This is a genomic window from Duganella levis (genome assembly GCF_009857605.1).
In the GTDB taxonomy this organism is placed as follows: domain Bacteria; phylum Pseudomonadota; class Gammaproteobacteria; order Burkholderiales; family Burkholderiaceae_D; genus Rugamonas; species Rugamonas levis.
Map to the genome: position 1 here is coordinate 1 of NZ_WWCT01000016.1, position 57671 is coordinate 57671.

General features: G+C 63.1%; 42 protein-coding genes, 3 tRNA genes and 1 pseudogene (1 of these 46 running past the window's edge). 14 read left to right on the forward strand and 32 right to left on the reverse strand.

Annotated features, from left to right (window positions below; translation table 11 throughout):
* Both GTP69_RS18685 and GTP69_RS18690 read right to left on the reverse strand, forming a co-directional pair.
* Window positions 1-515, reverse strand: a pseudogene (locus tag GTP69_RS18685) (hypothetical protein); the annotation flags it as partial.
* 206 nt (window positions 516-721) lie between these two features.
* Window positions 722-2062: a sigma-54 dependent transcriptional regulator gene (locus GTP69_RS18690; protein ID WP_161056276.1), complete on the reverse strand. Its 1341-nt coding sequence runs from the start codon at window positions 2060-2062 to the stop codon at window positions 722-724.
* Window positions 2063-2207: 145 nt separating this feature from the next.
* Between GTP69_RS18690 and GTP69_RS18695 the strand changes: the two genes are divergently transcribed.
* Window positions 2208-2825: a 1-acyl-sn-glycerol-3-phosphate acyltransferase gene (locus GTP69_RS18695; protein ID WP_161056277.1), complete on the forward strand. Its 618-nt coding sequence runs from the start codon at window positions 2208-2210 to the stop codon at window positions 2823-2825.
* A 3-nt stretch (window positions 2826-2828) separates the two neighbouring features.
* On the opposite strand, the gene GTP69_RS18700 is transcribed toward GTP69_RS18695, so the two are convergent.
* From GTP69_RS18700 to GTP69_RS18735, 8 genes are read right to left on the reverse strand one after another with little or no spacing between them, the layout of a single operon-like run.
* Entirely contained in the window at window positions 2829-3386 is a 558-nt protein-coding gene (locus tag GTP69_RS18700) for a HupE/UreJ family protein (protein ID WP_161056278.1), read from the reverse strand.
* A 10-nt stretch (window positions 3387-3396) separates the two neighbouring features.
* On the reverse strand, window positions 3397-4011 hold the full coding sequence (ureG, locus tag GTP69_RS18705; RefSeq protein ID WP_110848181.1) for an urease accessory protein UreG: 615 nt from the start codon (window positions 4009-4011) through the stop codon (window positions 3397-3399).
* A gap of 10 nt (window positions 4012-4021) precedes the next feature.
* On the reverse strand, window positions 4022-4702 hold the full coding sequence (locus GTP69_RS18710; protein ID WP_161056279.1) for an urease accessory protein UreF: 681 nt from the start codon (window positions 4700-4702) through the stop codon (window positions 4022-4024).
* Window positions 4703-5212 (reverse strand): urease accessory protein UreE, encoded by a 510-nt coding sequence (ureE, locus tag GTP69_RS18715; protein ID WP_161056280.1) that lies wholly within the window; start codon window positions 5210-5212, stop codon window positions 4703-4705.
* 2 nt (window positions 5213-5214) lie between these two features.
* Window positions 5215-6915: an urease subunit alpha gene (ureC, locus tag GTP69_RS18720; RefSeq protein WP_161056281.1), complete on the reverse strand. Its 1701-nt coding sequence runs from the start codon at window positions 6913-6915 to the stop codon at window positions 5215-5217.
* A 9-nt stretch (window positions 6916-6924) separates the two neighbouring features.
* Window positions 6925-7248 (reverse strand): urease subunit beta, encoded by a 324-nt coding sequence (locus GTP69_RS18725; protein WP_161056282.1) that lies wholly within the window; start codon window positions 7246-7248, stop codon window positions 6925-6927.
* An 11-nt stretch (window positions 7249-7259) separates the two neighbouring features.
* Complete coding sequence (locus tag GTP69_RS18730) at window positions 7260-7562, reverse strand: urease subunit gamma (RefSeq protein ID WP_161046610.1); 303 nt, start codon at window positions 7560-7562, stop codon at window positions 7260-7262.
* Between the two features lie 23 nt (window positions 7563-7585).
* Window positions 7586-8443, reverse strand: a complete 858-nt coding sequence (locus GTP69_RS18735) for an urease accessory protein UreD (protein WP_161056283.1) — start codon at window positions 8441-8443, stop codon at window positions 7586-7588.
* 352 nt (window positions 8444-8795) lie between these two features.
* Between GTP69_RS18735 and GTP69_RS18740 the strand changes: the two genes are divergently transcribed.
* The 3 genes from GTP69_RS18740 (at window position 8796) to GTP69_RS18750 (ending at window position 11009) form a co-directional block, all read left to right on the forward strand.
* The gene (locus tag GTP69_RS18740; RefSeq protein ID WP_161056284.1) at window positions 8796-9323 is read left to right on the forward strand and encodes a Csu type fimbrial protein; all 528 of its coding nucleotides are present in this window, start codon (window positions 8796-8798) and stop codon (window positions 9321-9323) included.
* Window positions 9324-9483: 160 nt separating this feature from the next.
* Window positions 9484-10011: a Csu type fimbrial protein gene (locus GTP69_RS18745; RefSeq protein ID WP_110848189.1), complete on the forward strand. Its 528-nt coding sequence runs from the start codon at window positions 9484-9486 to the stop codon at window positions 10009-10011.
* A gap of 101 nt (window positions 10012-10112) precedes the next feature.
* Window positions 10113-11009, forward strand: a complete 897-nt coding sequence (locus GTP69_RS18750; RefSeq protein WP_161056285.1) for an NAD-dependent epimerase/dehydratase family protein — start codon at window positions 10113-10115, stop codon at window positions 11007-11009.
* 4 nt (window positions 11010-11013) lie between these two features.
* Here GTP69_RS18750 and GTP69_RS18755 read toward each other — a convergent pair whose 3' ends face one another.
* The 6 genes from GTP69_RS18755 to GTP69_RS18780 all read right to left on the reverse strand — a co-directional run bounded on the left by GTP69_RS18755 (window position 11014) and on the right by GTP69_RS18780 (window position 21602).
* Window positions 11014-11817 (reverse strand): DUF6624 domain-containing protein, encoded by an 804-nt coding sequence (locus GTP69_RS18755; RefSeq protein WP_161056286.1) that lies wholly within the window; start codon window positions 11815-11817, stop codon window positions 11014-11016.
* Window positions 11814-13199, reverse strand: a complete 1386-nt coding sequence (locus GTP69_RS18760; protein ID WP_161056287.1) for a DUF945 family protein — start codon at window positions 13197-13199, stop codon at window positions 11814-11816. The genes GTP69_RS18755 and GTP69_RS18760 overlap by 4 nt, the downstream gene beginning before the upstream one ends.
* A 72-nt stretch (window positions 13200-13271) precedes the next feature.
* Window positions 13272-15047: a DUF885 domain-containing protein gene (locus tag GTP69_RS18765; protein WP_161056288.1), complete on the reverse strand. Its 1776-nt coding sequence runs from the start codon at window positions 15045-15047 to the stop codon at window positions 13272-13274.
* A gap of 21 nt (window positions 15048-15068) precedes the next feature.
* A complete protein-coding gene (locus GTP69_RS18770) occupies window positions 15069-17252 on the reverse strand; it encodes an EAL domain-containing response regulator (RefSeq protein WP_161056289.1) in 2184 nt (727 codons plus the stop codon).
* A gap of 51 nt (window positions 17253-17303) precedes the next feature.
* Complete coding sequence (locus GTP69_RS18775) at window positions 17304-19868, reverse strand: ATP-binding protein (RefSeq protein WP_161056290.1); 2565 nt, start codon at window positions 19866-19868, stop codon at window positions 17304-17306.
* A gap of 87 nt (window positions 19869-19955) precedes the next feature.
* A complete protein-coding gene (locus tag GTP69_RS18780; protein ID WP_161056291.1) occupies window positions 19956-21602 on the reverse strand; it encodes a SulP family inorganic anion transporter in 1647 nt (548 codons plus the stop codon).
* A 130-nt stretch (window positions 21603-21732) separates the two neighbouring features.
* On the opposite strand from GTP69_RS18780, the gene GTP69_RS18785 reads away from it, so the two are divergent.
* On the forward strand, window positions 21733-22101 hold the full coding sequence (locus GTP69_RS18785; RefSeq protein WP_161056292.1) for a VOC family protein: 369 nt from the start codon (window positions 21733-21735) through the stop codon (window positions 22099-22101).
* Between the two features lies 1 nt (window position 22102).
* Here GTP69_RS18785 and GTP69_RS18790 read toward each other — a convergent pair whose 3' ends face one another.
* Window positions 22103-24541, reverse strand: a complete 2439-nt coding sequence (locus GTP69_RS18790) for a glycoside hydrolase family 95 protein (protein ID WP_161056293.1) — start codon at window positions 24539-24541, stop codon at window positions 22103-22105.
* A 72-nt stretch (window positions 24542-24613) separates the two neighbouring features.
* Window positions 24614-25180, reverse strand: coding sequence for a TetR/AcrR family transcriptional regulator (locus tag GTP69_RS18795; RefSeq protein ID WP_161056294.1), 567 nt, complete (start codon window positions 25178-25180; stop codon window positions 24614-24616).
* A gap of 87 nt (window positions 25181-25267) precedes the next feature.
* Here GTP69_RS18795 and GTP69_RS18800 point away from each other — a divergent pair, with 87 nt between their 5' ends.
* Window positions 25268-26404 (forward strand): thiolase family protein, encoded by a 1137-nt coding sequence (locus GTP69_RS18800; RefSeq protein ID WP_161056295.1) that lies wholly within the window; start codon window positions 25268-25270, stop codon window positions 26402-26404.
* On the opposite strand, the gene GTP69_RS18805 is transcribed toward GTP69_RS18800, so the two are convergent.
* A complete protein-coding gene (locus GTP69_RS18805; protein WP_229261043.1) occupies window positions 26401-27885 on the reverse strand; it encodes a GGDEF domain-containing response regulator in 1485 nt (494 codons plus the stop codon). The two genes, GTP69_RS18800 and GTP69_RS18805, sit on opposite strands and share 4 nt — an antisense overlap.
* 177 nt (window positions 27886-28062) lie before the next feature.
* Here GTP69_RS18805 and GTP69_RS18810 point away from each other — a divergent pair, with 177 nt between their 5' ends.
* Window positions 28063-28956: an SDR family oxidoreductase gene (locus tag GTP69_RS18810; protein ID WP_202424482.1), complete on the forward strand. Its 894-nt coding sequence runs from the start codon at window positions 28063-28065 to the stop codon at window positions 28954-28956.
* Window positions 28957-28959: 3 nt separating this feature from the next.
* Window positions 28960-29913 (forward strand): non-homologous end joining protein Ku, encoded by a 954-nt coding sequence (ku, locus tag GTP69_RS18815; RefSeq protein WP_161056296.1) that lies wholly within the window; start codon window positions 28960-28962, stop codon window positions 29911-29913.
* Window positions 29914-29983: 70 nt separating this feature from the next.
* Here ku and GTP69_RS18820 read toward each other — a convergent pair whose 3' ends face one another.
* The 3 genes from GTP69_RS18820 to ligD form a co-directional block, all read right to left on the reverse strand.
* Entirely contained in the window at window positions 29984-31717 is a 1734-nt protein-coding gene (locus tag GTP69_RS18820) for a S41 family peptidase (protein ID WP_161056297.1), read from the reverse strand.
* Window positions 31718-31829: 112 nt separating this feature from the next.
* The gene (locus GTP69_RS18825; protein ID WP_161056298.1) at window positions 31830-32333 is read right to left on the reverse strand and encodes a hypothetical protein; all 504 of its coding nucleotides are present in this window, start codon (window positions 32331-32333) and stop codon (window positions 31830-31832) included.
* Window positions 32334-32467: 134 nt separating this feature from the next.
* The gene (ligD, locus tag GTP69_RS18830; RefSeq protein ID WP_161056299.1) at window positions 32468-34972 is read right to left on the reverse strand and encodes a DNA ligase D; all 2505 of its coding nucleotides are present in this window, start codon (window positions 34970-34972) and stop codon (window positions 32468-32470) included.
* A 155-nt stretch (window positions 34973-35127) separates the two neighbouring features.
* Here ligD and GTP69_RS18835 point away from each other — a divergent pair, with 155 nt between their 5' ends.
* On the forward strand, window positions 35128-35466 hold the full coding sequence (locus GTP69_RS18835) for a hypothetical protein (RefSeq protein ID WP_161056300.1): 339 nt from the start codon (window positions 35128-35130) through the stop codon (window positions 35464-35466).
* Between the two features lie 64 nt (window positions 35467-35530).
* Here the strand turns inward: GTP69_RS18835 and GTP69_RS18840 are convergent, their stop codons facing one another.
* The 5 genes from GTP69_RS18840 to GTP69_RS18860 all read right to left on the reverse strand — a co-directional run bounded on the left by GTP69_RS18840 (window position 35531) and on the right by GTP69_RS18860 (window position 42679).
* Window positions 35531-37024, reverse strand: coding sequence for an efflux transporter outer membrane subunit (locus tag GTP69_RS18840; protein ID WP_161056385.1), 1494 nt, complete (start codon window positions 37022-37024; stop codon window positions 35531-35533).
* Between the two features lie 13 nt (window positions 37025-37037).
* Entirely contained in the window at window positions 37038-40226 is a 3189-nt protein-coding gene (locus GTP69_RS18845) for an efflux RND transporter permease subunit (RefSeq protein WP_161056301.1), read from the reverse strand.
* Window positions 40227-40232: 6 nt separating this feature from the next.
* On the reverse strand, window positions 40233-41462 hold the full coding sequence (locus GTP69_RS18850) for an efflux RND transporter periplasmic adaptor subunit (RefSeq protein ID WP_161056302.1): 1230 nt from the start codon (window positions 41460-41462) through the stop codon (window positions 40233-40235).
* A 144-nt stretch (window positions 41463-41606) separates the two neighbouring features.
* On the reverse strand, window positions 41607-42473 hold the full coding sequence (locus GTP69_RS18855; RefSeq protein WP_161056303.1) for an alpha/beta hydrolase: 867 nt from the start codon (window positions 42471-42473) through the stop codon (window positions 41607-41609).
* Window positions 42470-42679 (reverse strand): hypothetical protein, encoded by a 210-nt coding sequence (locus GTP69_RS18860; RefSeq protein WP_161056304.1) that lies wholly within the window; start codon window positions 42677-42679, stop codon window positions 42470-42472. The genes GTP69_RS18855 and GTP69_RS18860 overlap by 4 nt, the downstream gene beginning before the upstream one ends.
* A gap of 123 nt (window positions 42680-42802) precedes the next feature.
* On the opposite strand from GTP69_RS18860, the gene GTP69_RS18865 reads away from it, so the two are divergent.
* Together GTP69_RS18865 and GTP69_RS18870 are read left to right on the forward strand one after the other, a co-directional pair.
* Window positions 42803-43753, forward strand: coding sequence for a LysR family transcriptional regulator (locus GTP69_RS18865; protein ID WP_161056305.1), 951 nt, complete (start codon window positions 42803-42805; stop codon window positions 43751-43753).
* Window positions 43750-44721 (forward strand): D-2-hydroxyacid dehydrogenase, encoded by a 972-nt coding sequence (locus GTP69_RS18870; protein ID WP_161056306.1) that lies wholly within the window; start codon window positions 43750-43752, stop codon window positions 44719-44721. The genes GTP69_RS18865 and GTP69_RS18870 overlap by 4 nt, the downstream gene beginning before the upstream one ends.
* Here the strand turns inward: GTP69_RS18870 and GTP69_RS18875 are convergent.
* The 5 genes from GTP69_RS18875 to GTP69_RS18895 form a co-directional block, all read right to left on the reverse strand.
* A complete protein-coding gene (locus GTP69_RS18875) occupies window positions 44714-45205 on the reverse strand; it encodes an FKBP-type peptidyl-prolyl cis-trans isomerase (protein WP_161056307.1) in 492 nt (163 codons plus the stop codon). The genes GTP69_RS18870 and GTP69_RS18875 overlap by 8 nt on opposite strands.
* A 104-nt stretch (window positions 45206-45309) precedes the next feature.
* Entirely contained in the window at window positions 45310-46455 is a 1146-nt protein-coding gene (locus tag GTP69_RS18880) for an alpha-hydroxy acid oxidase (protein WP_161056308.1), read from the reverse strand.
* Between the two features lie 140 nt (window positions 46456-46595).
* Window positions 46596-46672, reverse strand: a tRNA-Arg gene (locus GTP69_RS18885).
* 52 nt (window positions 46673-46724) lie between these two features.
* Window positions 46725-46801: transfer RNA gene (locus GTP69_RS18890), tRNA-Arg, on the reverse strand.
* 135 nt (window positions 46802-46936) lie between these two features.
* A tRNA-Arg gene (locus tag GTP69_RS18895) sits at window positions 46937-47013 on the reverse strand.
* Window positions 47014-47219: 206 nt separating this feature from the next.
* On the opposite strand from GTP69_RS18895, the gene GTP69_RS18900 reads away from it, so the two are divergent.
* The 3 genes in view from GTP69_RS18900 to GTP69_RS18910 are tightly spaced (at most 9 nt apart) and all read left to right on the forward strand, a layout consistent with a single transcriptional unit that may run on beyond the window.
* Window positions 47220-48938 carry a ShlB/FhaC/HecB family hemolysin secretion/activation protein gene (locus tag GTP69_RS18900; RefSeq protein WP_161056309.1) on the forward strand — a complete coding sequence of 573 codons (1719 nt, stop codon included), beginning with the start codon at window positions 47220-47222 and terminating at the stop codon, window positions 48936-48938.
* Window positions 48939-48943: 5 nt separating this feature from the next.
* A complete protein-coding gene (locus tag GTP69_RS18905; protein ID WP_161056310.1) occupies window positions 48944-57316 on the forward strand; it encodes a two-partner secretion domain-containing protein in 8373 nt (2790 codons plus the stop codon).
* 9 nt (window positions 57317-57325) lie between these two features.
* Window positions 57326-57671 carry the beginning of a hypothetical protein gene (locus GTP69_RS18910; protein WP_161056311.1) on the forward strand. Its footprint extends 362 nt past the window's final position, so 346 of the gene's 708 nt are visible here — the first part of the coding sequence; it begins with the start codon at window positions 57326-57328; its stop codon lies beyond the right edge, outside the window.

The window sequence follows — 57671 nt, forward strand, 5'->3', positions numbered from 1 at the left end:
CCGACGCTGGCGCCGACCGAAGGCGAACCGTTATAGGCGCTGCCATTGGTGGCGCCGCCGCCGGCGCCCCCCGCCGCGCCATTGCCACCATAACTCGTGCCGCCTGCCGCGCCGGTGCCTGTAGCGTTGCCGCCGGTGGCGACCCCGCCCGTCCCGCCATAGCCGACGCCGCCATTGCTATTGCCCCAGTTGCCGGCACGGTTGCCGATATCCTGCACGGTGTTATTACCGACCGTGCCGGTCAGCGTGGTGGTGGCGTCGGCACTCGACTGGTTGTAAGCATTACTGAGCGTCGACGTAGCGGCGCCGCCGTTGTTGGCCGCCACGCTGCCGAGCGCGGTGGCGGTGGCGGCACCGCTGCTGTTGTTGTTATTGTTCTTGTTGCTGCTGTCCTGGGTTGCACTGGCATTGTCGGTAGCGTGCGCTCCGGCGCCGGACTGCGTGGTGGCGGTCTGTGCATAGGCCTGTGCGCTGAAAGCCAGCGCGATGGCGGCTCCGATCAGTGATTTGTTCATAGTTACTCCTGCCTGAAGAATGATAGAAAGTGAATGTGGTTGCGCATGGAGACCTTTCTCCCGCCCATACGGCTTTTGCAACCTTGGTGCCAGCAGCGGCAAGGCTTTGATATCAAATGAGAAGCTGGCCAGCGACCTGCCCGCGCCACCTGATTCGCGGCATAAAACGTCACAGCGCTGTGACAACGCGGGTGTTCGCGGCCTGCTCACTCACTCTCCACAGCGGTGTAACGGTCCTGTGACGGCGCACTGATCCCATGCTTGGCCAATAGGCGGTACAGCGTCATACGCGAGACGCCGAGGTCACGCGCGGCCAGCGTAATGTTGCGGCCGGCGCGCAGCAGGCTGGCGTCGATGGCGTCGCGTTCGGCGCGGATGCGGGCGTCGTCCAGCTGCACCGGCGCGCGCGCCGGGGCTGCCGTGGCCAGGCCCAGGTCCTGCGGCAGGATCAGGCGCCCCTCGGCCATCACCATGGCGCGGCGCACGCGGTTGATCAACTCGCGCACGTTGCCGGGCCAGTCGTGCTCGCGGATCGCCTGCGCGGCGCGGCTGCTGATGCCTTTCAGGCGCGGCGCCCGCTCGCTGGAAAAGGTATGGAAAAAATGTTCGGCCAGCGGCAGCAGATCTTCCTTGCGCTCGCGCAGCGGCGGCACATCCAGCGCCAGCACATTCAGGCGGTAGTACAAATCCTCGCGAAAGGCGCCGCGCTGCACCGCCTGCGGCAGGTTGACATGCGAGGCGGCGATCACGCGCGCATCGACCGCGATGCTGCGCGTGCCGCCGACGCGGTAAATGGTCTTCTCCTGCAGAAAGCGCAGCAGGTTGGCCTGCAGTTCCAGCGGCAGGTCGCCGATTTCATCGAGGAAGATGGAGCCGCCCTGCGCGCTTTCGATCAGGCCGCGCTTGTCGCGCGCAGCCCCCGTAAAGGCGCCGCGCTCGTGGCCGAACAATTCGGACTGAATCAGTTGCGCGGGAATCGCGCCGCAGTTGATCGGCACAAACGGCCCCTTGCAGCGCGGCGACCGCGCGTGCACGGCCTGCGCCGCCAGCTCCTTGCCGCTGCCGCTCTCGCCCCAGATCAGCACCGGCGCGCTGGCCGCCGCCACCTTGACGATCTGCCGCTGCAGGCGCGTGATGGCGGCGCTCTGGCCGGTCAGCGTGGCATCGTCATCGGCGCGCGGGGTGGCGGCGTGGGCCCGCAGCGCCGCCATACCGAGCGCATGACCCAGCGCATGGCGCAGCCGCTGGTGGTCCAGCGGCCAAGTATGGTAGTCGCTGCAATGATCGCGCAGCAACTGGCGCCACGCCGGGCGCTCCAGCGCAGCGGGCGGCAGCACGGCGATCCAGTGCAGCGTCCAATGATCGAGCAGGAAGGCGCCGAGCTCGGCGCAGTTGTCGCTCTCGCGCACCAGCAGCAGGCCGACGGCGCAGCCGCGCGCCTTCAAATGACGGCGCGCGTCGGCCAGCGTCTCCGCCCGCGCCACCGTCCAGTCTGGCGGCAAGCCCGGCTCGCCGACGCCCACGCAGAGTATCGATTTCGTCGTCATGTGGCGTTGGACGCGAAATGATGTGAAAAGTTCAAGGCTTGCCCCACCGCCGAGGCCAATATAGAATGCGCGCTGCTTTTTAAGCAGGCGGATAACAGCCTGTCAATAGTGCATAAAGCCTAAAACAACAACTGGGTGGTGTGAGATGAGTGATTTTGAATTGAAACCGGCTGCGTTGCCGAGCTGGCCGCAGCGGGCCTCGCTGCGCGTGCTGAATCTGTTCGGCTGGCGCATGCTGTACCGCCCCTTGCCCGGTCCGCGCGGCATCATGGTGGTGTATCCGCACACGTCCAACTGGGACTTCTTTGTCGGCCTGTTCGGCAAGTGGGCGCTGAACCTGCCGTTCCGCTGGCTGGCCAAGGACTCGCTGTTCAAATCGCCGCTGGGCGGCTGGTTCCGCGCGCTGGGCGGCGAACCGGTCGACCGCAGCGCGCCGCAAGGCATGATCCGCTCGCAGGCCGAACGCATCAACGCCGCCGACTGGTACTGGCTGGCCATCACGCCGGAAGCGTCGCGCAGCTACCGCCCCAACTGGAAGAGCGGCTTCTATCACCTGGCGCTGGAAGCCAAGGTGCCTCTGTGCCTGGTGTATATCGATTATCCGAACAAGACCCTGGGCGTGGTCGATCACCTGCATTTAAGCGGCGACCAGCAAGCCGACATGGCGGCGATCCGTGCCATCTACGCCGGCCACCAGGGCCTGTATCCGCAAAACCAGGCGCCCATCGAGCTGCAGGAACGCCGCACCGAAGAGCGCAAATAAGTCTTACGCCGTCGCCGCCAGCATCACGCCGGTGGCGGCAATCGCCGCGCCCGATGCCTTGACCGCCAGCGCCGGGCTGACGCGGCCCAGCAGACTTCCGCCATACACCAGCAGCAGGCTGGCCGCCAGCAGACCGGCCGCGCTGATCGCCTGCGGCAGCTCGTGACCGTGGGCGTTACCGTGCAGGACGGCGAACACGCTGACCATCACCGCGCCGGCCGCCGCCGGCAAACGCACCGCCGCCACCAGCAACACGCCCATCAAGGCCACCGTCAATCCGATGCCCGTTTCCAGGCCGGGAATGCTCAAGCCCAGCGCGCCGCTGGCCATGCCGATCAACAGCATGCCGACGAAGGTGGCCGGCAGCCACTTGGCGTTCGGCTGGCGCACGCTCCAGGCGCCCACCGCCAGCATCGCCAGCAAGTGATCGAGGCCGGTGAACGGGTGCGCAAAACCTTGCAGGAAGCCGTGCGTGTGCGCGCCGGCGCCGGGGTGCGCCAGGGCGCTGGTGCTGGCAGTGGCCAGCGCGACGAGTGCGACGGCGGTGAGTGTTTTTTTCATGGTCTCTCCTTTATTGGTCCAGCAAGCCTTGTTGGCGGATGTAGTCGATGACGGTGCTCACGCCTTCGCCGCTGCGCAGATTGGTGAACACGAATGGACGGTTACCGCGCTGCTGCTTGGCGTCGCGCGCCATCACGTCCAGGTCCGCGCCGACGTGCGGCGCCAGGTCGGTCTTGTTGATGATCAGCAGATCGGAACGGGTGATGCCCGGACCGCCCTTGCGCGGGATCTTCTCGCCGCCGGCGACGTCGATCACGTAGATGGTCAGGTCCGACAGTTCAGGGCTGAAGGTGGCGGCCAGGTTGTCGCCGCCGGATTCCACCAGGATCAGGTCCAGGTCCGGGAAGTCGGCCTGCATGCGGGCGATGGCTTCCAGGTTGATCGAGGCGTCCTCGCGGATCGCGGTGTGCGGGCAGCCGCCGGTTTCCACGCCCATCAGGCGTTCGGCCGGCAAGGCGTCCGCGCGCAGCAGGATCTCCATGTCCTCTTTGGTGTAGATGTCGTTGGTGATGACGGCCATGTCGTAGTGGTCGCGCATGCCCTTGCACAGCATTTCGCACAGGGCGGTCTTGCCCGAGCCTACCGGGCCGCCGATGCCGACGCGGAGTGGATTGGATGTCGTCATGTTTGCTCTTTCAGGATCTGTATAAACGGCTGTATTGAACTTCGTGCTGCATCGACAGCAGCGACAGGCCCGGCGCCCAGTTGCACATATCGTCGTCGCTGACGGTCTGCGCATAGCGGGCGGCGGCTTCGATGTCGGCGCGCAGCGACAGCAGCATGCGCTGGCCGGCCACCTGCCCCAGTGGTACGGACTTGACGCACACCAGCACCTGGTTTTCCGCCCACGCGAACAGCATCGCCAGCAGCGCCGCGTCGTGCGGGATGTTTAAAGCGGCGACGGCGCAGCTGAAGGCGGTCGGCAGTGCGACTTCGGGTGCGCCTTGCAACTGCGCCAGCATGTCGGCATCGGTAATGCCTAATTCGGCCACCAGCTTGGTGAGCGAGTAGCCCATCTGGATAGTCTCGGCGCGGAATTCGCTGCTGTCGCGCGAGGCGATAAATTTTTCGCTCCAGTCGCTGACGGCCTGCCAGTCGCGCCGCGACCAGGCTTGCATCAGGCGCCAGGTGACCGGGGCTTCCCATTGCGCCACCACTTCGTGCAGGTGACGCGCGATCCAGGCGCGGGCGGTATCGGCGTTGTGCACCGTGCCGCTTTCCAGCGCCGCCTCCAGCCCTTGCGAATAGCTGTACGCGCCAATCGGCAGGGCCGGACTGGCGAATTGCAAAAGGTTGAGCAGCGCGGCGGCCTGCATTTATTTCGGGTCGCTCGGACGGTGGATCCTCTGGCGCAGTGGGATCGGCGCCAGCGGACCTTGTCCGTGATCGTGATGGTGGCCATGGCCGCCGCCATACGCGCCGGATTCCGGCTCGAACGCCGCCTGCTCTTCCACCACCGTGGCGCCCAGGCCGGCCAGCATCTCCTTCAGCACCGCATCGGCGCGGATGCGCAGGAAGCCGTCGCCCACCTGCGCCTGCGTGTGGCGGTTACCAAGATGGAAAGCGCAGCGCAACAGCGCGTGCGCATCGGGACACGTGACTTTGTAAGTCGGTTCCGGCGCGGCGACCACGCGGATCACGCGCTGGTCTTCGCCGGTCAGCAGGTCGCCGTCGCGCAGCACGGTGCCGCGCACGGTGAACACGGCCACCTCTTCGCCGCTATCCAGCGTGGCGCGTAGACGGCACTTCTCCCGCAGTTCGTATGGCAGCACCAGTTGCGCGGCGATGGCCTCGGCATGTGCAATTTTGGTGTGTAGTGTCAGCATGATCAGAACAGGAAATAGCGCTGCGCCATCGGCAGCACGGCGGCGGGTTCGCACACCAGCAACTCGCCATTGGCGCGCACTTCATAGGTTTCGGGATTGACGTCCATCTTCGGCGCCAGGCTGTTGTGGATCATGTCGGACTTGCGCAGCGCGCGCATGTTCTTGGCCACGATCAGCGTCTTGTTCAGTTTCAGCGCGTCGCCGATGCCGGCGTCATACGCCGCCTGCGACACGAAGGTGAACGACTTCTTCAAGCCGCCGCCGTAGGAACCGAACATCGGCCGGTAATGCACCGGCTGCGGCGTCGGAATCGACGCATTCGGATCGCCCATCAGCGCGGCGGCGATCATGCCGCCTTTTAAAATCATCTGCGGCTTGACGCCGAAGAAGGCCGGCTTCCACAGCACGATATCGGCGATCTTGCCCACTTCCAGCGAACCCACCGCATGCGCAATCCCGTGCGTGATGGCCGGATTGATGGTGTACTTGGCGATGTAGCGCTTGACGCGGAAGTTGTCGTTGCGCGAAGAATCCGGCGCCAGCGGCCCACGCTGCACCTTCATCTTGTGGGCGGTCTGCCAGGTGCGCATCACCACTTCGCCGACGCGGCCCATGGCCTGCGAGTCGGACGACATCATCGAAATCGCGCCGAGGTCGTGCAGGATGTCTTCTGCGGCGATGGTCTCGCGGCGGATGCGCGATTCGGCAAACGCCACGTCCTCGGTAATCGCTGCATCCAGGTGATGGCAGACCATCAGCATGTCCAGATGCTCGTCCAGCGTATTGACCGTGTAAGGACGCGTGGGATTGGTCGACGACGGCAGCACATTCGATTCGCCCACCGCCGCGATGATGTCCGGCGCATGGCCGCCGCCCGCGCCTTCGGTGTGGAAGGTGTGGATGGTGCGGTCCTTGAACGCCGCCAGCGTATCGGCCAGGTAGCCGCCTTCGTTCAGCGTGTCGCTGTGGATCGCTACCTGGATGTCCATCTTGTCCGCCACCGACAGGCAGTTGTCGATCGCGGCCGGGGTGCTGCCCCAGTCCTCGTGCAATTTGAGGCCGATGGCGCCGGCGCGTACCTGCTCTTCCAGCGGCGCCGGCAGGCTGACATTGCCCTTGCCGAGAAAGCCCAGGTTCATCGGGAACGCATCGGCCGCCTGCAGCATCGAATGCAGATGCCACGGTCCCGGCGTGCAGGTGGTGGCCGAGGTGCCAGCCGACGGCCCGGTGCCGCCGCCGATCATGGTGGTCACGCCGCTCATCAGCGCTTCCTCGATCTGCTGCGGGCAGATGAAGTGGATGTGCGTGTCGACCCCGCCGGCGGTGACGATCATGCCCTCGCCCGCAATAATCTCGGTGGCGCCGCCGATGGCCATCGTCACATCCGGCTGGATGTCCGGATTGCCGGCCTTGCCGATGGCGGCGATCATGCCGTTCTTTAAACCGATATCGGCCTTGACGATGCCCCAATGGTCGATGATCACCGCGTTGGTGATCACCGTATCCATGACGTCGGCGGCGACGCGCTGCGACTGGCCCATGCCGTCGCGGATCACTTTGCCGCCGCCGAATTTCACTTCTTCGCCGTAGGTGGCGTAGTCCTTTTCAATTTCGATAAACAGTTCGGTATCCGCCAGCCGGATGCGGTCCCCCGTGGTGGGACCGAACATTTCGGCATAGGCACGGCGCGAGATTGTAGCCATGAGAGCCTTTTAGCTTTTTGGTGGTGTGGTGAGCTTGCCCATTACTTTGCCGTTGAAGCCATAGACTTCCTGGTCGCCGTCCAGCGTCACCAGTTCCACGGTGCGCTGCTGGCCCGGCTCGAAACGCACGGCGGTGCCGGCGGCGATGTTCAGGCGTTTGCCATAGGCCTTCCAGCGCTCAAGCTTGAGCACCGAATTGACTTCAAAAAAATGAAAGTGCGAGCCGATCTGCACCGGACGGTCGCCCTGGTTGGTGACCACGACAGAAATGGTTTCGCGCCCCACGTTGAGGGCGATCTCGCCCTCTTCAAGCTTGTATTCCCCTGGGATCATGATGAACTCCTTTATGGAATGGGATTGTGGACAGTCACAAGCTTGCTCCCGTCGGGGAACGTCGCTTCGACCTGGATGTCAGGGATCATTTCGGGAATACCCTCCATGACGTCGGCGCGCGTGAGAATGCGCGCGCCGTCGGACATCAATTGGGCGACAGTCTTGCCGTCGCGGGCACCTTCCATGATGGCGCAGGTGATCAGCGCCACCGCTTCCGGGTAATTCAACTTCAGGCCACGCGCAAGGCGGCGTTCCGCCACTATGCCCGCGGTAAAAATCAACAACTTATCTTTTTCGCGTGGAGTCAGGTCCATGTCGTTTTTCTCTTTCGGCTCTTTCAGGTTTGCCAGATGCGCGGCGTGACGGCCTCGCGCTCCAGCAGATGCGGACGCACGCGGCGCCATACATTCAGCATCAGGCGACGCGCGGTTTCGCTGTCGTCGCCCAGGTGACGTGCCACCAGCACGCCTTTCGTCTGCGTCACGCCGAAAACATGCTCGCCATCGGCGGCAATGTCGGCGCGGATCTCGTTTAATACAGCAGCCGGCAGAGGCTTGCCTGCGGCGGTCAGCGTCGCGCACACGGTGCGGCCGTTGAGCGCCAGCGGACTAGCCAGGCGGCCGCCGAGCATGTCGCCCTGCTCCCACCAGATCAAACGCCCTTCGCGGCGGATACTGCTGCGCTGGCGAATCCGGCCGCTATTAAATACCTCGCCCGAACCGCGCCGGCCCATGCACAGGATCTCGCAGCCGATGAAGGTGGCGCCGGCCGCCAGTTCCACATGCTGGTCCAGCACGACGTCGGCGGTGTCGAAGAAGATGGTTTCCTGCGGCAGCCACTCCAGCGCCGCGTCCTGGTTCACATGCAGGTGCACCGACTGGCGCGACACCTTGCCGTTGGCCTGATACCACTTGGCCGCGCCGGGCGTACTAATAAAGGCATGCGCGCGGTCGCCGACGCCGATGTCGATTTCCAGCTGGTCGCCGCCCACCACGCCGCCCGGCGGATGGACGATGATGGCCTGGCACACCCTGGCGTCTTCCGGATACAGCGCCTTCTGCACCCGCAGCGGGCCGTAGTGCAGCTTGTCCAGCAGCCGCGTGGTGCCGGCGTCATCCGCAAAACCGAGCGTCAGGCTGGCCTGCCAGGCGCTGCTGCTGGCGGCAAGGTCACGCAGTACGGTGCAATCGGGCATAAAACCACGCAGAAGAAATAATGTTCAGTCCTATGCAATCGGCGTGCCAGCTGAAAGCGGCCATACGGCAGATCGCCTGCACCGTTACGCTGCGCAGCGCACCAATATGGTGCAATCAGTCAAAACCGCTGCAAGTAAAAGGATTCTCGCGTCCGGCAAAAAGCCGCTGTTGTAAAAAAGTGCCGTCGGGCAAATAAATTTTGCGTTTTCTACGCCGGCAAAAGTATTGCCTCACGTAACAAAAGCAGGTTTTTTACTGTTGAGGAATAATGGATTTCATTGAAGCGCGGAAATAAAAGTTGTCGAGATAGCGCTGAAACAAACATCATCACTTACTTAAAAGGAGAGCATCATGATCAGCAAATCCGTTTCCCGCATAGGCCTGGTTGCCGCACTCAGCGCCACGCTGCTGCCACTCCTGAGCGGCGCCGCCGTCTACAGCAACGGCAGCAAAACCTCGACCTTCGATGTCACCCTGAAGATCATCGCCGACTGCACCATCGCCGCCACGCCGCTGGACTTCGGCCAAAGTCAGGGTGTGCTCGCCAGCAACGTTAGCGTCAATACCTCGCTCGCCGTCACCTGCACCAACACCACGCCATACAACATCGGCCTGAACGCAGGTACGGTCGCCGGTTCCACCACCTCGGCGCGCCTGATGGCAGGCACCACCGCCGGCAATACCTCGACCACCGTCGCCTTCAATCTGTACCAGGCCGCCGGCACCACCAACTGGGGTAATGTGCAAGGCACCGACACCAAATCGAGCACCGGTACCGGCGTCGTGCAAACCCACACCGTGTATGGCGTTGTTCCTGCACAAGCCACGCCGCAGCCAGATACCTATAAATCGACGATCACCGCGACCGTCTACTTCTAAGCCATACCCTTCTTTCCGCCGCCAGCCCTATCAGCAGCTGACGACGCGACACAGTATCTCCCCAGCGCCCAAGCCCGCGCTAAGTTTTCCCCCAGTCTTTCCCAATCCCGCCCCAGCGTAGCGGCAACGATCTATCTATAGCCCTCACTGGAGAATCACCATGGCACGCCACGTCCTCACCCGCATCGCCGCCGCCGCAACCGTCATCGCCATGCTTGCGCCCATGATCGGCGGAGCCGCCGTGTACAGCAATGGCAGCAGGACCAGCAACTTCGATGTGACGCTGACCATCATCGCCGACTGCACCATCGCCGCCGCACCGCTGGACTTCGGCCAGTCGCAGGGCGTGCTGGCTTCCACGGTATCGGCCAACAGTTCGCTGCAAGTCACCTGCACCAACACTACCCCCTACAATGTGGGCCTGAATGCCGGTACGGTATCCGGGTCCAGCACCTCCGCGCGCCTGATGGCCGGCACCACCGCCGGCAATACCTCCACCACGGTCGCCTTCAACCTGGCCATGACGGCCGGCGGCGGCAACTGGGGCAACACCCAGGGCACGGACACCAAATCGGGCACCGGCACCGGCTCGGTACAAACGCTGACCGTGTATGGCTCCGTGCCGGCACAGGCCACGCCGCAGCCGGACACCTACAAATCCACCGTCACCGCCACCGTGTATTTCTGATTCTTGAACCCGGCGCAAGGGAGCTTTGATCCCGCAGCGCTTGGTCTGCAACGGTGTGATCCCCATACTGTCTGCTTCTTGTATTCATTCGGGAGCAGCACATGAAAGTATTCGTTACCGGCGCCGCCGGCTTTATCGGCGGTTCGATTGCCGCAGGCCTGGTCAAGGCCGGCCATGAAGTAGTTGGCCTGGTGCGCAAGCCCGAACAACTGGACGAAGTGAAGAAGATCGGCGTCACCGGCGTGCTGGGCGCGCTGACCGACCGCGACCTGCTGATCGCGCAGGCGCAGGCGGCCGACGCCGTCATTAACGCCGCCAGCAGCGACAACCGCGCGGCGGTGGAAGCCTTTATCGACGCGCTGGCCGGCAGCGGCAAGGTATTCCTGCACACCAGCGGCTCCAGCATCGTCGGCGACGCCTCGGGCGGCGAAGGCACCGACCAAATCTACTACGAAGACAATCTGCCCGCGCCCACCGAGGACAAGGCCGCGCGCGTGGCCATCGACAACCTGGTGCTGGACGCGGCCAACAAGGGCGTGCGCTCGGCGGTGCTGTGCAATACGCTCATTTACGGCCACGGCGCGCTGCCGCGCGATTCGGTGCAGCTGCCACGCCTGCTCAAGCAGGCGCGCAAGAACGGCGTGGTGCGCCACGTGGGGCCGGGGCGCAATATCTGGTCGAATGTGCACATCGATGACGTGGTCGACCTGTACCTGCTGGCATTGGAAAAAACCGAAGCCGGCGCCTTCTATTTTGTGGAAAGCGGCGAAGCGTCGTTCGGCGAGATGAGCGCGGCGATCGCCAAGGCGCTGGATCTGGGCCCGGCGCAGGACTGGCCGCTGGAACTGGCCAAGGAAGAATGGGGTTATGAAATGGCCTCGTACGGCCTCGGCTCCAACAGCCGCGTGCGCGGTGAACGCGGCCGCAAGCAATTGGGCTGGCAGCCACATCGCCCGCCAGTGCTGGACTGGATCGCGGGCGATATGCTGCGCGGCTAATGCCTTAGTGGACTGGCGTGTAGGTCAGTCCAAACATCTCGGCATATTCGGCCATCGGCGGCAGGCCGATCGCGCGCCGCCGATCGTCGACGTGGGCCTCGTCTTCAATCGGCTCAAACTGCAACGGCGTGCCGCCCAGCTGCGAGCCGTAGATCTGCGGCTTGCCATCGGCGATACGGATACGGTCTTCCAGCAGCGCCAGATTATTGCCACGCGCATCGCCGCGTTGGACCGCATCGCGCAACAGCGGCAGGTATTTGCGCTGGGTGTCATGATCGGCGTGCTGCACGACCAGGAAAGCGGTCTGCGACGCGGCGCCGGCGAAACGCAATCCCGGCCAGCCGAAGGCGTCGATGATCTCTGTCAGACGTTTGGCGTTGGCGACGTCGATTGCAGTCTGCTGCTTCCATTCCTCCGGCGTCAAATCGCCCTGCACCGAGCGGCCGCGATACAACTGGTCGCTTGCGGCCATCGCCTCCAGATCCCGCACCGCCTTGGCACGTTCCGCACTGATCGGCGCCTTGCTGAACACGACGTCCTCGCCAAACAGGATGAACGATTGCCCGCCATCTGGTATCAGGCGCGCCTGCACATTTCCCGTCAGGTGACGGCTGGTCGCGTCGCTATCGACATGATTGGCCTGGGCGCTCAACTCGGCTTTGGCGCCGATGGCAAAGATCATGCCGCCGACCGGCTTGCCGTCGGCATAGAACGACACGGTGGTTTGTGTCAGGTCGTCCTCTGCCCGGCCGGACAGCGCCACGCCGGCCAGCAAGCCAATCAGCAGGATGCGTGGATACAGGGTCATTGTGCTGGCTGCGGGGCTGGCTGTGGAACTGCTTGTGGCGCCGGTTTGGCTTTCAGGCTGTTGAGCACACCCGCCGGCACCTCGATCGCCTTGCCGTTGACCGTCACCTTGCCGTCCTTGATGTCGATCACGGTGCGCAGTTCGTCCTGCACCACCACGCCAAAGCCGCCGCTGACGGTTTTGCCGACCACCATGCTGACGACCGCATCGGCGCCGGCGTCGATCTGCTTGGCCGCATCCGGTAACGACGGATCGACCGATTTGCCGGCGAAGACGCGCGCCACATCGCGCACCAGCGCCACCGGCACCCGCACTTCAAAGTGCGCCACAATTTTCTTCATCAGCGCGTTGAAGTTGCTGAAATCGGCCTCCACCACTTTCTGGAAACTAACGCGGCCCTTCAGCGACGCCACATTGCCATGATACGCGGCGCTGATGTCGTCGATGAACAGCGTAGCGCCGGCGGTGACCATGCGCTTGCCGAAATCCGTCATCGTCTTCAGGGTGCGCTTTTTCTCAGCCTCGTTTTCCATGTCCGCGCCCTGCTGATCGCGCAGTTGCCTGGTCAGGTCCGCCAGCGCCTTGACCGGCACATTGGTGATATGCATCGCAAAGTTGCTGCGCTCAACGCGCTCGTCGCCAAAGACAATCGCCTTCACCGAATTGCTGTAGATGATTTCCGCCATAGCGCCACGGCGACGCACATCCGACTTGCCTTCGATACCCTCGAAGCGCATCGCTTCCTTGATCTCGCTGCTGCCGGGCGCCGAGTCGCGCACCACCACGCTGCCCACCTTGATCAAGGCCGTGCCATAGCCGACATTATCGGCGCCATACACAGCCCTGGTGGTCATGCCGATATCGTTGATGCTGAGCGAGCCGCCCGGACGCGTCACCATCAGCGACGGCCAGGTGCTGTCCGTGTTCAAGGCGCGGCCAGCCTTGTCGGTCGAGAGTTTCAACGCCATCTCGGTCCAGCTGAAATCGGTGCCGTTGCCTTGCAGGTAGGTGTACGGCGCCAGGCCGCCGACGTAGTTGATCTGCCCCTTGGGGCCGCCCGCCACGCGCTGGATCGCGAACGGCCGCTCGGTACCGAAGATCTCTTTCAGCTTGGGCTGCAGATCAGGCGAAAACTGGAACTTGGTGTACAGCTCCAGCATCTTGGCGACATTGACTTCCTTGCCCACGGCGACCTGCCACTCTTTCTGCGCGGCGCGCAGCGTGGCGGTGGTTTCCGGCTTCATGATTTCCGGCAGCTTGGGCGGCGCGGCCGGCGTCGCTGGTGCTGGCGCTGGAGTTGCTGCGGGCGCCGCGTCCTGGGCGTGGGATGGGATGGCCAGCACGGCGCTGGCCATGGCTACTGCAAGAAGAGTCTTTTTCAAGGTGTGAACCGGAGAGAGTGTCGAAAGGTATGGTATTTTAATTAAACAATCTCTCCGGAAATACACACATTGTCACTCCAGGTCGGGATACGGGCTCTTGCCGCCGTCCGCGATAAACTGGTCGATGCGCGCCTCCAGCACCGGCAGCGGCACGGAACCCAGTTGCAGCACGGTGTCGTGGAAAGCGCGGATGTCGAACTTTTCGCCCAGCGCCTTCTCGGCCTTCTTGCGCGCGTTGATGATGCTCATCTCGCCCAGGTAGTAGGACAGCGCCTGGCCCGGCCACGAAATGTAGCGGTCCACTTCCGTTTCGATCTCGTGGTCGGACAGCGCGGTGTTTTCATGCAGGTAGTCTTGCGCCTGTTTGCGCGTCCAGCCCTTGCTGTGGATGCCCGTGTCGACCACCAGGCGCGATGCGCGCCAGGCCTGGTAACTGAGCATGCCGAAGGTTTCATACGGCGTCTCGTAGATGCCCATCTCGGCGCCCAGACGTTCGGTGTACAGCGCCCAGCCCTCGCCGTAGGCAGAGATGTAGGCGTTGCGGAACGGCGGCCGCCCCTTCTGCTCCATCGCGATCGGCATCTGGAAGGCGTGGCCCGGCGCCGATTCGTGCAGCGTCAGCGCCGGCATGCTGTACAGCGCGCGCGCCGGCAGGTTGTAAGTGTTGACCAGATAGACGCCAGGGCCGCCACGGCCCGAGGTGTAGAACGGCGCCTGGTCGTCCGGCACCGGGATCACCGCAAAGCGGCGGCGCGGCAGGTAGCCGAAGTATTGCGACACCTTGCCGTCGAACTTCTTGGCCACCCAGGCGGAGCGCATCAGCAACTCGTCCGGCGTCTTGGCGTAGAACTGCGGATCAGTGCGCAGGAAGTGCAGGAAGGCCGGCAGGTCGCCCTTGAAGCCGACCTGCTTGATCACGTCCTGCATCTCGCCGCGAATCTTGGCCATTTCGGCGATGCCGATCTGGTGGATCTGGTCCGCGCTCATCGACGTGGTGGTGAATTCGACGATCTTCGATTGGTAATAGGCTTTACCGTCCGGCAGGCTCTCGGCCGCCAGGTCTTCGCGCGACTTTGGCACATACTCTTCGCGCATGAACTTCAACAGCGCCTGGTGCGCTGGAATGACGTCGGTGGCGATGACCTTGATGGCCTGCTGGCGCAACTGCTCCTGCTTGTCGGCCGGGATCGAGGCCGGCATGGTTTTGAACGGCAGGTAGAACACGGTGTCCTGCGGCGTTTTGGCGTCGGTCACGGAAGTGATCGAGCCATCGCGGCCACTCAGCGTGACCTTCGGCGGCGTGAAGCCGCGCGCCAGGCCCACGCGCATGTTGGCGATTTCGTCGTTGAAGTAGCGCGGCACGTCGGCCAGCTGCTTGAGGTAATCGCGGAACTCCACTTCCTTGGTCATCGAGCGGCGCGCAGTGCCGGCCATGTTGGACCAGAACGCGGTATCGGCGTTCAGCGGCTTCTCATAATCCTTGAACTGCTGGGCCGCGATGAAGGCGGCAATCTGCGCCTTGTACACCTGGTAGTTGATACGCTCCGGCGGCGACAGGCGCGCTTCCTTGATGCCGTCCAGCTTCTTCATCACGTCCTGCCAATAGGCCAGGCGCTTGTTCTGCGTGGCCAGATCGACGCGCGGCAGCGACACCGAAACGCCGCTGTCGTCATCATCTTCGCCATCTTCCATTTTCTGGCTCAGGCGCCATTTCCATTCCTGGGTGTAGACCGCCTTGAACTGGGCGTCCGACGGACCGGCTTTGACGGCCGGCGCTGCGGTGGCAGCAGAGCCGAGACACAACAACATGCAGGCACCGGCGATGGCGGTGCTGAACTTCTTTTCCATAACACTCCAGGAGATGATTGATTACATGGTCAACAGATTGCGGTGTTCGCGCATCAGCGCGGTGAAGCCTTCCGCATTGATCGGGCGGCTGAAATAATAGCCCTGCATCTCGTCGCAACCGCGCGCGGTGAGGAACTCCATCTGCTCACGGGTTTCCACCCCTTCGGCGATCACGCGCATATTCAGATTGTGCGCCAGCGAGATCACCGACAACGCAATCGCCGCATCGGCGCTGTTGGTGGTGACGTCGTCGACAAAGGATTTGTCGATCTTCAGCACGTCGATCGGGAAGCGCTTCAGGTAACTCAGGCTGGAATAGCCGGTGCCAAAGTCGTCCAGCGAGATGCTGACGCCGATGTCCTTCAGGCGGCGCAGCGCCGCCACGGCTTTATTCGGATCGCCCATCACCGTGCCTTCGGTGATTTCCAGGCCAAGGTATTCCGGCGCCACGTCGAACTTGCGCAGCGTGCTTTCCACGTACGGCACAGTGGCGTCATTGGCGAACTGGCCGGCCGCCAGGTTGACCGCCACCTTGATCTTGCCGAGTCCCTGTTCATGCCAGACCTTCATCTGCGCGCAGACGCTTTCCAGCACCCATTCGCCGATGGAATTGACCAGGCCATATTCCTCGGCCAGCGGGATGAAGCGGTTCGGCGGCACCTTGCCCAACACCGCGTTATCCCAGCGCAGCAGCGCCTCGGCGCCGACCACCGCGCCGGTCTTCAGGCAGACCTGCGGCTGATAGTGCACCTCGAATTCGTCGCGCGCGATGGCGCCGCGCAGCTGGCTCTGGATCGCCAGCTTGTCGCGGATTTCCGCGTCCATGCGCTCGGTGAAGAAGGCGTAGTTATCGCGGCCGATTTCCTTGGCGCGGAACAGCGCCGTGTCGGCGTTGCGCACCAGCTCATCGAAGCTCTCGCCATCGGTGAGGCTGACGGCGATGCCGATGCTGGAGGTGACGGTGATCTGCTGGCCGTCGATCACCAGCTCCTTGCGCAGGCCGGCCAGGATCTTCTGCGCCAGCGCCATGGTGGCGCTCAGCTGCGCATCGTCGGCGACGATGATCTGGAATTCGTCGCCGCCCTGGCGCGTGACGGTGTCGCCTTCGCGCACCGTCTCGGTCAGGTAATGCGAGACCACCTGCAAGGCCTTGTCGCCCATGTCGTGGCCATACGAGTCGTTGATGCTCTTGAAGCGGTCCAGGTCGAGGCACATGACGGCCACGCAGCGGCCCTCGCGCCGCGCCGCATTCAGCGTCTGCGCAAAGCGCTGGCGCGCCAGCAGGCGGTTCGGCAGGCCGGTCAGGGCATCGTGGTGGGACAGGAAATCGATCAGGTGCTGCTCGGCCTTGCGCTCGGTGATGTCCATGAACACCGCCACATGGTTGATCACCTGTCCCTGCACGTCGCGCACCACGGAGGCGCTCAGCAGGCCGGGATAGGTTTCGCCATTCTTGCGGCGCGCCAGGATCTCGCCCGACCAGTGGCCGGTCTTGGTGACCGACTGCACCAGCGCGTCAAAGGCCGCCAGGTCCGGTTCCTTGGCCAGCAGCAGGTTGGCGTTCTGGCCCAGCACTTCCTTGCTGGTGTAGCCGGAGATTTGCGTAAACGCGGGATTGGTGGCAACGATGCGGCCTTCACGGTCGGCGACGACAATGGCGTCCTGGGTGGCCTCGAACACCTGGCTGGCCAGGCGCAGGAATTCCTCGTTGGCGCGGCGCTGCTCGATTTCCTTCGCCAGTTCGGCGGTGCGTTCGGCTACGCGTTCTTCCAGCAGCGCGCGTTCTTCCGCCAGCGCCTTCTGCGCGCGGCCCAGCCGCACATGGGCGTCGGTGCGCGCCAGGATTTCCTCGGCCTGGAACGGCTTGGCGATGAAGTCGACCGCGCCCAGCGCAAAGCCGCGCACTTTGTCGTCGGTGTCATGCTGGGCCGACAGGAAGATCACCGGCACCTGGTTCAGGTCCGGATTATCCTTGAGCCGGCGGCAAACTTCAAAGCCGTCAATGCCGGGCATGCGCACGTCCAGCAGGATCAGCTCCGGCGGCCGCGATTGCGCCGTCCACAGCGCCAGTTCGCCATTGGGGGCCTGGCGCACGTAGTAGCCCGCCTCCGTCAGCAGATCGCTCAGCAGCTTGAGCGACGCCGGCGTGTCTTCCACGATCAGCACTTCGCCCTTGGTGTGTTGTTCCGACAAATCCCGGTGCATGTAAAAGTCTTTCGCCAATTTGCCCATCTGTTCACTACTATAATATACCCGTCAGGCGATAGGCTCCAATTCGTTCCCCGCGTCGTCCAGCAAAGCACATAGCTGAGGATACTGGTGCAGCTGCACCATGTGCTCGATGCGCGCCACCACGTCGGCCAGCGCCGGCGGCAAGGGTTCCAGCAGCGCCGCCACGCGCGCCAGGTTCAGCTCCTGCAAAGCGACTTTCAAGTCCTCGCGCAACGCCGCATCGAGCCGCTGCAAATCGCCGCGTTCCAGCGGCGTTGGCGGCAAGCGGCGCACTGCGGCGCGATGACGGCGCACAAACTGCAAGTTAAGCTGCTGTTCCAGCACCGCATACAACTGCGCCTGCTCCACCGGCTTGCGCATGAATTCATCGGCGCCGGCAGCCAGCGCTTCCTCGCGCTCCTCGGCAAAGGCCGATGCGGTCAGCATCACGATACCCGGCTGCACAATCTCGGGATTGGCGCGGATCTGGCGCGTGGCGCTGATGCCGTCCAGCGCCGGCATGCGCCAGTCCATGAACACCAGGTCCGGCTGCCACACGTCCACCATCGCCAGCGCCTGCACGCCATCGCCTACCACCGCGACGTCGAAGCCGAGTGGCTTGAGCAGGCTTTCCATCAGCGCGCCGCCATCGGCGTTATCGTCCGCCACCAGGATGCGGCGGCGCTGCTGCGGCTCCAGCGCGGCGACTTCGTCCTCGCCGGGCAGCGGCGCTTCGTCCGCCACCTGCACGCCGACCGTGAAGTAAAAGGTCGCGCCCTGTCCCGGCGCCGATTGCACCGCCAGCGTGCCGCCCATCAGCTGCACGAATTCGCGCGAGATGGTCAGGCCCAGGCCGGTGCCCTCTTTCGCGCCCGGCCCCTCGGCCTGGATGAATGGTTCGAAGATGCGCAACTGGTCTTCTTCGGTGATGCCGGGACCATCGTCGATGACGGCAAACGCCAGTTCGCACTGGCCGTTGCGCGAGGCGCCGCGCACCTTCAGCGTGACCTTGCCCTGCGCGGTGAACTTGACCGCGTTCGACATCAGATTCAATAGCACCTGGCGCAGCTTGGTGCCGTCCACGCGCGCACTGGCCGGCAGGCCGACGCTGTCCACCACCAGCTCGACGCCGGTCTGCACGGCGCGCATGCTGACCATGTCCAGCACTTCCTGCAGCATGTCGTTGAGATGGACCACTTCCGTTTGCAGCACGGCGCGGCCGGCCTCGATCTTGGACAGTTCGAGAATATCGTTGATCAGCGTAAGCAGGTGCTGGCCGGAGCGGTGGATGATGGCCAGGTTGCGCTTCTCTTCCGGCAGCATGTTCTTGGAGTCGGCCATCAGGCGCGAGAAGCCGATCACGGAATTGAGCGGCGTGCGCAGCTCGTGGCTCATATTGGCCAGGAAGGTGCTCTTGGCGCGGTTGGCCGCCTGCGCCTGGCGCACCGCCACCGACAGCGCATTGGTGCGCTCGGCCACCAGCTCTTCCAGGTGGATGCGGTGACGGCGCAGTTCCTGCTCGGCCATGCGGCTATCCGTGACGTCGTAGTTGACGCCCACCATGCGCATTGCATGGCCGTCCGTATCGCGGAAGGTCATGGCGTCGGCCTTTATATAATGCACCGTGCCGTCGGCCCAGATCAGGCGGTACTCGATATCGAATTCGGCGGTGCCGTTGAGCGCCTGCTGCAACAGCATCTCGGTCGGCACCACATCGTCCGGGTGCACCATCTTGCGCCAGGCCTCGAACGGGTCGTCCAGCTTGCGGCCCTCCATACCGTGCAGGCGGTACATCTGCTCATCCCACACCATCTGCCGGTTGGCGATGTTCCAGTCCCAGATGCCGATGGCGGCCGCGCCGGAGGCGATCTGCAAGCGCTCCTCGCTGGCGTGCATGGCGACGTAGCGGCTTTCCATCAGCCGCACCATCTCGCGGATCGACGCGTTCAGCGTTTTCAGTTCGCCGCTGTACCAGTCGCGCGGGGGCTCCACGCCGGAATTCTGGCCGGCCTTGACGCTGGCGGCGTAGCGTTCGATATTGGTCAGCGGCTTGAGGATCAGCTGCCATAGCAGCAGGTAGAGGCTGAGCACCAGCGTCACGTCCAGCACGAAAATCAGGCCGGCGATGGTGTACAGGCGCTGGCGCAGTTGCACCACCAGTTGCGCCGGCGAGGCGTAGACGGTGATGGTGCCGATATTCTGTCCGCCCGCCACAATCGGCCGTTGCTCGGCCAGCAGATCGGGATCGGCCGGCAAGCGCTCGGCCGGCACCAATTGCGCCTGTTCGTTGCGGGTGAGGATGAAGGGACGGCTGCTGGCCACCGGCGCCACGGCGCTGGCGTACAGGTCGCGGTTGCTCAAACCGCTCTTCATGATAGTGACGATCTGGGTTTCGTCGAAATTCCAGGCCGGCAGCGCGACGGCGGCGGCCAGTTCGTCGGCGCTGTTGGCCAGCGTCTTGCGCAACTGCTCCCAGCGTTGCGCGCGTTCGACCTGGTAGAAGTACAGCGCGAAGGTGGTCAGCACCAGCGTCACCACCGCAGTCAGTGTCACACTGACGAATACGGCGATGGAGATTTTTGCGGCACGGCGGGCAAGACGGACCAACATCGGCAAACCATTCTTCTGAGGTTAATCTTGATAGTAACGTCTTAGATCATAGGTTCAATCCCGCATGAAGTCCATGCATATTTGCGGCTAAGCAACATCCTTAGCGATATGTAATTGATCGAAGGCGTTGGCGGTGCTGAGGAACAGTTTGCCGTTCAGTTGCTGCAGCAACGTACTATTACGTAGACGGTCCATCACCGGTCCCTTGACCTCGGCCAGGTGCAGGCCGATACCGCGCCGTGTCAGGCTCTGGTTCAATTCCGCCAGCGCCAGCAGCGCCGTGGTGTCGATCGAATTGACCGCCGACATGACCAGCAGCAGATGGCGCGCGCTCTGGTGCGTGGCCAGTTCGCATTCGATGCGCCCGGTAACCGCCTCCATATTGCCGAAGAACAGATTGGCGTCGATGCGCAGCACCAGCAATTCCGGCTGCGTCTCGGCCGGATAGCGTTCGATATTGCGGAAATGTTCGGTGCCGGCGATGCGGCCCAGCACCGCGATGTGCGGCCGGCTGGCGCGCCAGATCAGGGTGCCCATCGACAGCGCCACGCCGACGATCACGCCGGCCTCCACGCCCATCACCAGCACGCCAAGACAGGTCGCGCCCCAGGCCAGCGCATCGCCGCGATCGTATTCCCAGGCGGTGCGCAGGATGCCCATTTCCAGCATGCCCAGCACCGCGACGATGATGGTGGCTGCCAGCACTGGCATCGGCAACAGCGCCAGCCAGCCGGTCGGCGCCAGCAACGCGGCGGCCAGCAAGGCGGCGGTGATCAGGCTGGCCAGCGGCGTGTTTGCGCCGGCCGCGAAGTTGACGGCGGAACGCGACAGGCTGCCCGTCACCGGAAAACCGCCCGACAGCGCGCTGGCCACATTGGCGGCGCCCAGGCCGATCAATTCGTGATTGCTGACCAGCTTTTCATTGCGCTTGAGCGCCAGCGCCTGCGCGCCGGACATCGACATCAGGAACACGATGAAGCCGATCAGCAGCCCCGGTTGCAGCAGCGCGCGCCAGTGCTGGCTGGAGGTGGCCAGGTTCAGGTGCGGCAGGCCGGCTGGAATGGCGCCGGTAGTGCGCACGCCGATCTCGGCCAGGCCGGTGGTCGCCATCAGCACGATGCCGCCCAGGACCACCACCATCGGCGCCAGCTTGGCGCCGATGTCGGCCGCCACCGGCGGCAGGCCGCAGCGCTTCAGCAGCCCGGCCAGATACTGGCGCGACAGCACCAGCACCACCAACGTGCCGACACCCAGCACCGCGCTCGGCATGTGCACATGCGGCAGGCCGCCGCCCAGCAGCGTATGCAGCTGGTCGTAAGCGATGACAATGGCCGAGCCGACGGTGAAGCCGCTCATCACCGGACGCGAAAAGAAGTTGGCCAGGAAGCCCATGCGCAGCAGGCCGCACAGCAGCAGCACCGCGCCCGACACCAGCGCCAGTTGTGCCGCCAGCACGCCGGCCAGCGCCGAACCGGCCGGCGCCAGCGGCCCGATCACGGCCGCCGTCATCAGCGAAATAATGGCCATCGGGCCGACCGATTGCGTCATGCTGCTGCCGAACAGCGCGTAGACGATCGGTGGCAAGATGCTGGCATACAGGCCCACCACCGGCGACAGCCCCGCCACCACGGCGTATGCCACGCCCTGCGGGATCATCATCATCGCCACCACCAGCCCGGCGCTGATGTCGCCAGGGAGTTGGTCACGCCGGTAGTGCTTCAGCCATTGCAGCATTACGATTCCACTGTTCAGAAAAACGTCAGTTTACCTTAAATGCGTTTACCAAATTAGCTAATGCGAAAAACTCATATTGCGGGCCATCGCCTTCAATATGATAATGTGAACAACTTATTAAGGAGGCACTATGAAGCGGGTAACTGGCATCGGCGGCATCTTCTTCCAGGCAAAAGATCCGGTAGCGCTGCGCGCCTGGTATCAAAAACATCTGGGCATCGACGTGCAGGTGTGGGGCGGCGCAGCCTTCACCTGGCAGGGTTCGGAGACCACCATCTGGTCGATCGGCGAAACTGGCAGCGACCACTACGCGCCGAGCACCGCGCCGTTCATGATCAACTACCGCGTCGACGACCTGACCGCCTTGCTGCAGGCGTTGCGCGAGGAAGGCTGCCAGGTTCTCGACAAGACCGACGATTCCGAATACGGCAAATTCGGCTGGGTGGTCGATCCCGAGGGCAACAAGGTCGAACTGTGGCAGCCGCCGGCCGGACAATAACTCAGCCCTGTGTGCGCGCGCGGCCGTTGCCGTCCAGCCGCAACTCGGTCAGGCGTTCGCCATAGCGCACCTTGACCGTCTGTCCCGGCTTGCCGCGCAGTTGCAGCTGTTGCAAGCGGCCTTGCGACCAGTCGAGGTCCAGTTCCACGCCGCCGCGCGCCCGCACGCCGCGCACGCTGCCCTCCGGCCACGCTTGCGGCAAGGCCGCCAGCACGCGGATTTCGCCGCCCCACGATTGCACCAACATTTCCAGGATCGCCGCCGTGCCGCCGAAATTGCCGTCGATCTGGAACGGCGGGTGGGCGTCGAACATATTCGGATAGGTGCGCTCGGGGCCGAGCAGTCCTTGCAGGATGGCGTAGGCACGTTCGCCTTCGCCCATGCGCGTCCATAAAGCCAGGCGCCAGGCGGTGGCCCAGCCAGTGGACTTGTCGCCACGCGTATTGAGCATGACCTTGGCGGCGGCGATCAGCTCCGGCGTATCGCGCACGTTGATCTGCTCACTCGGATACACGCCATATAAATGCGAAACGTGGCGGTGCTGCTGCTCCGGCGCTCCGGCATCCCAGTCCTCCAGCCACTCCTGCAACTGGCCTTGAGCACCGACGCGGTCGGCCGGCAGGCGCGCGCGTTTAGCTTGCAGTTCGGCGGCGAAAGCATCATCGCCATCGTTGAGAAGCGCGTGCGCCTTCAGCGTCCAGCCGAACAAATCGCGGACGATCTGGCGGTCCATGGCGGGACCGGCGCAGGTGGCGACGCCTTCGTGGTGCTGGTTCTCAGGGGAGATGGACGGCGACGTCACCAGCCCCCTGCCCTTGGCATCCTCCACCAGCGTGTCGACGAAGAACAGCGATGCGCCTTTCAGCAGCGGATAGATGCGGCGCAGGTAAGCCTCGTCCGGACGGTAGTCGTAATGATCCCACAACGCCTGGCACAGCCACGCGCCGCCACACGGCCACATGCCCCACAGCGGCCCGTCGATCGGCGCGGCGGCGCGCCACAGGTCGGTGTTGTGATGCGCCATCCAGCCGCGCGCGCCGTAGCCTTTGCTGGCGGTGACGGCGCCGGTTACGCTCAGGTCTTCCACCATGCGCAGCAGCGGCTCCACGCATTCGCCGATGTTGGCCGATTGCGCTGGCCAGTAATTCATCTGCGTGTTGATGTTGATGGTGTACTTGCCGCCCCATGGCGGATTGGTGCCCTCGTTCCACAGCCCTTGCAGGTTGGCCGGCTGGCTGCCCGGCCGCGACGACGACAGCAGCAGGTAGCGGCCGTACTGCACATACAGCGCGGCCAGACCGGGATCGGGCTGCTGCTCAGCGATCGCAATACGTTTATTGGTCGGACGCGGATCGGCGGCATCAGAACCGATGCGCAGCGACAGCCTACGGAACAGCACCTGATGCGCGCGCACATGGCCGCTGCGCAGTTGCGCATACGGCTTGCCGGCAGCGACGGCGGTCTGCTCGCGCACCTTCTTCACCGGATCGCCGCTGACATCGGCGTAGTTGACATAGCTGGTAGCGGCGGCCACCAACAGAGTGATCGTGGTGGCGCCGCGTACTTCGATGCGGTCTCCATGCGGCGTGATCGTGCCATCGCCCAGCGCCTGCACGCGTACCGCGTAACGCAGCGCCGATGGGATGCCGGCGGCGGCGACGTTGCGCCCTTCGATCAGCAGCGCGTCGGCACCGTCCGCGCGTAGCGACAAGCTTGATGGGCGCTCGTTAGCGCGCAACGGTTCGCGGTAATCCCACGGCATCGGCGCGGCAGTGACTGAGGAGATTTTAGCGCCGGTATAGTCGGTCACGCCGTAATTGGTTTCCAGCGGGTGGCGGTAGCCGAGGTCGAAATTCATCACCCCGCCGCTGGCGCTCAGGCGTATCACCACCACCTGGGCCGGCGTGCTGGCGAAGACTTCGCGTTTGTATTGCGTGCCGCCGTCGGTGAAGCGGGTGGAGGCAATCGCGGTATCGAGGTCCAGCCAGCGCCGGTAGGCCGTGCCGCCGGCTATGCCCTGGAAGTCCAGCAGCAAATCGCCGGCCGCGCCGTATGGCATCTGCGTGTTGGGTAGGCCCATCATCGTGGCCGAGATCAGCTCCGCCGCCTCCTTGAACTTGTCGGCGTCGATCAGCGCCCGTACCTGCGGCAGCGCCGCCAGCGAAGCGGGATTGTTGGGATCATACGGACCGCCGGCAAACAGCGTGTCCTCATTGAGCTGGATGCGCTCCTGTGCGATGCGGCCGAAGCACATGGCGCCAAGCCGGCCATTGCCGACCGGCAGCGCCTCCACCCACGGCCCGGCGGCCTGCTCGTACCACAGCGACAGGCTTTCCTGCGCCCCGCGCGTGGTGGCCTGCACGGCCGCTCGGGCCAAACCGGGAAAGGCCATGGCCAGTCCCGCCGTGATCATGAAACTGCGTCTTGTTGTGGTCTCCATGCGCGCTATTCTGCGCGGAGCGGCGTGCCGCCACAAGTACGAAATTCACCAAGCCGGCTTAGATTTTTACGGCTAGCCGGGCAGCGTTTCTTTCACCGCCGCCAGCACTTCCAGCGACAGCGCCTCGTCGTCCACCGCGCGTGACAGCACGATGGCGCCGACCATGGCGGCGTAGTTGGCCAGCGCCTGCTTGCGCTGCTCGGCGGCGTCGGCGCCGGGCATCAGCTGCTCCAGGATCGCCATCTGGCTGCGCGCACCTTCCGTGATCGCATGACGCGCCTTGGGACCGAGGCGGGCCACGTCCGGTCCCAGCGCGGTGACCGCGCAGCCAAGTTCGGGATGGTCGCGATGCTGCTCATTCAGATAGCCGTCGTAGATTTTTTCCAGCGCCACGTCGGGCCCTGCGGACAGATAGCCTTCCCAGCGCTCGACCGATTTCTTCAGCGCGTGCGCGGCCGCTTCGGCCAGCAGATCTTCCTTCGAGTCGAAGTGACCGTAAAAGCCGCCGTGCGTCAGGCCGGCGCTCTTCATCAGATCGGCCACACCGATGCCGTCGTAGCCTTTTTCGCGGAACAGCCGGGCGGCGGTTTCCACGATGCGCTCACGGTTGAGCGCCACTTGCTCCCTGCTGACTTTCATTTTGGACTCCTACTTCTAATCTATTGACATTATACAGTACGAGCATAATATATCAATCATTGCGACCATCATCAAAAGGAAACCATCATGAAAGCCGTTATCAGCGCCTATGCCCGTTCGCCGTTTCACTTCTCCCGCAAGGGCAAGCTGGCCGAAGTCCGTCCCGACGACCTTGGCGCGCAAGTGGTCAAGGGGCTGATCGAGCGCACCGGCGTCGATCCGAAACTGCTGGACGACGTTATCCTCGGCTGCGCCTATCCCGAGTCCTCGCAGGGCAACAACCTGGCGCGCATTGTCTCCCTGCTGGCCGGCTTTCCACATGAAGTCAGCGCGATGACCATCAACCGTTTCTGCGGCTCGTCCATGTCGGCGGTCCACATCGCCGCCGCCAATATCGAGGCCGGACTGGGCGAAGCCTATCTGTGCGTGGGCGTAGAGTCGATGACCATGGTGCCGCAAGGCGGCTTTAATTTCTCGCCCAATCCTCAGCTGCTGGCGGAAACCGACGCCTACATCAGCATGGGCGACACCGCCGAAAACGTCGCCCGCAAATATGAAGTGTCGCGCGCCGACCAGGAAGTGCTGGCGCTGCAATCGCACCAGAAGGCCGCCGCCGCCCGCGCCGCCGGTTTGCTGAACGATGAAATCATCCCCATCACCACCGCCAACGGCGACGTGATTGCGGAAGACGGCTGCATCCGCCCCGGCACCACGCTAGAAGCGCTGGCGTCATTGAAGCCAGTGTTCGATCCAGAACATGGCGTGGTCACCGCCGGCACCTCGTCGCCGCTGACCGATGGCGCATCGGCGGTGCTGGTGACCACCGAGGAATTCGCCCGCAAGCATGGCCTGACACCAAGCGCGCGCATTGTCTCGATGGCGGCGGTAGGCTGCGATCCGGCGCTGATGGGCATCGGTCCGATTCCCGCCACGCAGAAAGCACTGCGGCTGGCCGGCCTGACGGCGGCGGACATCGACGTCGCCGAGATAAACGAAGCCTTCGCCTCGCAGGCGCTGGCCTGCGTGCGGGAGCTGGGCATCAAGCCGGAAGTGTTGAACATCGACGGCGGCGGCATGGCCATCGGCCACCCGCTGGGCGCCACCGGCGCGCGCATCACCGGCAAGGCGGCGGCGCTGCTGAAACGCACCGGCGGCCGTTACGCGCTGGCCGCACAGTGCATCGGCGGCGGCCAGGGTATCGCCACCATCCTGGAAAAAATCTAGGCGGCCAACTCGATGCCGTTGCGGCCCGCGCGCTTGGCACGGTGCAGCGCGGTGTCGAGGCGATCCAGCACCGCGTCGCTGCCCTCTTCCGCGCCAACCTGCGCCACGCTCAGTGCAATGCTGACGGCGGCGCCGTGGCCGGCCAGCGGCAAATCGGCTTCCGCAATCGCGCCGCGCAGTTTATCCGCCAGCCGCAGCGCATCGGACGAGGTGGTGTGGGTGGCGACGATCAGGAATTCTTCGCCGCGCATGCGCGCCAGCGTGTCCGAGGTGCGCAGGCGGCCGTGCACCGTTTCGGCGATTTTGCGCAGCGCCGCCTCGCCCACCGGCGCGCCGTATAAATCGTTGGACGACTGGAAGCTGCCAACGTCGAACGACAGCACCGCCAGCGGCAGGCCATAACGGCGCGCGCGGCGGATTTCATTGTCGAGCGCATCCTCGCCGGCGCGGCGGTTGCCGGCGCCGGTGACCGCGTCCACCGTGCTCATTTGCGACAACTGGCCGGCCAGCGCATCGTTGCGGTGCTTTAATTCGCTCATGCCGATGCCAAAGCTGACAAACTGCGCCAGGCTGGCGAAGCAGGCAAACTGCTCGCGCGTAAAGCTGATGTGGCGGTCGAACATCAAGCAAATGGCGCCCATCTCCGGGCCGCCCGGTTCGGCGCGCAGCGGCAGCGCCAGCACCATGCGCACATTGCGGTCGTGCAGCGCCATCGCCAGTTCCGGATCGCCAGCCTTTTCCGGCGCGTCCAGCAGCACCATTTCGCCGCGCGACACCGCCATCAGCGCCGGGAACACATCGCGCAGCGGCGATTGCAGCAGATGATCGCGCCGTTCCAGCAAGCGGCCCAAATCGAGGTGGTTGCGGGCTTCCTGCGCCACCAGTCGCAGGTCGCCGCGCTCTTTCATATGCAGTACGGAGGTATGGCGCACGCCGGGGAAGTTACACAGCGCCAGGCAGATTTGCGAGGCCATGGTGTTGATGCTGTCGATGCCGGCCAGCGCACGCTGCAGGCTGCGTTGCACCCCCAGCAGGTCGCGCAGTTCCTTCTCCTTGTCCAGCAGCTCTTGCTGCATGGCGGCGGCCGGATCGGCGGGCACCGTCAGCGCCTGCCCCACGGCTTGCTGCAACTCGTCGTTCAGCACTGGGCAGATGCGGTAATCGAAACTGCCGTAAGCCATCAGTTCCGGCAACCAGGCGCTGTGTTCGTAGGCGCACAGCACCAGGATAGGCGCGCCGGCGCGGCCACGGATCAGCGCGCCGAGGCCGGACAGCTGGTTCAGATGATCAAAACCGTTCAGGTCGAGGATCAGCAGGTCCGCCTCACGCTTGGCGAGGGCGGCGCCGACGGCGTCCACATGGTCGCACAGCAGCAATTGGGAAAACATTTCCCCACAGCAGGATTGGAATTCCGCACGCCGCTCGGCGCCCGGATTGAAGAAGACGCCCGTGCTGTTCGACCGGCTGTAGACTTGCGACATGGTGTGACTCCCCTAGTATCTTTTTTGTTTTGTTTGTCCCTCGAACGATAGTTTGCCATAGAGTTCAAAATTAGCAATCTTTTTGCAAAAATTTTATGATGGTGCTATGTGAACAAGCGTACCGTCATGCAACCGGCCCGCGCCAATACTGTGTGTTCGTGTATTAAGGAGAGCACCATGTCACAATCGGACACCGCGCCGGTGCAAACCACCGAGCACATCTATCCCGGCACGCCGATGCCGGCTCAGCACCTGGACAAGCCGGGGCTGGAAGCGGACATGCAGCAAAAACCCGAATTTCTCGCGCCCGACTACTGCGGCAGCGGCAAGCTGGCCGGCATGGCGGCGCTGATTACCGGCGGCGATTCCGGCATCGGCCGCGCGGTGGCGGTGTTGTATGCGCGCGAAGGCGCCGACATCGCCATCGTCTATCTGAGCGAAGATCAGGATGCCCAGGACACCAAGCGCTATGTGGAAGCTGAAGGCCAGGCCTGCCTGCTGCTGCGCGGCGATGTGCGCGACACGGCGTTCTGCCGCGAAGCGGCGCATCAGGCGCACGAGCGTTTTGGACGGCTGGACATCCTGGTCAACAACGCAGCCTTTCAACAACACGAGGAAAAGCTGACCAACCTGACCGAAGAGCGCTTCGACCTGACCATGAAGACCAATGTGTATGGCTACTTCCACATGGCCAAGGCGGTGCTGCCGTATCTGAAGCGCGGCGCGGCGATCATCAATACCGGTTCGGTGACCGGGCTGCAAGGCGCGGAGAATCTGCTGGACTACGCCACCACCAAGGGGGCGATTCACGCGTTTACCAAGTCGCTGGCGTCCAATCTGCTGGAGCAAGGCATTCGCGTCAATGCGGTGGCGCCGGGACCGGTGTGGACGCCATTGAACCCGGCCGATGCTGCGCCGGAGAAGATCGCCCAATTTGGCGCGGACACCGACATGAAACGGCCGGCGCAGCCGCAGGAGCTGTCGCCGTCGTATGTGTTTCTGGCGGCGCCGTGCTGCTCCAGCTATATCACCGGCATTGTGCTGCCGGTGACCGGTTCGGTGGGCGGTTAAGCCATGGCCGCGCGCGCGTTGTGGAAAGGGGCGATCAGCTTTGGTCTGGTCTATATTCCGGTCGAGATGTACACGGCTGTGCAGGAGCATGACCTGGACCTGACCATGCTGGACCGGCGCGACTTTTCGCCGGTCGGCTACAAGCGCTATAACAAGAAGACCGGCAAAGAGGTCACCTGGGACGATATCGTCAAAGGCTACGAATACGAGGATAACGAATACGTGGTGCTGTCGGACGAGGATCTGAAGCGCGCCAATGTGGAGGCGACGCAGACCATCGACATCGTGGCGTTTGTGGAGGCGGCCGATGTGCCATTGACGTATTACGAGACGCCCTACTATCTCGCACCATCAAAGGGCGGCAACAAGGTGTATGCGCTGCTGCGCGAGACCTTGCGCAAGGCCGGCAAGATCGGCATCGCCACGGTGGTGATGCGCACCAAGCAGCACCTGTGCGCGCTGGTCTGCGTGGAGGACAAGATCGTACTCAATACGCTGCGCTACGCGACCGAGATCCGCAGCGCCGAGGAGTTGAAACTGCCGCCGGCAACCTTGAAAGCGGCCGGCATCAGCGACAAGGAATTGAAGATGGCGCTGTCGCTGGTGGAAGGCATGAGCGAGCAATGGAAGCCGGAGCAGTATCACGACACCTACAAGGAAGACGTGCTGGCCATGGTCAAGAAAAAGATCAAGGCTGGCCAAACCAAGACCATTACCGCGCCGGAGGCCGAGCCAAGCGCGCCTAAAGCATCGAACGTGGTCGACCTGGTGGCGTTGCTGCAGAACAGTCTGGGCAAGCGTGACGGCAAAGGTGCTGCCGCGAAGGCGGCTCCAGCAACACGCGCAAAGCCGGCAGCCAAACCAGCGGCCAAGCCGGCCGCGAAGAGCAGCGCCAAGCCGGCGGCACACGCCGCACCCGCGAAACGCAAACCCGTCGCCAGCCGCAAGGCTGCATGATCAATCATCAAGTATCATTCTTGAAGTACTCGGCATCCGGGTCCAAATCCTCTTTGCGATACCGGTTCGGCTACTCTCGTTGTATTTCGATGATCGCGGCTTCGAGCACTTCGTCGCGCATTTCACGTAACCCCGTGATCGTCGGCACAACCTCGATATCGGGAATGATCCCAATACGCTGGGTGGGCCGTTTATCGGGATAGAACACCCCGATACCGCTGATCATGGTCCTTAATCCTCCCGGTAATGGAATCCGCGACACGTTACCATCGGCACCAGCCGTCGTGCTCCCGACTACCTTCGCGCGTGTCCCGACACGCAAGGCCATTGCGGTGTATTCAGACTGGCTCTGGGACTTCTCGTCGAGCAGTATCACCACCTTGCCAGCATAATGAGACGCTTGCGGCGCAAGAGTGAGTTCAGCCCCCCATTTGAAGCCGCCCGGATTGGCGAGATCACCGTTGGTGAATCGTACAAATTTGGTCGGCTTATCGATGAAATACTGGCCCAGCGCAAATGGCACGAAATCCGACGGATAGTTCCGGATATCGATGATCAAGCCTTTGGTGTGCGCGGCGCGCTCCATGTAGCCTGGAATATCTGCGCGCTTGATGGACGACAGCTTAATGTAGGCGATGTCATCAGTGAGAAGCTGAAACGTATCGCCCGCCTTGTCGTGCGTTACGCGGCTTGCTGGTCCGATTCTTGGCATACGGATGACGGAAATATTTCTCTCACCGTCGCTTTGCCGGACCTTTAATTGCACGCTACCGCAAGCGCCGACGGTCATATTTTCAGCGATATCGCGCAAGCGCGTCGGTTCATTCGAGGCCGCGTAATAAGGCCTCCATGAATCGACGAGTTGAGAGACCGGCACACCATCAATCGACTCGATGACATCGCCCCGCTTAATACCACTTTCAAGGCCGTCCTGATCGTCCGTGTAACCACTAATCGCCGCAACACCATCGACAAACCGAATCTGGACAGGCAACTGGCACGCCCCTAGCGGTGGACGCACCTGCAGCGAACTCCATAAATTGGCGTGGGTATCATGAATCCGGGCGATGACAGCCATCATCGCCAGTTCGTAAGCCGAGCGATCTTTTGCCAAAGCCACCGGAACAATGGATTCGCCTAATACATTGTCCCAGTTTTCGCCTATCTGATCGCGGTATGGGGCCCAATATTCGACGATATTCCAGAACCGAAACAGGGAGAGCAGTTGAAAGCCCGCATCCGGAAATTTTATGTCTTTATATTCGGCTTCCTTATCGAATACCGGATTACCGATTTGTGGAGCCAAGGAAACGTAGTACTGCGCTCCCACGCTGCTTCGGTGACGATAAATCCTGTTCAAATCGCTGCGCAACTCTACGTTGAGTAGTTGCGTATCGCTCAACCAGCTTAAATTCGGCAACAACTGGAAATTCTGCTTTTCCAGACCGGCGCAATGATTGCACTCCGCAATCATTCCAAGCTGTCCGATCCACTGGTGCAGAACGACATCGGCGCCAGCGCGATCCGTTGCCGCGATAACAGCTGGCAGCACCCGCAGCAGTTCATAGTCCCATTGGTATTGACCGGTAACGACCGACGGGTGGTGGTACTTCAAAAACCCCCAGACCTTCCCCGCGATGATGAGGTTGCTGACTTGTATCGGGGTGAGTTGCTGAAGGCTGATGCGAGAACCCGCATCGAATTCGTGGCTCGTGCCGGGCGCTTGCGTGCCGACGTCCGCTACCGCCATTTTCATTGCAAAAACACAGGCGAAAAGGGTATTACGAATGATATTTTTCAGCATCAATACCTGCCCGATGATCGTGATTCGAATTTGCCATTGATAACTTCGCCGTCGAAGTCATGGACAATAAGTAAGCTCTTGCCAATGTAAAAGGTTCACACTTGCCAATTAATCAAATGAAAATTTGTTTCGCCAAGGGTTTCTTTATTATATTTCCCCGCAATATCCGCATCATAAGGACGGGCCCTCTAAGAGTGATTTTATTTTTCGCCTTTTCCAGCGCAATATCATTTTCCTTCCATGAGATAATCGATGGCAAGCGAGATTTAAAATAGTAGACAGTGACGCTACCGCCATTACTTTGCTGATATCCATATTTAACGATGCGATTTTTTATATCGTTTAACAAAATCAGGTCATCGCCAATCGATTCCATTTCAATAAAAAACCTTGCTGGCAGTGTCAGGTTCAATATCACCGAAGATCCGGAAAATGCTGCTATTAGCACAATCGGGGGCGCCGGTGGCAGTTTCAACGCCATTAATATCGATTGAAAGATAAAAAATCCAACTATCGTACTGACAATATAGGAACCTAACTGTTTTAACGATTGCACCGGCAGCAAATGCCCAATCGGGCTACTTAACTCTTCCACGTCGGAAATTTCGATTTTCATAGGGAGTTAGCAATAACTGCGACAACAGTGAGGATAGCAGCTTGCTTGTCAGGAAAGTACGCGAAATCTCACACGGAGATTTGATGAGAAGAGTGACCGGATTCGGATGCAGTCAGATATCCGGCGGGAGTCTATTAGCCTTGCCCTGGCTTGAACTTCATCAGTTTCATCGCTGGGGCCAAGCCTTTGGCGGATTTGGCATAGTCGTCCCACGGCGTATTGCCGACGTCCAGCCGCGTGTGCACGTTGGTGACAGTCCAGTGGTCTGCGCTTGGCAGGCCATCCAGCTCTTCCCACGTGACCGGCACAGAAATGCCCAGACCCGGCCGCGTGCGTGCCGACCAGGCGCTGACTGTGGTGGCGCCGCGTCCATTGCGCAGGTAGTCGATGAAGATTTTGCCGACGCGGTTGCGCGGACCGCTCTTCAGGACGAAGCGTTCCGGTATCGTCTCCGCCATGTGCGCGACAATGGTTTGTGAGAAGGACTTCACGTCATCCCAGCCATAGCCTGGCTTGATCGGCACCACGACGTGCAGGCCTTTGCCGCCGCTGGTCTTGAGGAAGGCCGGCAGGCCAAGCTCGGTGAGGAAAGCGCGCATCAGTTGCGCCGCTTCCTTTACCTCATCCCACGTGACGCCCTTGCCCGGATCGAGGTCGAAGATCATGCGGTTGGGCTTTTCGTAGCTGCTACCGTTGGCGTTTTGCGTGTGCAGCTCGACCACGTTCATTTGTGCAGCCGACAGCAAGCCCTCCTCCGTCGGCACTTCCAGCATCGGCGGATGCTCCGGGTCCAGCGATTGCTTGAACTGCTTCACGCCCGGCATGCGTGATACTTCGGCATGCTTCTGGAAGAACAGTTCACCGCCCACGCCATCCGGCGCGCGCACCAGCGATACCGGGCGGCCTTTCAGATGCGGCAGCATCAATGGCGCCACCAGCGCGTAGTAGCGCACCAGCGTGATCTTGGTGGCGCCGCTTTGCTTGTCGATGACGCGGTCGGGATTGGTGATCTTGAGTGATTTGGGCAGCGTGCCCTCAATGGCGGTTTCCATCGCGGGTTCCTCCTTGATGCGCGCCGGCTGTTCGCGCACGATGGCGTTGGCTTTTTTGTCCTTGCGCAGGCCTTTGAAGACGGAATGACGGATCGAGCCGGAATGCGTCCATTCGCCGAAGGCCACTTCCGCTACCAATACGGGTTTGAGCCAGTGTGCTTTTTTATCGATGTCGCGGCTGGGGGCGAACGGGCTTTTGTCGGCGGCCTGTTTGTCCATCTTGGCTTTCAGGTCGGCCAGCGTGGTGGCGTTGAAGCCGCTGCCGACGTTGCCGGCGTATTGCAGTTTGCCGTCCTTGTCGTAGGTACCGAGCAGCAGTGAGCCAAAGCCACTGCGCGTACCCTGCGGATCGGTGTATCCGCCGATGACGAATTCCTGCCGCTGGCCGCATTTCAGTTTGATCCAGGTGCCGGTGCGACGCGCGGTATAGCGCGAGTCACGGCGTTTGCCGATGATGCCTTCGAGGCCCATCTGGCAGGCGGCGGCGATCATGTCCTGTGGCGTGGCGTTTAGTGCCGCGCTGAAGCGCACTGTGTCTGTCTGGCGCTTGGCGAGGACTTGTTCCAGCTCGGCGCGGCGTTGTTCCAGTGGCAGGTCGCGCAGGTCACGGCCGTTGTGGAATGGCAGGTCAAAGATGAAGTAGACGATGTCGCCAGGGGCGTTTTCGTCAAAGGCGTTTTGCAGGAGGCCGAAGTCGGGGCGGCCGTTGTCGTCGTGGACGACGATTTCGCCGTCGTACCAGCCGGCGGGCAGCTTCATTTTGCTCAGCGCCGCGTGCAGCGGTTGCAACTTGTGCGTCCAGTCGTTGCCGTTGCGGGTGATCAGGCGGATGTCCTTGCCTTCGATGCGGGCCAGGATGCGGTAGCCGTCGAATTTGACTTCAAATAGCCAGTCCTCCGCTGCGGTCGGCGGGGCATCGACCAGCGTGGCCAGTTGGGGCGATAGCGTCTCCGGCAGCGCGGCTTTGGGTGCGGCGCGTTCGGCGGCTGCGGTGCGGGGAGACGCGGCCGGCACGGCGACAGGCGCCGCCCCAGCAGGCATCGGCAGCGCCTTGACGCTGTCGGGCATCTCGTCCACCAGGCTGAACTCCGCTGCCGGCCGCGCGTATTCGTCGTTCTCCTTAATAAGCAGCCAGGGTTCCTGCTTTTCGCCTTTGCCCTTCATGCGCACCAGCACCCAGCGGCCATGCATCTTGTGGCCGTGGATTTCAAATTTCAAGTTACCTGCCTTGAGCGCCTTGCGCGGATCGTCGAGCGGATGCCAGGTGCCCTTGTCCCAGATGATTACCTTACCTGCGCCGTACTGCTTGGGCGGGATGGTGCCCTCAAAATCGTTATAGGAGATCGGATGATCCTCTACGTGCACAGCCATGCGCTTGTCGTGCGTGTCGTAGCTTGGGCCTTTGGGCACGGCCCAGCTCATCATTACGCCGTCCAGTTCCAGGCGGAAGTCGTAGTGCAGGCGCGTCGCCCAGTGCTTCTGGATGACAAACGTCAGCGCCTCCCTGCCCTCCTCGCCGCCTTCGGCAGGTTCGGGGGTGATGGCGAAGTTGCGTTTTGCCTTGTAGGTTTTGAGCGAGTCTTTCATGTCGCCAGCCTATGCCCGTCACTGACAGAAAACCGTGCGCTGGCTAACTTGTAAGCGATTGTAAAGACCGTCAACGCTAGCAATCCGGGCCGCGTTTTTTGCTCAGAGACGCGGGAATTGTCCCGGGCCCAGAAAAACTGATAGAGGATTGAATCATGACCAAAATTATCGCTACCCTGATCGCCGGCCTGTTCGCAACCGCTGCATTTGCACAGACTCCTGCCCCTACTCCTGCTGCTGCCAAGGCAGAAGCCAAGGAAACCAAGACCGCCGCCAAGGCAGAAGCTAAAGAAACCAAGGCTGAGATCAAGGCAGAAGCCAAGACCGCCAAGGTAGAAGCCGATGCGAAAAAAGACGTCGCTGTCGCCAAGGCGGAAGAAAAATCCGACAAGGCTGACGCCCACGCCAAGGCCACCAAAACCAAAGCCAAGGCTCACGCCAAAGCCGAGAAAACCGAAGCCGCAGCAACGCCTGCGCCAGTCACCACCAAGTAATTCCATTCGCTAGCGGCGAAAAAAAAAGCGGACCGAAGTCCGCTTTTTTGCATTGCTGCTGCGCTTAGTTCTGCGCGACGTTTGGTGCGGCGCCAGCGCCGTCCCAACCACCACCCAGCGCACGAATCAACGCCACCGTGGTCACTGCGCGATTGCCTCGCAGTTGCACCGCAGTGCGCTCCACCGTCGCCAGATTGCGCTGTGCGTCCAGCAGATCCAGATAGCTGGAACGACCCGCCGAATACAGCTTCTGCGCCAGATCGGCCGAACGACGCGCCGATACTACTGCATCTTCAATCTGCACCGTCTGGCCAGCCAGGATACGCAGGCCCGCCAGATTGTCTTCCACTTCCGCGAACGCCGTCAGCACACTTTGACGATAGGTACCGACCGATTCTTCCAGCACTGCTTCGCTGCGCGTGATATTGGCCTTGTTACGGCCACCATCGATCAGCGGCATCGACAACGCCGCACCCAGCAGCCACGAACGGCTGCTCCACTTGAAGATGTCAGCCACGGTATTACCCGAGGTGCCACCCGCATTCGCGTTCAGCATCAGCGATGGGAACATCGCCGAACGCGCCACGCCGATGCGGGCATTAGCCGCTTCCATCGCGCGCTGTGCGGCGGCGATGTCAGGACGGCGCTCCAGCAGCGTCGATGGCAGGCCGGCTGGAATCAATGGCAGCAAGGCGCCATCCAGCAGCGGGCTGTTGCCGGCCGTGTAGCTGGCCGCCGGTTTGCCCAGCAGGACCGCCAGCGCATGCTCGGTGGTCACGCGTTGGCGTTGCAGGCCAATGGCTTCGGCACGCGACGTCGCCAGTTCCGTCTTGGCGCGCGACAGGTCGAATTCGCCGATGTCGCCCAGGTCGAAACGACGCTGGTTGACTTTGACGTTTTCTTCGCGGGTCTGGACCGTGCGGTTCAACGTGTCCAGTTCAGCGTCGGTGGCACGCAGACGGAAGTACGTCTGCGCCACATCCGCCTGCACCGACAGCAGCACCGAGCGGTAAGTCGCTTCGACCTGCGCCGCATCGCCACGCGCCGCAGCGACGTTGGACGATACGCGGCCGAACAGATCGACCTCGTAGCTGGCCGTCAGGTTGGCGCTGAACACTTTGGCCGGCGCCACCGGCGTGCCGGCCGGCAGGCCCAGTTCCACATCCGACTGGCGCAGACGCTGGGCGCCGACACCGACGCCGACTTGCGGAATGCGGTCCGCTTCAGCGATACCGGCAATGGCGCGCGCCTGCTTGACGCGGGCCGCAGCCACCGCCAGGTTGGCGTTGGCGCGGGTGGCTTCGTTGATCAGCTCATTCAGGGCCGTATCATTGAAGGCCAGCCACCACTCGCCGCGCGGCTGGGCTTCGGCGGCTTGCGCCGTTTTCCAGGTGCTGCCGTCGGCGGCGGTTTTGGTGGCCGCCGGTTGTTGCGATTCCTTGAACGCGGTTGGCACGTCCATCGCAGGTTGCTTGAACTCCGGCGCTGCGCATGCGGTCATCAGCAAGGCCGCCAGGATGGGCGCTACGCCCTTGGCGATCATCTGCAGCTTGTTCATCGAGTTGACCATATTAGTGGCTCCCTTCCAGTTTTACCGCAGCGGCATCGCCATCCACGGCAGGTTTTTTCTTCTCCATCTTGATCGCCAGCTTGCGCAGCAGGACGTAGAACACCGGCGTCAGGAACAGGCCGAAGAAGGTCACGCCCAGCATGCCGGCAAACACCGCCACACCCATTGCATGACGCATCTCGGAACCGGCGCCGTGCGAGAACACCAGCGGCAGTACGCCCATGATGAACGCGATCGACGTCATCAGGATCGGACGCAGACGCAGACGGCAAGCTTCCAGCGCGGCTTCAACGACGGTGCGGCCATGGTGCTCCAGCTCCCGTGCAAACTCCACGATCAGAATCGCATTCTTCGACGCCAGGCCAACCAGCACAAACAGCGCGATCTGGGTGAAGACGTTGTTATCGCCGTGGGTCAGTTTCACGCCCACCAGTGCGCAGAAGATCGACATCGGCACGATCAGGATCACCGCCAGCGGCAGGGTCCAGCTTTCGTATTGCGCCGCCAGCACCAGGAACACCAGCAGTACGCACAGCGGGAACACGTACATCATGGTGTTACCCGACAGGATGTCCTGGTAAACCAGCTCGGTCCACTCGTAGCCAATACCCTTCGGCAGCACTTCGTTGACGATCTTGGTCATTTCAGCCTGCGCTTCACCGGTCGATACGCCAGGTGCGGCGCCGCCGTTGATTTCAGCTGCCACGTAAGCGTTGTAGCGCTGTACGCGATCCGGGCCATAGCTATCCTTGACGCGCATCAGCGACGACAGCGGAATCATCTCGCCCTTGTTGTTGCGGACCTTCAGTTGCGCGATGTCTTCAGCGTGCGAACGGAACTGCTTGTCAGCCTGGACGCGAACCTGATAGGTGCGGCCGAACTGATTGAAGTCGTTCACGTACAGCGAGCCCAGATTGATCTGCAAGGTCTGATAGATCGTTTGCAGCGGCACGCCCAGTTGCTTGGCCTTGGCGCGGTCGATGTCGGCGAACAGCTGTGGCACGTTGATCTGGTAGCTGGAGAACACGCCGGCCAGTTTCGGATTCTGCCAGGCCTTCATCTGCACCGCTTGCACGGCTTTGTACAACTCGTCGTAACCCAGGTTGTCACGGTCTTCGATCATCAGCTTGAAGCCGCCGGTGGTACCCAGACCGCTCACCGGTGGTGGCGACAGCACCAGCACGAAAGCGCCTTCGATTGCGCCCATGCGCTTGTTCATTTCACCGGCGATTGCTTCCGCCGTTTCATTCGGCTTGGTACGCTCGTGGAATGGCTTCAGGCCGAGGAACACGATACCGGCGTTAGGCGCATTGGTGAAACCGTTGATCGACAGGCCAGGGAACGAGATCGAGTTATCGACGCCTGGAATGTCCTTGGCGATCTCCGACATCTTGCGGATCACGGCGTCGGTACGGTCCAGCGATGCAGCGTCAGGCAACTGGGCGAAACCGATCAGGTAACCCTTGTCCTGCGGCGGCACGAAGCCCGGCGGCACGATCTTGAACATGAAGCCAGCAGCAACAGCCAGCACCGCGTAGATGACCAGCGAACCGCCTTTGCGTTTCAGCGCGCCTTTTACGCCGCCTTCATAGCCATGCGAAGCACGGTTGAAGAAGCGGTTAAACCAGCGGAAGAAGCCACCGAAGACTTTGTCCATGCCGCGGGTCAGCGCATCTTTCGGTGCGTCGTGTGGTTTCAGCAGCACGGCCGACAGCGCAGGCGCCAGCGTCAGCGAGCTGAATGCCGAGATCACGGTCGAAATCGCGATGGTCAGGGCGAACTGCTTGTAGAACTGGCCCGACAGACCGGAGACGAAGGCGATCGGCACGAACACCGCGCACAGTACCAGCGCAATCGCGATGATCGGACCACTCACCTCTTTCATCGCCTGGATGGTCGCGTCATGCGGCGACAAGCCATTTTCGATGTTACGTTCGACGTTTTCTACCACCACGATCGCATCATCGACCACGATACCGATCGCCAGCACCAGGCCAAACAGCGACAAGGTGTTGATCGAGAAGCCAAAGCCCAGCATCACGGCAAAAGTACCCACCACCGAGACCGGAACGGCCAACAGCGGAATCAGCGACGCGCGCCAGGTTTGCAGGAAGATGATCACCACCAGTGCCACCAGAATGATCGCTTCGACCAGGGTGTGGATCACGGCGTCGATCGACTCGCGCACGAATTGGGTCGGGTCGTATACAACGCTGTATTCGACGCCTTCCGGGAAATCTTTCGACAGGCGGGCCATGGTGGCGCGCACATCGGACGACAGTTGCAGCGCGTTGGCGTTAGGCGCTTCGAAAATGGGAATCGCCACCGCCGATTTGTTGTTCAGCAGCGAACGCAGGGCGTACGAGTTACCGCCCATTTCCAGACGGGCCACATCCTTCAGCAGCGTGACCGCGCCATCGGCGTTGGTCTTCAGGATGATGTTGCCGAATTCCTCAGGCGTTTGCAGACGGCCCTGGGTATTCACGGTCAGCTGGAAGTCCGCGCCTTCGGCTGGACCCTGGCCGATCACACCGGCGGCAACCTGCACGTTCTGCTCGCGGACGGCGTCAACGACGTCGCCGGCGGTCAGGCCGCGCTGGGCCACTTTCTGTGGATCGAGCCAGACGCGCATGGCGTAGTCGCCGGAACCGAACAGCTGCACCTCGCCCATACCAGGCAGGCGCGCCAGTTGATCCTTGACGTTCAACACCGCGTAGTTACGCAGATACAGGTCGTCGTAACGGCCGTTCGGCGAATTCAAGTGGACCACCATCGTCAGGTTAGGCGACGATTTCACGGTCGTTACACCGATCTGGCGCACTTCTTCCGGCAGGCGTGGCAACGCGCGTTGGACGCGGTTCTGCACCTGGGTTTCAGCTTGCTCGACGTTGGTGCCGATCTTGAAGGTGACGGTCAGCGCCAGCGCGCCGTCCGAGGTGTTTTGCGAGGACATGTACAGCATGTTCTCGACGCCGTTGATCTGTTCCTCAAGCGGCGCAGCCACGGTTTCGGCGATGATCTTCGGATTGGCGCCGGGGTACTGCGCGCGCACCACGATCGATGGCGGCACCACGTCCGGGTACTCCGAGATCGGCAGCTTGAAGATTGCGATCAAGCCGGCGACGAAGATGATAATCGACAGTACCGCCGCAAAAATCGGCTTGTCGACAAAGAATCGAGAGATATTCATTTTTAATTATTCCTTGGTAGTGCCCGTTTTAGCAGCGGCTACTTTCTGATCTTTTTTGGCGTTCATTTCTGCTGCCAGCGGATCGGCATCCATCGCCACGGTGTTCGGCGTCACCGGAGCGCCCGGTTTCACGCGTTGCAGGCCGTTGACGACGATTTTCTCGCCGGCTTTCAGACCGTCACGCACGATGCGCAAACCATCGACTTGCTGACCCAGCTGCACCGGACGGTACTCGGCCTTGTTGTCCTTGCCGACCACGTAGACGAACTTGCGGTTCTGGTCGGTGTTGATGGCGCGGTCATTGATCAGCAGGGTCGACTTGGCGCCGGTACTGCCGGCCAGTTGCACGCGGGCGAACAGGCCAGGCACCAGCAGGCCATCGGCGTTGACCAGGATGGCGCGCATGCGCACCGAGCCGCTGCGCGGGTCGAGCTGGTTGTCGACGAATTCCAGCTTGCCTTCATGCGGGAAGCCGGTTTCGTTGGCCAGGCCGATTTTCACGCTGGCTGGTTTGCCCTGGTGAGCGGCGGCGCCGACGCGCAGGTAGGTGTCTTCGTCACCGTCGAAGGAGGCGTAGATCTGGTCCAGCGACACCACCGAGGTCAGCACGGCCGATGGATCGACCAGGTTGCCCAGCGTGATTTCCGCTTTCGACACGCGGCCGTTGATCGGCGACGTCACTTGCGTGTAGCTCAGGTTGAGCTTGGCGGTTTCGTACTGGGCCTGGGCGGCACGCGCATCGGCGTCCAGTTGCTTGTAGCTCGACGCCGAAGTGTCGTATTCGCGCTGGGCGATGGCTTTGTCGGCCAGCAGCTTTTCAGCGCGGACCAGTTCCACCTTGGCCAGTTCAGTCTTGGCGCGCGCCGAGCTGGCGGCCGCTTCGGCACGGTTGGCTTCGGCCTGGAATGGACGTGGATCGATGACGAACAACACTTCGCCCTTTTTCACTTGCGAACCTGGCTTGAAGTTGATGGCCGTGATGAAGCCGCCCACGCGCGGACGAATCTGCACCTGGTCGATGGCTTCCAGACGGCCGGAGAACTCCTGCGTCTCGGTGATGGTTTTCTCGACTACCAGCGCTGCCGATACCGGCGGCCCGCCGGCAGCGGCCGGTGGTGCTTCGGCTTTGCTGTTCGCTTCGCCGCAACCGGAAAGTGAGAATGCGGCCAGGCCCGCCAGTACCAGCGCGGCGACCAGCGGCCGGGCGATAGCAGTCATTGAGTTAACGGTTTTCATGTTAATTCCTTTTTGTATGAAAATAATTAATGGAAAGGGCGGCACCGGGCGGTCTCAAGCAAAATCGAGAAAACACGGTACTAGCGCCCCGCTGGCAAGCCAGTGGGGACGTAACTCGGGTACTTCTTTAAGGAATGGGGAATCCTATGCGGCTGACGGCGTCTCGGACCGTTCCAGGCCAGCGATGAAACTGGCGATTTCTCCCAGTGCCGAACAACGACAGGCACATTCATTGCGTGCCCCCGCATCCTTCAGGGGCGCCGGCTGCATGCGCCGGACAGTGGTTTTGACGCCGCAGCCAATCAACTTGGCGCCGTACTGTTCCGCTTCGTCGCGCAGCGGATCATCTTCGGTCGACAGGATCAACGCAGGCGGCAGGTTCTTCAGGCGGCTCGATTGCAGCGGCGATGCATATGGATGGGTGCGGTCGGCAGCGTTCGGCAGGTAGCCACGGTAGGCCTTGGCGCAGGCATCGGCCACATCCAGCAGCTCCGGCTCGGCCTGGATCTCGCGCATCGAGCAGGTGGTCAGGCCCGGATCCAGCATCGGCATCACCAGCACCTGGCCGGCCAGTGCCGGGCCGCCGCGATCGCGTGACATCAGCGCGCAGACGGCTGCCAGGTTGGCGCCCGCCTCAATCCCGGCCACCAGCAATTGCTTGCCGGTCCAGCCCAGCTTGGCCTTATTCTTCTTGGCCCACACCAACACGGCGTGCGCATCTTCCACTGCTGCCGGGAAGGGTTTCTCTGTCGCTAAAGTATAGGCAGATGCTAACACCCCCACATGCTGGCTGTCGTCTGCCAAATGGCGCAAAAACATGTCCGCATCTTCCAGGTCACCACCGACAAAGCCGCCGGCATGGAAGAAGACCAGCAGCATGTCGCGCTTGGCGCCGGCATCGCCGCTGGTATAGAGGCGCGCGGCCAGTGGACCTTCCGCGCCCTTGACTTCCAGGCTGCGGATTTTGAGTTGGTCCGATAAAACCGGCAGGGCCTCTACTGGATTGTTCATTGTTGCACCGTTCCTGATTCGTTGGAGGACAACATGTTAGCAGGATCGCAGGGGTTATCGCCGCTAGCGACCAGCATCAGCGCGCGCACGCCGCGCACCTCCGCCTTGGCGCTATGAGAATAAGCATCCGTATAAATCACGCTTGCCAGTGCCGCCGATGTCAGCGCCAGTGTAGCCATTGCAAAAATTACATCCCGATATTTCATGATGAGTCCTCCTTTCTTCGTCTTTTACTTTGTGCAGTACAGCAATCTTAAACTTGATCTACAATCCAATAAAGATGGCAAAGTCGAATTGATTGTTCAGGATTCCGAACAATAGGACCAAAGATGAATAAACTTCAAGCGATGGAAGTGTTTGTGCAGGTGGTGGACGCGGGCGGCTTTACGCGCGCGGCGGACGCCATGAAGCTGCCGAAGGCAACCGTCTCCACCCTGATCCAGTCGCTGGAAGGCGCGCTGGCGGTCAAACTATTGCACAGGACCACGCGCCACGTCAGCGTCACAGCCGATGGCGCGGCCTATTATGAGCGCTGCCTGCGCATCCTGTCCGACGTGCGCGAGGCCGAGGAATCGCTGTCGCGCACCCGGCTCAGCCCGTCCGGGCGGCTGCGGGTCGACGCCCCTACCGGCCTGGCCAGCGACGTCATCGTGCCGGCGCTGCCGCAGTTCTTTGAACAGTATCCGGATATCCAGCTGGAGCTGGGCTGCAGCGACCGCCCGGTGGACCTGATCGAGGAAGGCGTCGATTGTGCCGTGCGCGGCGGCGCGCTGGGTGACTCCAGCCTGATCGCGCGCCGGGTCGGCATTCTGCACTTTGTCACCTGCGCCTCGCCGGCCTATCTGGAACGCTATGGCCGGCCGGCGCACCCGAACGAACTGCTGCGCCACCGCTGCGTCAACTATTTTTCCGCCCGCACCGGTAAAATCTTCGACTGGGACTTTACGCGCGACGGCGAGCGGGTGCAGGTCGCCCTGCCTGGCCACATCGCGCTGAACGACAGCAACGCCTACATTGCGGCCGGCATCGCCGGGCTGGGCATCGTGCAGATGGCCAACTTCATGATGGAGCCGATGCTCAAGGACGGCCGCTTCGAACTGCTGCTTGAGGACTGGATCAGCGATCCCTTGCCGGTCCACGTGGTCTATCCGCAGAACCGCCACCTGTCGGCCAAGGTGCGCGTGTTTGTCGAATGGGTCGCCGAACTGTTTTCCAATCACCCCGGCATGCGCCTGCCGAAGATGCCCGCGCGTGCCACACCGCTGGAGATAGCCATATGACTGAAACCCACCGCATTGTCTTCCTGGACCGCGACAGCGTCATCGCCAACGTCCGCAAACCGTCGTTTGGGCACGAGTGGACTGAGTATCCTTCCACGCCGGCCAGCGAGACGGTGCAGCGCCTGCGCGACGCCCGCGCCAGCATCGTCATCACCAACAAGGTGGCGCTCAGCGCCGACGACCTGGCGCAGCTGCCGGATGTGAAACTGATCGCGGTGGCGGCTACCGGCACCAATATCGTCGACCTGGCGGCGGCCAAGGAACGCGGCATCGTCGTCACCAATATCCGCAACTACGCCGTGCACACGCTGCCCGAGCACACGTTTGCACTGATCCTGGCCTTGCGCCGGCAACTGGTGGCGTATCGGGAAGATATCGAGGCGGGACTGTGGCAAAAGTCGGAACGCTTCTGCCTGTTCGGCCATCCGATTTCGGACCTGGCCGGCAGCCGGCTAGGCCTGTTCGGCTACGGCGCGCTGGGCAAGTCCACGGCGCAGATCGCGCGCGCGTTCGGCATGGAAGTGATCGTGCATAACCGTTCGCCGCTGCCGGATGCGGCCGCCGACGGCGTGCGCGAAGCCAGCTTTGACGAGGTATTGGAAACGTCGGACGTGATCAGCCTGCACCTGCCGCTGACCGACCAGACCCGCAATATGATCAGCGCCAAGGAGCTGATCCGCATGAAGCGCAGCGCGCTGCTGATCAACACCGCGCGCGGCGGCCTGGTGGATGAAGTGGCGCTGGCCGATGCCTTGCGCAGCGGCCTGATCGCCGGCGCCGGCTTCGACGTGCTGGTGACGGAACCGCCACCGGCCGACAATGTGCTGCTCAACCTGCGCCTGCCCAACTTCATTTTGACGCCGCACTCGGCCTGGGCCAGCACGCAGGCGATGCAGACGCTGGTCGATCAGCTGATCGACAATATCGAAGCGTGGCACGCGGGCGCGCCACGCAACGTGGTTACTTAACGTCCAGCAGTTCGACGTCGAAGATCAGGGTGGCGTTCGGCGGAATCGGGCCGGCGCCGTTTGCGCCGTAACCCATGGCGGCCGGCACGATCAGGGTACGCTTGCCACCGATCTTCATGCCTTGCACGCCTTCGTCCCAGCCTGAGATAACCTGGCCGGCGCCGAGGCGGAAGCTGAACGGCTCACGACCGATCGACGAATCGAACTTGGCGCCATGCTGGTCCGGTGCATCCGGTACGAACAGCCAGCCGGTGTAGTTGACGATGGCGGTAACGCCAGCCGTAGCGTCCTTGCCAGTGCCGACAACGGTATCATTTTTTTGCAGCGCAGTGACCGCAGGAGCGGCCGGAGCGGCAGGCGCATCAGCGGCGCTGGCGGCCGGTGCCGACGCTGGCGCGGTCTCAGGCGTTTTATTGCGATCGCAGGCGGTCAACGTCAGGGCCAGCGTCAGGCCGATTGCGCAAGAAGAGATCAGATGTTTCATGGTGGCTTTCTTGTTGATGAGGCCAGCAGCTTACACGATATTGACCTCACCCACGCGCAAATGGTGCTGCCCGCCGAACGCCCACACGGTTTCGTAATCCAGCATCAGAAACTCCCCGGCAGCAGGATGTTTTGGTCGACCCGCTGCACATCGCGCAGGCCGCAGAAGGCCATGGTCAGGTCCAGCTCGTTGCGGATGATGTCCAGGCACTTGCTCACGCCCTGCTCGCCCATCGCCCCCAGTCCGTACAGGAATGGCCGCCCGATGTAGACGCCTTTCGCCCCCAGCGCCAGCGCCTTGATCACATCCTGGCCGGAGCGGATGCCGCCGTCCATATGCACTTCAATGTCCTTGCCGACCGCCGCCGCAATGCGCGGCAGCGCGCCGATCGACGATTCCGCGCCGTCCAGCTGGCGGCCGCCGTGGTTGGAGACAATCAGCGCATCGGCGCCATTTTCCACGCACAGCCGCGCATCCTCTTCATCCATGATGCCTTTGATGATCAGCTTGCCGCCCCAGCGCTGCTTGATCCACGCCACGTCCTTCCACGACAGGCTGAGGTCGAACTGCTGCGAAGTCCACGACGACAGCGACGACATATCCGACACCGACTTCGCGTGGCCGACGATATTGCCGAAAGTACGGCGCTTGGTGCCCAGCATGCCCAGGCACCAGCGCGGCTTGGTGGCCAGGTTGAGCAGGTTGGCGACTGTCAGCTTGGGCGGCGCCGACAGGCCGTTGCGCAGATCCTTGTGGCGCTGGCCCAGCACCTGCAAATCCAGCGTCAATACCAGCGCCGAGCAGTTGGCGGCCTTGGCGCGGTCGATCAGGTTGTTGATGAAATCGCGGTCCTTCATCACATACAGCTGGAACCAGAACGGCTTGCTGGTGTTGGCGGCGATGTCTTCAATCGAACAGATGCTCATGGTAGACAAGGTGAACGGCACGCCGAATTTTTCCGCTGCCTTGGCCGCCAGGATTTCGCCGTCGGCGTGCTGCATGCCGGTCAGCCCGGTCGGCGCCAGCGCTACCGGCATCGCCACCGGCTGGCCGATCATGGTGCTGGCCAGCGTGCGGTTTTCCAGGTTGACCGCCACCCGCTGGCGGAATTTGATCTTGCCGAAGTCTTCGTTATTGGCGCGGTAGGTCGATTCCGTCCACGAACCGGCATCAGCGTAATCATAAAACATGCGAGGCACGCGCTTTTGTGCCAGCACGCGCAAGTCTTCAATATTAGTGATGATGGCCATCCGCGCTCCCCTTTTACTATGATCAATAGATCATCAGGCATTTCGCGGCAAAAGCCAAGTTCGGCGATGATTACGCAAACAAGCCACGCAAAGCAAAAGGGCCTGAAGATTTCTCTTCAGGCCCTTCTACTCACGAATTTTGGTGCGGCTGGCAGGAATCGAACCCACGACCCCTTGGTTCGTAGCCAAGTACTCTATCCAGCTGAGCTACAGCCGCGAAACACTACTTTATAACCGGATACGACGTCCGGCTATTTACTCAATTTTTTTGGTGCGGCTGGCAGGAATCGAACCCACGACCCCTTGGTTCGTAGCCAAGTACTCTATCCAGCTGAGCTACAGCCGCGCAAAACAAGATTATAACAGCGCTTTCTCGTTTTCTGAAGGGTTCAAAAAAGAAATTTTGCTATTCAATTCAAACCCTTACACTTATATAGCAAAAAGGCCCGAAGATCGCTCTTCAGGCCCTTTCACTTATATCTGGTGCGGCTGGCAGGAATCGAACCCACGACCCCTTGGTTCGTAGCCAAGTACTCTATCCAGCTGAGCTACAGCCGCGAAGACAAAGAGTATAGCAGGCTCCTGCAACAATTAAAAGTGTTCCTGCAAGAAATTCCTTCACCTGCCCGCACTACCGTGTAGCACGTTTGCGCTACATACAAGCCTGGCCGATATAAATACCATAAGCATCTTTCCTAGCAACATGCTTGCCAGTTGGTCATTCAATGTTGCGATCGGTATAACTCGCTTACAGGCCACTCTGCATGCCTTCCCTATTTCCTGTCACCGCCGGGTTCCGTCCCCGGCCCTCTTTGTTATTGCTTGGCGCCATGTGCGCGGCGCTCTCCAGCGCCTATGCCCAGCAACAGGCGCCGCTGGCGCCGCAAGTTACACCGCGCGATTTGCGGCCCGACACGCCACCCAAGCCCGCCGCCAGCCTGCCTCAGCAGGTAGTCGCGTCGGAAATTCCACCCAATGCCGACAATCTGTTCGTGCGCCTGGGCGATGTCAAGCTGGAAGGCGGTTTCGACGAACTGGACAGCGCCAGCGAGGAACTGATCGCGCCACTGCGCGGCCAGCGCATTTCGGTGGCCGCGTTCTACCATCTCGGCGACGCGCTGGAAAACCTGTACCGCGAGGCCGGTTACCCGCTGGTGCGGGTAGTGATTCCACCGCAGACCGTCACCGACGACGCGCCGCTGCGCATGGTGGTGCTGGACGGCTTTATCGAGCGCGTGGATACCCAGGCGCTGCCAGCACGCACCCGTCAGCGCGTGCAGCAACTGACCGACGGCCTGGTCGGCCGCCGCCATCTGCGCAACCAGGACCTGGAACGGGCGCTGACGCTGGCCGGCCGCGCTCCCGGCCTGAACCTGCGCAGCGCGCTCGGCGCCGGCAGCAGCGCCGGCGCCACCGTGCTGGTGCTGGACGGCGAACTGTCGCTGTTCGGCGCCTCGCTGTCTGCCGACAACCGCCTGTCCGAGGCCATGGGCAAATGGCAGGATACGCTGCAAGTGCGACTCAACCAGCCATTCGGCCTGGGCGAGCAGCTGTATATGTACGTCTCCGGCGGCACCCATCTGCGCGACGCCGGCCACACCGAAGCGCCGCGCCGCGTCGGTGGCGGCGGCCTGATCCTGCCGCTCGGCGACAACGGCCTCAGCCTGAATCCGGAATTCACCATCTCTGACACCAAGCCGCGCACCGCCTTCGCCCTGCTGCAATCGCGCAGCCAGCTGGAACGGCTGACGCTGCGCCTGATCTACCCGCTGCTGGTGACCCGCGCCGAGGAACTGACGCTGACCGCCGTGGCCGACGCCAGCCGCCAGACTGACACGCTGCCCAACTTCGGCTACACGCTGGACATCGACCGCCTGCGCGTCGGCCGCGTCACGCTGGACTGGCGCCGCGCCGCCGGCCCGGGCCAGCTGCGCGCCAGCACCACCTACTCGCGCGGCACGCCGCTGGCCGGCGCCCGCTCGAACGACGAGATGGCCAGCAGCGGCATCCCGATGTCGCGCGCCGGCGCCGAATCCGGCTTCGCCAAGCTGGAGGCGACGCTCGATTACAGCATGGCCCTGCCGCTCGGCGTGCAAGCGCGTTCGATCATGCGCGGCCAGTTGGCCTTGAGCGGCGTGATGCCAAGCGCCGAATTGTTCAGCATGGATGGCGAAGACGCCCTCTCCACCTTCCAGTCCGGCTCGCTGTCGAACGACGGCGGCTGGACCGCGCGCCAGGAATTCTCGCGCCCGCTCGCAGCCGGCCCGGTCGGCGTCGAGCCGTATGGCTTTGCCGCCGCCGGCAAGGCCACCACCCGCGTTCACCTCGGCACCGTGTCGCCGCTGCTGGAGGACGCTTACGGCATCGGCTTGCGCCTCAGCTGGAAGAACTGCTCGCTGGCCGCCGAATTCGGCCATCGCCGCCTGCGTCCCGCCGGCATCAATGAAACCCAGTCCACATTCAAAGCCCAGGTGCAATTTTGAAGACCATGCGTACTACTCCTATCCTGCGCAGCGCCCGCGCTGCCCGTCTGCGGCGCGCCGCCATGGCCTGGCCAGTGCTGGTGGCCGGCTTGCCGATGTCCGTCAGCTACGCGCAGAGCCTGCCTTCGGGCGCCAGCGTCAGCGCCGGCAATGTCACCATCAAAACGCCAGGCGCCGGCGCGCTGCTGGTGCAGCAGCAGTCGCAACGGGCCGTGGTCAAATGGCAGGACTTCAGCATTGCCAAGGGCAGTAGCGTCACCTTTGCCCAGCCGAACGTCAATGCCGCCACCTTGAACGTGGTCACCGGCAACCAGTTGTCCGATCTGTCCGGTTCGCTGAAAGCCAATGGCTCGGTGTTCCTGATCAACCAGAACGGCATCGCGGTCGGCGCCAGCGGCGTGGTCGACACCAAGGCCGGCTTTATCGCGTCCACGCTCAGCATGGACGAAGACGCCTTCATGAAGGGCAAGAATGTCTTCAGCGGCAAAGGCGGCGCGGTGCGCAACCAGGGCCAGATCAGCACCGGCGACGGGGGCGCGGTGGTGCTGCTGGGCAGCAGTGTCAGCAACGAGGGCGTGATCAATGCGCCGCTCGGCAAAGTGGCATTGGCGTCCGGCTCGGCCGCCACGCTGGACCTCAACGGCGACGGCTTCCTGCAAGTGCTGTTGCCGGCCGACGCCAGCGGCGCCGACGGCCGCGCACTGGTCAGCAACAGCGGCGCCATCCAGGCCGACGGCGGCAGCGTGCTGCTGACTGCGGCCACGGTGCGCCAGGCGGTGCGCGAGGCGGTCTACATGCCCGGCACCATCCGCGCCCGCAGCGTGTCCGGCAAGGACGGCGCCATCGTGCTCGATGGCGGCGATGGCGGCGCGGTGCGCGTCAGCGGCACGCTCGACGCCAGCGGTGACGCCAGCGCCGGCCGCATCGACATCAGCGGCCAGCAAGTGGCTTTGCAAGGCGCCCAGCTGCAAGCCAGCGGCGGCCAGCATGGCGGCACGGTACGGGTCGGCGGCGCTTACCAGGGTGGCCATGCGCAAGACGGCGCCGACCGCCTGCCGACGCTGCGTAACGCCGACACCACCAGCATCGACAATGCCAGCAACATCGACGTCAGCAGCGCGCAAGGCAGCGGCGGCGCGGCGGTGGTCTGGAGCGAACGCAACACCGTGATGCAAGGCGCGATCGATGCGCGCGGCGCGCACAGCGGCGGCAAGGTGGAAGTGTCGTCGGCATCGACCGTGCAATCGGTGGCACTGAACCGCATTGCGCTGGGACGCGGCGGCAGCCTGCTGCTCGATCCGCAGGACATCAGCATCGACGACAACCAGGTGGCCGACCCGGTCGGCAACCTCGATTACAGCACCGGCGCCGGCGGCGCCACCCACCTGTACACCGGCGATCTGACCGCCCTGCTGTCCACCGGCGCCAGCGTGACGCTGAAAGCCAGCCAGGACATCAGCTGGAACACCTTCTCGGCCAACGTTACCCCGGCCGGCGCCGGCAATGGCGGCGACCTGAACCTGTCGGCCGGCCGCTCGATCGCCTTGTCCGGCCTGTTCAATCCGGGACACGGCAACTGGACCCTGCTGGCCAACGACCGCGCCGCCAACGGCGTGGTCAACGCCGACCGCGGCGCCGGCGAAGCCCGCATGGACCTGAGCATGGCGCGCGTTCTCAATGGTGACGGCGGCAATCTGTCGCTGACCTTGTCGGATGGCGCCGGCAACAGCAACAACACCGCCGGCGGCATCTGGCTGCCGGATTACACCGGCGCCGGCCTGACGGCCCGCATCGCCGCCGGCGTCACCACCGATTTCGGCGCCACGCCCACCATTCGCCTGGCCAACGTCAACACCAGCGGCAATATCACGCTGGACGGCAACCTGCGCAACCAGAATGGCATGACCATCATCAACAGCGCCAACGGCAACGTCAGCTGGACCGGTGAGCGCAGCGGCTCCACCATCGGCGGCGAAGGCGCGCTGCAATTCCAGCAGAACGGCGTGGCCACGCGCTATGGCGTGTTTAGCAGCTTCAACGATTCCGTGCGCGCCGCGCTGGGCGACGGCAGCGGCCTGGGCGTCAGCCGCATCTATGGCGATGCCAACCCGGATGGCGCCCACCTCGGCCAGAACCTGCTGCACATCACGGCCGGCAGCAGCACCGATGCGATCGCCGATATCCAGTCGGCGCTGAACTTTGCCGTGAGCGGCCCCGGCGTCACCGCCAATGCCGGCGGCGGCTACGCGCTGAACCTGTCGGCCAGCGCCAACAGCGGCCAGCGCGCGCCGCTGACCAGCAACTACTTCATCGACATGGCCACGGCCAGCATTCCGCTGACCATCAGCAAGCGCGCGCTGACGCCGACCATCAGCAGCGGCAGCACCACCTACGGCACCGCTGCCAGCGTGGTCAGCCTGGCCAACATCGTCAACGGCGACAGCGTAGCGCCGGTCGCCACCCGCAACGGCACGGGCGGCATTGTGCTCGACAGCGTTGGCGCCGGCTATGGCTTCGATGTGCGCACCGGCGCCGGCCTGTCCAACTTCACGTTGACCGGCCTGAGCGGCGCGGCGGCGGGCAACTACACGCTGAACCTGGGCGGCGCCATCAACGGCACGCTGTCGGTGGACCGCAAGACGTTAACGGCTTCTACCAGCGGCGGCAACAGCATCTATGGCGACGCCATGGGCTGGGTGAGCTACACGCTGCAAGGCATGCTCAGCGGCGACGACGTCACCGGGCAGACTGCGCTGACCAGCGGCGGCGTGGCGGTGACCGGCACCGCGCGCGTCCCGGTCGGCACCTATGCCTATGCAGTGACCAGCCTCGGCGGGCATGACGTCGCCAATTATCAGCTGGCCAGCAGTGGCAACAGTTATTCGACGTTTAACGTCACGCCACGCACGCTGAACTACAGCATCGACACCGTCAACACGACCTATGGCGTGGCAACCGGCGCCGGCACCGTCCAATTGACCAATCTGCTGCCCGGCGACAATGTCGTGGCAGGCGCAGCCAAAGTGGTGATCGGTGGCGCCAATCTGGCCGGCACCTCAGTCACCACGCGCGCCGGCGACTACGCCATCACCAACAGCGGCTTCAGTGGTAGCGATCTCGGCAACTACGTGCTAGCTGGCAGCAACGCAAACATGCATGTCAGCACCAGAATGCTGTCCTTGAACGACATCCTGGTCACGCAGACCTACGGCGACACCATCGTCGCGCCGCTGCTTGGCATTATCAATGGCGACCATGTCTTCAATGCGCCGTTTGTGCTGTTCGCCGACAGCTACGCTGCAGGCAGCGGTAGCGGCAGCATGCCGGTCGGCGTGTACCGTATCTCGGGCCGGAATGGCCTGAGCGGCCCCGATGCCGCCAACTACTCACTCGGCTATCACGGCGGCATCACGCCAGACTATTCGCTGAGCATCACGCCACGCGCGGTTACCTACAGCTACAGCAATTACAACGCGATCTACGGCAACACGGTGGCGCCGGTCGCGGTGCTGGGCAATGTGGTGGCCGGCGACGTGATCAGCCTGTCCGCCGCCGCCAGCAACGGCGCCGGCAGCCAGGCGGTCGGCGCCACGCTAGGCGCTGGCAGCTACACGCTGACGGGCGGCGTATTGAGCGGCAATGGCGTCGATCCGGCGCAGCCGGCCTCCCGGCGCAACTATGTGCTGGCAACCAGCGGCAACACCACGGCCGACATCACCATCTCGCCGCGCACGCTGAGCTGGACGGTGGGCGCCGGCGCGGCCCAGTACGGCGACGCCGCCACCAATGCGGTCACCTTCGGCGGCATGGGCCTGGTCGGCAACGACGTGGTGCTGCCGAAAGTGCAGGCGCTGGACAGCAACGGCGTGGCGCTGGCGCTGCCCAATGTCGGCAACTATAACGCCGGCGTGACCGCGCTGAGTGGTGCGGCGGCCGGTAACTATGTGCTGGCCGGCAACGGCAACACCACCGGCACGCTGAACGTGATACCGAAACAGATCACCTTCAGCTTCGCCAATCCGGAATCGACCTACGGCAACCTGGCGACGCCGGTGATGTTGAGCGGCTTCGTCGGCAACGACGGCGCTGCGGCACAATTGCAGGTGACCGTGCACCGCGGCCAGGATAGCGTGGTGCTGACCGACCGCACACCGGTCGGCAGCTACACCGTGGACGCGTCGGTGGCGAGCTTCAGCAATCCCAATTATGCGATGCCGTCCGCCAGCAACGTCAACGGCGTCCTGACCATCAAGCCACGCCCGATCACCTATGACGTGGGCTCGGCCACCATCGTGTACGGCAATACCATCCCGAGTACCACCGCCACGCTGAACGGCGTGCTAAGCGGCGATACTGTCGCGGCCTACGCCTCGGGCAACATCAACCACACCATCCTGCCGGTCGGCCAGTATCCACTCGGCTATAACGGCACGCCGCTGCTGTATGGCCGCGACGCCGCCAATTACCAGGTGGCCGGCCAGAACGCCGCCGGCATGCTGACCGTCACGCCCAAGCCGCTCACCTACATCAACTTGCTGGACGGTGGCGCCTCCTATACCTACGGCACGCTCACCCGCCTACCGCAGATCACCACCTTGCTCAACGGCGGCGTGGTGGACGGCGACAACGTCTCACTGAGCCCCTCCAGCTTCAACGGCCTGCACCTCTCCAGCGCCGGCTACCTGGCGGCCGGCACCTATGCCATCAACCCCATGTACCTGGTAGGCGCTGGCGCCAGCAACTACACGCTGGCCGCCGACAGCCAGCAAGACCAGTTGACCATCACCCCGGTCCAGCTGAATTTCGGCTACTACGTGCAGGCGCACGGCGCCAAGCTCGATTCCCAGCTGTACTACGGCAGCACCGCCAGCGTCGGTCTCAGCGCCACCGGCCTCACGCCAGTGACATCGCTGCCCGGCCGCCGCAAGGACGACCTCGGCGCCAGCCTGGTCTTCATGTTGCCGGGCGGCGCCGCCACCACCTTGCCGGACAAGCTGCCCGCAGGCGCCTACAATATCGTGCTGCAGGGCCTGACCGGCGCCGACGCCGGCAACTACGCCGTCAACCAGCTGGCCAGTCCAACGCTGGGCAACGTCATCGTGGCGCCGCGTCCGATCAGCGTCGATATCGCGGCGCAGACCACCCGCACCTACGGCGACCTGCCCGGTGCGATTGCCTCGACCGTCCTCGGTGCACTGCCGGGCGACGATGTGCAGGCCCTGATGCAGGCAACCAACAGCGAAAAATACCAGGTCACGCTGAGCGAGCGCAGCAATGTCGGCAACTACACGATCAGCACCACCGGCCTGACCGGCGCCGACAGCCGCAACTACAAGCTGGTCACCACCGCCACCAGCTGGTACGACCCGCTGTGGAATGTCAACTTCAGCGCCACACCGGGAAAAACGGGCAACCTGACCATCAATCCACGCCCGCTGACCATCAGCTATAGCGGCCCCACCACATCTACTTATCAGGATCTACTGACCGGCACCTTTACCGTGACCGGCATGGCCAACGGCGACACCCTGCCGCTGCAACAGCAACTGGCGTTCGGACTGAGCTCGCCGATCGATGGCGTGGTCGGCAGAGTCAGCGTGGCCAATGAGCGCACCAATGTGGGCAGCTATCGCTACTACATTAATTTCATGGGCGACACCAGCAACTACACCTACTCGAAGGACATCACCACGCTGACCATCGTGCCGCGCACCATCGCGATCAACATTCCGGACGTCAGTGCGGTCTATCTGGATACGCTGCCTGTGCGGCCGCGGTCGACCGTCACCGGCCTGCGTCAGCCTGAGGACCTGGAACTGCCGCTGGAGATCATCGGCGCCAACGGCAAGCCCATCGCGCCAGGCGACTATTCGACCACCGACGTCGGCGTCTACCAGATCCAGCCGGTCGGCCTGAGTAAAAATTACAACTTGGACACGGCCAATTCCCACTACGGCAAGTTCACCATGAATCCGACGCAAATCCACCTGGATACGCCGGCGCCATCCACGCTCACCTACGGCACCTTGCTGAGTTTCGGCAGCCTGGAGTATTGGAAACCGCTGGCCGTAATGGGCTCGGGCGCGATGGGCCTGTCGCTCAACATCACGGGCACCGGCATCCCCACCACGCAACTGGCGGCGCTGGCGACGCCCGAGGGCGGCGCGGCCCAGAACCAGACGCTGACCCAGCGTCTGGACGTCGGCGATTACAGCTACCAGCTGACGCTGGGCGGCGAGAAGGCCAGGAACTTCACGCTGGTCGGCACCACCGGCGGCAACCTGACCGTCACGCCGAAGCTGCTGACCTACACCGTCGACAACGCCTCCGGCCAGTACGGCAACTACAAGTCGTGTAACGGCAATAATTGCTACTACTGGAATCCCGGCATCGACCTCGGCACGGCCCGCCTCACCGGCGTGCAGAGCGGCGATACCATCAACGGCACCGTGGCCCTGCTCGACACGCTCGGCAATCCGGTTGTGATCGACAGCAAAACCGCAGTCGGCACGTATTTAGAAGTGGTGACCGGCCTCACCGGCGATAAGGTGCACAACTACCGCATCGCGCCGGGCGGCAGCGCCCCCGGCCTCATGCAGATCACGCCGATGTGGCTCAGTTTCGCCACCACCAGCGGAATTTTCCTGGGCGGCTACGGCTTTGCCGGTACGCCGGGCGTGCCGACGCTGCGCGGACCGGACGGCGCCGTGCTGCCGAATGGCGACCAGGTGGAGGGGCTGGTCACCGCCCACGACCCGTCTGGCCGCATCGTGGCCAACCTCAACCAGTTGATGGCCGGCCGCTACACCTTTACCGTGGACGGTCTGACCGGCAAGGACGCCGGCAACTACCGCCTGATCCGCTTCAACTCCAACGGTTCGTATGGGGCCAACGACGTCGGCACGCTGGACGTGTATGCCGACACCACGCTGGGCCTGGGCCTGGTGCAGCAGGTGACGCCGCCACCGGCGCCACCGCCGCCGCCGGCGCCGCCGATCGTCAAAGTGCCGCAGTCCAACACGCCGACGCCGGAATTCAACCAGATCGCCAGCATCGTGCCAACCAGCACCCCGATCCTGACCGCGCAGACGCAGATCGGCAACAGCACCGTCACGGTGGAGGCCAGCACCTCCGGCGTGACGGTGCGGGCGCCGGCGCTGGGCATGGTGGCCGACGATGGCGGCATCCGCTTCACCAGCGGCTCCGGTACCAGCGGCGCCACCGATACCACCCGTCCGCCCACCACCACCGGCGCCAGCGGCGACACCAACGTCGGCCTGACCAGCGTGGGCGTGAGCGGCGCGGCGGCAGCCGGCGCCGAGGGTGGCGCCAGCCTGGGCGACAACGCCAGCATTTCGGCGCAAGCCCAGGCCACCATCGACGCGCTGGCCAAGGTCGGCATCACCGGCGTGACCGTGACCGCCAACGCCAGCGTCCACAGCGATGTGGAGCTCAACTTCGGCCCCGGCTACGCCTCGGTCGGCGTGCAGGGCGACGCCAGCGTCAACATCACCATCAGCCGCACCGGCGCCCACATCGTCGCCGATGCCAGCGCCGGCGTGAACGCCGATGTCGGCGTCAGCGACCATGTCGGCGGTGTCGGCACGGTCAGCGGCAACGTCGGCGCCGGCGCCTTCGTCTACGCGCGGTCGGATACCCAGTACGGCTACGCGAATGGCAGGGTCACCACCACGGTCGACGAATCGGTCGGCGTCGGCGCCCGCATCGGCGCCTCGGGCGGCGTTTCCGGCAGTGTCGGCAGCGTCGAAGCGGGCGCCACGCTGTATTCGCCCGGCTCGGTCGGCATCGGTTTCAGCTGGACCGGCGGCTATTCGGACGGTGCGGTGACGGTCGGCTTCGACCTCGGCGCCAAGCTCGGCATCGGCGGCCTGGACCTGAAGCTCAACTTCACCATCGATCCGATGGCGGGCATGAACGCGATTGCCAACAGCAGCTTTGCTTCGTGGCTGTTCAGCGCGTTTGGCGGCTCCACCTATGACGAGCGCGAAACCGAAACCAATGAAAACAACCATGGCGCCGACCTGAAGAACGATCCGGTGACCCGCTTCGCCTTCCTCAAATCGCACACCAACTGGCAGAACGCCTACAAGGACCAGACCGACAACAAGGCCTTCTACGCCAACTACCAGGCGCTGCTGGACAGGACCGCCGCCGTCACCAAGCGCGAGGCCGATGCCCAGGCCACCTTCCTGGACCTGCTGAAGACCGATCCGGCCAAGGCGGTGGCCTACGCCCACGCCGGCAACCTGGCCCAACTGAACGGCGCCGAAAATGACCTGACCAACAACGCCAAGGACATGGGCGTGCAACTGGCCGTCAAGGACGGCAAGCTGGCCTATGTCAGCATTTCGAAATAAGGAGCAACGATGACATTACAACGACAACTGATCGCCGCCGCTGCCGGCGCCCTGCTGCTGGCCCAGGCCCAGGCCCAGAACGGGCCGGAACTATCGCTCAGCGGCCAGCCGCGCTCGTGGCTGGTGCAAGGCCGCGCCTGGCAGTCGGAAGGCTATGAAGGCGCGCGCTGGGGCATGAGCGTGGAGCAAGTCAAAGCGGTGATTGCCGCCGCCCACCCACAGGCGCTGGCCACGCTCAAACAGCAGACCGACCTGGAAACCCGCACCCTGGGCATGGCGGTGGTGCTGCCGTCGCTGGCGCCGGGACCGGGTCCGGTCACCATCAGCTATGTGTTCGGCGCCACTCGCCACGGCC

Excerpts from the sequence above, each read along its gene's own strand:
- ureC (WP_161056281.1), bottom strand. The coding sequence starts at position 6,915 with ATGGCTACAATCTCGCGCCGTGCCTATGCCGAAATGTTCGGTCCCACC.
- ligD (WP_161056299.1), bottom strand. The coding sequence starts at position 34,972 with ATGAAAGACTCGCTCAAAACCTACAAGGCAAAACGCAACTTCGCCATC.
- GTP69_RS18820 (WP_161056297.1), bottom strand. The coding sequence starts at position 31,717 with ATGCTGAAAAATATCATTCGTAATACCCTTTTCGCCTGTGTTTTTGCA.
- GTP69_RS18785 (WP_161056292.1), top strand. The coding sequence starts at position 21,733 with ATGAAGCGGGTAACTGGCATCGGCGGCATCTTCTTCCAGGCAAAAGAT.
- GTP69_RS18855 (WP_161056303.1), bottom strand. The coding sequence starts at position 42,473 with ATGAACAATCCAGTAGAGGCCCTGCCGGTTTTATCGGACCAACTCAAA.
- GTP69_RS18735 (WP_161056283.1), bottom strand. The coding sequence starts at position 8,443 with ATGCCCGATTGCACCGTACTGCGTGACCTTGCCGCCAGCAGCAGCGCC.
- ku (WP_161056296.1), top strand. The coding sequence starts at position 28,960 with ATGGCCGCGCGCGCGTTGTGGAAAGGGGCGATCAGCTTTGGTCTGGTC.
- ureG (WP_110848181.1), bottom strand. The coding sequence starts at position 4,011 with ATGACGACATCCAATCCACTCCGCGTCGGCATCGGCGGCCCGGTAGGC.
- GTP69_RS18900 (WP_161056309.1), top strand. The coding sequence starts at position 47,220 with ATGCCTTCCCTATTTCCTGTCACCGCCGGGTTCCGTCCCCGGCCCTCT.
- GTP69_RS18750 (WP_161056285.1), top strand. The coding sequence starts at position 10,113 with ATGAAAGTATTCGTTACCGGCGCCGCCGGCTTTATCGGCGGTTCGATT.
- GTP69_RS18795 (WP_161056294.1), bottom strand. The coding sequence starts at position 25,180 with ATGAAAGTCAGCAGGGAGCAAGTGGCGCTCAACCGTGAGCGCATCGTG.
- GTP69_RS18825 (WP_161056298.1), bottom strand. The coding sequence starts at position 32,333 with ATGAAAATCGAAATTTCCGACGTGGAAGAGTTAAGTAGCCCGATTGGG.
- GTP69_RS18800 (WP_161056295.1), top strand. The coding sequence starts at position 25,268 with ATGAAAGCCGTTATCAGCGCCTATGCCCGTTCGCCGTTTCACTTCTCC.
- GTP69_RS18725 (WP_161056282.1), bottom strand. The coding sequence starts at position 7,248 with ATGATCCCAGGGGAATACAAGCTTGAAGAGGGCGAGATCGCCCTCAAC.
- GTP69_RS18845 (WP_161056301.1), bottom strand. The coding sequence starts at position 40,226 with ATGAATATCTCTCGATTCTTTGTCGACAAGCCGATTTTTGCGGCGGTA.
- GTP69_RS18690 (WP_161056276.1), bottom strand. The coding sequence starts at position 2,062 with ATGACGACGAAATCGATACTCTGCGTGGGCGTCGGCGAGCCGGGCTTG.
- GTP69_RS18905 (WP_161056310.1), top strand. The coding sequence starts at position 48,944 with ATGCGTACTACTCCTATCCTGCGCAGCGCCCGCGCTGCCCGTCTGCGG.
- GTP69_RS18865 (WP_161056305.1), top strand. The coding sequence starts at position 42,803 with ATGAATAAACTTCAAGCGATGGAAGTGTTTGTGCAGGTGGTGGACGCG.
- GTP69_RS18875 (WP_161056307.1), bottom strand. The coding sequence starts at position 45,205 with ATGAAACATCTGATCTCTTCTTGCGCAATCGGCCTGACGCTGGCCCTG.
- GTP69_RS18860 (WP_161056304.1), bottom strand. The coding sequence starts at position 42,679 with ATGAAATATCGGGATGTAATTTTTGCAATGGCTACACTGGCGCTGACA.
- GTP69_RS18810 (WP_202424482.1), top strand. The coding sequence starts at position 28,063 with ATGTCACAATCGGACACCGCGCCGGTGCAAACCACCGAGCACATCTAT.
- GTP69_RS18755 (WP_161056286.1), bottom strand. The coding sequence starts at position 11,817 with ATGACCCTGTATCCACGCATCCTGCTGATTGGCTTGCTGGCCGGCGTG.
- GTP69_RS18880 (WP_161056308.1), bottom strand. The coding sequence starts at position 46,455 with ATGGCCATCATCACTAATATTGAAGACTTGCGCGTGCTGGCACAAAAG.
- ureE (WP_161056280.1), bottom strand. The coding sequence starts at position 5,212 with ATGCTGACACTACACACCAAAATTGCACATGCCGAGGCCATCGCCGCG.
- GTP69_RS18770 (WP_161056289.1), bottom strand. The coding sequence starts at position 17,252 with ATGCACCGGGATTTGTCGGAACAACACACCAAGGGCGAAGTGCTGATC.
- GTP69_RS18765 (WP_161056288.1), bottom strand. The coding sequence starts at position 15,047 with ATGGAAAAGAAGTTCAGCACCGCCATCGCCGGTGCCTGCATGTTGTTG.
- GTP69_RS18850 (WP_161056302.1), bottom strand. The coding sequence starts at position 41,462 with ATGAAAACCGTTAACTCAATGACTGCTATCGCCCGGCCGCTGGTCGCC.
- GTP69_RS18835 (WP_161056300.1), top strand. The coding sequence starts at position 35,128 with ATGACCAAAATTATCGCTACCCTGATCGCCGGCCTGTTCGCAACCGCT.
- GTP69_RS18740 (WP_161056284.1), top strand. The coding sequence starts at position 8,796 with ATGATCAGCAAATCCGTTTCCCGCATAGGCCTGGTTGCCGCACTCAGC.
- GTP69_RS18695 (WP_161056277.1), top strand. The coding sequence starts at position 2,208 with ATGAGTGATTTTGAATTGAAACCGGCTGCGTTGCCGAGCTGGCCGCAG.
- GTP69_RS18710 (WP_161056279.1), bottom strand. The coding sequence starts at position 4,702 with ATGCAGGCCGCCGCGCTGCTCAACCTTTTGCAATTCGCCAGTCCGGCC.
- GTP69_RS18700 (WP_161056278.1), bottom strand. The coding sequence starts at position 3,386 with ATGAAAAAAACACTCACCGCCGTCGCACTCGTCGCGCTGGCCACTGCC.
- GTP69_RS18790 (WP_161056293.1), bottom strand. The coding sequence starts at position 24,541 with ATGGAGACCACAACAAGACGCAGTTTCATGATCACGGCGGGACTGGCC.
- GTP69_RS18805 (WP_229261043.1), bottom strand. The coding sequence starts at position 27,885 with ATGTCGCAAGTCTACAGCCGGTCGAACAGCACGGGCGTCTTCTTCAAT.
- GTP69_RS18775 (WP_161056290.1), bottom strand. The coding sequence starts at position 19,868 with ATGTTGGTCCGTCTTGCCCGCCGTGCCGCAAAAATCTCCATCGCCGTA.
- GTP69_RS18780 (WP_161056291.1), bottom strand. The coding sequence starts at position 21,602 with ATGCTGCAATGGCTGAAGCACTACCGGCGTGACCAACTCCCTGGCGAC.
- GTP69_RS18745 (WP_110848189.1), top strand. The coding sequence starts at position 9,484 with ATGGCACGCCACGTCCTCACCCGCATCGCCGCCGCCGCAACCGTCATC.
- GTP69_RS18840 (WP_161056385.1), bottom strand. The coding sequence starts at position 37,024 with ATGAACAAGCTGCAGATGATCGCCAAGGGCGTAGCGCCCATCCTGGCG.
- GTP69_RS18870 (WP_161056306.1), top strand. The coding sequence starts at position 43,750 with ATGACTGAAACCCACCGCATTGTCTTCCTGGACCGCGACAGCGTCATC.
- GTP69_RS18730 (WP_161046610.1), bottom strand. The coding sequence starts at position 7,562 with ATGGACCTGACTCCACGCGAAAAAGATAAGTTGTTGATTTTTACCGCG.